At 70.5% G+C, this 54296-nt stretch carries 63 protein-coding genes (2 of these 63 running past the window's edge); 27 read left to right on the forward strand and 36 right to left on the reverse strand.

What is annotated here, in order from left to right; translation table 11 throughout:
* On the reverse strand, positions 1-244 hold the beginning of the coding sequence (locus FHR33_RS01070; RefSeq protein ID WP_183642227.1) for a YdeI/OmpD-associated family protein. It extends 299 nt beyond the left edge of the window; 244 of the gene's 543 nt are visible here — the first part of the coding sequence; it begins with the start codon at positions 242-244; its stop codon lies off the left edge, out of view.
* Positions 241-648: a VOC family protein gene (locus FHR33_RS01075; RefSeq protein WP_183642230.1), complete on the reverse strand. Its 408-nt coding sequence runs from the start codon at positions 646-648 to the stop codon at positions 241-243. The genes FHR33_RS01070 and FHR33_RS01075 overlap by 4 nt, the downstream gene beginning before the upstream one ends.
* Positions 649-727: 79 nt before the next feature.
* On the opposite strand from FHR33_RS01075, the gene FHR33_RS01080 reads away from it, so the two are divergent.
* Positions 728-1660, forward strand: coding sequence for a helix-turn-helix transcriptional regulator (locus tag FHR33_RS01080; RefSeq protein WP_183642232.1), 933 nt, complete (start codon positions 728-730; stop codon positions 1658-1660).
* 431 nt (positions 1661-2091) lie between these two features.
* On the forward strand, positions 2092-3060 hold the full coding sequence (locus FHR33_RS01085; RefSeq protein ID WP_183642234.1) for a helix-turn-helix domain-containing protein: 969 nt from the start codon (positions 2092-2094) through the stop codon (positions 3058-3060).
* Positions 3061-3090: 30 nt separating this feature from the next.
* Here FHR33_RS01085 and FHR33_RS01090 read toward each other — a convergent pair whose 3' ends face one another.
* Together FHR33_RS01090 and FHR33_RS01095 are read right to left on the reverse strand one after the other, a co-directional pair.
* Positions 3091-3432 carry a hypothetical protein gene (locus FHR33_RS01090; RefSeq protein WP_183642236.1) on the reverse strand — a complete coding sequence of 114 codons (342 nt, stop codon included), beginning with the start codon at positions 3430-3432 and terminating at the stop codon, positions 3091-3093.
* A 31-nt stretch (positions 3433-3463) separates the two neighbouring features.
* Positions 3464-3604 carry a hypothetical protein gene (locus FHR33_RS01095; protein WP_183642239.1) on the reverse strand — a complete coding sequence of 47 codons (141 nt, stop codon included), beginning with the start codon at positions 3602-3604 and terminating at the stop codon, positions 3464-3466.
* Positions 3605-3907: 303 nt separating this feature from the next.
* On the opposite strand from FHR33_RS01095, the gene FHR33_RS01100 reads away from it, so the two are divergent.
* Entirely contained in the window at positions 3908-4999 is a 1092-nt protein-coding gene (locus FHR33_RS01100) for a GlxA family transcriptional regulator (RefSeq protein WP_221240859.1), read from the forward strand.
* A gap of 17 nt (positions 5000-5016) precedes the next feature.
* Here FHR33_RS01100 and FHR33_RS01105 read toward each other — a convergent pair whose 3' ends face one another.
* The 9 genes from FHR33_RS01105 to FHR33_RS01145 all read right to left on the reverse strand — a co-directional run bounded on the left by FHR33_RS01105 (position 5017) and on the right by FHR33_RS01145 (position 12940).
* On the reverse strand, positions 5017-6189 hold the full coding sequence (locus tag FHR33_RS01105) for a DUF418 domain-containing protein (RefSeq protein ID WP_183642242.1): 1173 nt from the start codon (positions 6187-6189) through the stop codon (positions 5017-5019).
* A gap of 130 nt (positions 6190-6319) precedes the next feature.
* Positions 6320-7252: an N-acetylglucosamine kinase gene (locus FHR33_RS01110; RefSeq protein WP_183642245.1), complete on the reverse strand. Its 933-nt coding sequence runs from the start codon at positions 7250-7252 to the stop codon at positions 6320-6322.
* Positions 7252-7611, reverse strand: coding sequence for a hypothetical protein (locus tag FHR33_RS01115; protein WP_183642248.1), 360 nt, complete (start codon positions 7609-7611; stop codon positions 7252-7254). Before FHR33_RS01115 ends, FHR33_RS01110 begins: the two co-directional genes overlap by 1 nt.
* A 9-nt stretch (positions 7612-7620) precedes the next feature.
* On the reverse strand, positions 7621-8349 hold the full coding sequence (locus FHR33_RS01120; protein ID WP_183642251.1) for a hypothetical protein: 729 nt from the start codon (positions 8347-8349) through the stop codon (positions 7621-7623).
* Complete coding sequence (locus FHR33_RS01125; RefSeq protein ID WP_183642254.1) at positions 8346-9092, reverse strand: sugar isomerase domain-containing protein; 747 nt, start codon at positions 9090-9092, stop codon at positions 8346-8348. Before FHR33_RS01125 ends, FHR33_RS01120 begins: the two co-directional genes overlap by 4 nt.
* 10 nt (positions 9093-9102) lie before the next feature.
* Positions 9103-9912 carry a carbohydrate ABC transporter permease gene (locus FHR33_RS01130; protein WP_312895299.1) on the reverse strand — a complete coding sequence of 270 codons (810 nt, stop codon included), beginning with the start codon at positions 9910-9912 and terminating at the stop codon, positions 9103-9105.
* On the reverse strand, positions 9909-10805 hold the full coding sequence (locus tag FHR33_RS01135) for a carbohydrate ABC transporter permease (protein WP_183642256.1): 897 nt from the start codon (positions 10803-10805) through the stop codon (positions 9909-9911). The genes FHR33_RS01130 and FHR33_RS01135 overlap by 4 nt, the downstream gene beginning before the upstream one ends.
* On the reverse strand, positions 10796-12040 hold the full coding sequence (locus tag FHR33_RS01140; protein ID WP_183642259.1) for an ABC transporter substrate-binding protein: 1245 nt from the start codon (positions 12038-12040) through the stop codon (positions 10796-10798). The genes FHR33_RS01135 and FHR33_RS01140 overlap by 10 nt, the downstream gene beginning before the upstream one ends.
* Positions 12041-12055: 15 nt before the next feature.
* A complete protein-coding gene (locus FHR33_RS01145; protein WP_183642262.1) occupies positions 12056-12940 on the reverse strand; it encodes a MurR/RpiR family transcriptional regulator in 885 nt (294 codons plus the stop codon).
* Between the two features lie 176 nt (positions 12941-13116).
* Between FHR33_RS01145 and FHR33_RS01150 the strand changes: the two genes are divergently transcribed.
* Entirely contained in the window at positions 13117-14757 is a 1641-nt protein-coding gene (locus FHR33_RS01150; RefSeq protein WP_183642264.1) for a bifunctional metallophosphatase/5'-nucleotidase, read from the forward strand.
* 50 nt (positions 14758-14807) lie between these two features.
* Here the strand turns inward: FHR33_RS01150 and FHR33_RS01155 are convergent, their stop codons facing one another.
* Together FHR33_RS01155 and FHR33_RS01160 are read right to left on the reverse strand one after the other, a co-directional pair.
* Positions 14808-15203, reverse strand: coding sequence for an ACT domain-containing protein (locus tag FHR33_RS01155; RefSeq protein WP_183642267.1), 396 nt, complete (start codon positions 15201-15203; stop codon positions 14808-14810).
* Between the two features lie 41 nt (positions 15204-15244).
* Positions 15245-15802: a fasciclin domain-containing protein gene (locus tag FHR33_RS01160; RefSeq protein ID WP_183642270.1), complete on the reverse strand. Its 558-nt coding sequence runs from the start codon at positions 15800-15802 to the stop codon at positions 15245-15247.
* A gap of 345 nt (positions 15803-16147) precedes the next feature.
* Here FHR33_RS01160 and FHR33_RS01165 point away from each other — a divergent pair, with 345 nt between their 5' ends.
* On the forward strand, positions 16148-16582 hold the full coding sequence (locus tag FHR33_RS01165; RefSeq protein WP_183642273.1) for a nitroreductase family deazaflavin-dependent oxidoreductase: 435 nt from the start codon (positions 16148-16150) through the stop codon (positions 16580-16582).
* 72 nt (positions 16583-16654) lie between these two features.
* On the opposite strand, the gene FHR33_RS01170 is transcribed toward FHR33_RS01165, so the two are convergent.
* Positions 16655-18142, reverse strand: coding sequence for an alpha/beta hydrolase (locus FHR33_RS01170; RefSeq protein ID WP_312895300.1), 1488 nt, complete (start codon positions 18140-18142; stop codon positions 16655-16657).
* A 283-nt stretch (positions 18143-18425) separates the two neighbouring features.
* On the opposite strand from FHR33_RS01170, the gene FHR33_RS01175 reads away from it, so the two are divergent.
* The 4 genes from FHR33_RS01175 to FHR33_RS01190 all read left to right on the forward strand — a co-directional run bounded on the left by FHR33_RS01175 (position 18426) and on the right by FHR33_RS01190 (position 21183).
* Complete coding sequence (locus tag FHR33_RS01175; protein WP_312895301.1) at positions 18426-19628, forward strand: sensor histidine kinase; 1203 nt, start codon at positions 18426-18428, stop codon at positions 19626-19628.
* The gene (locus tag FHR33_RS01180) at positions 19625-20287 is read left to right on the forward strand and encodes a response regulator (protein ID WP_183642279.1); all 663 of its coding nucleotides are present in this window, start codon (positions 19625-19627) and stop codon (positions 20285-20287) included. The genes FHR33_RS01175 and FHR33_RS01180 overlap by 4 nt, the downstream gene beginning before the upstream one ends.
* Before the next feature lie 214 nt (positions 20288-20501).
* Entirely contained in the window at positions 20502-20942 is a 441-nt protein-coding gene (locus FHR33_RS01185; protein WP_183659813.1) for a VOC family protein, read from the forward strand.
* 55 nt (positions 20943-20997) lie between these two features.
* The gene (locus FHR33_RS01190; protein ID WP_183642282.1) at positions 20998-21183 is read left to right on the forward strand and encodes a hypothetical protein; all 186 of its coding nucleotides are present in this window, start codon (positions 20998-21000) and stop codon (positions 21181-21183) included.
* 82 nt (positions 21184-21265) lie between these two features.
* On the opposite strand, the gene FHR33_RS01195 is transcribed toward FHR33_RS01190, so the two are convergent.
* The 3 genes from FHR33_RS01195 to FHR33_RS52360 form a co-directional block, all read right to left on the reverse strand.
* Positions 21266-22141: an NAD(P)-dependent oxidoreductase gene (locus tag FHR33_RS01195; RefSeq protein ID WP_183642285.1), complete on the reverse strand. Its 876-nt coding sequence runs from the start codon at positions 22139-22141 to the stop codon at positions 21266-21268.
* 542 nt (positions 22142-22683) lie between these two features.
* Complete coding sequence (locus FHR33_RS01200; protein WP_312895302.1) at positions 22684-23328, reverse strand: response regulator transcription factor; 645 nt, start codon at positions 23326-23328, stop codon at positions 22684-22686.
* Positions 23325-24407 (reverse strand): sensor histidine kinase, encoded by a 1083-nt coding sequence (locus FHR33_RS52360; RefSeq protein WP_183642288.1) that lies wholly within the window; start codon positions 24405-24407, stop codon positions 23325-23327. The genes FHR33_RS01200 and FHR33_RS52360 overlap by 4 nt, the downstream gene beginning before the upstream one ends.
* An 87-nt stretch (positions 24408-24494) precedes the next feature.
* Between FHR33_RS52360 and FHR33_RS01210 the strand changes: the two genes are divergently transcribed.
* Positions 24495-25166, forward strand: coding sequence for a hypothetical protein (locus FHR33_RS01210; RefSeq protein WP_183642291.1), 672 nt, complete (start codon positions 24495-24497; stop codon positions 25164-25166).
* On the forward strand, positions 25154-26245 hold the full coding sequence (locus FHR33_RS01215) for a hypothetical protein (RefSeq protein ID WP_183642295.1): 1092 nt from the start codon (positions 25154-25156) through the stop codon (positions 26243-26245). The genes FHR33_RS01210 and FHR33_RS01215 overlap by 13 nt, the downstream gene beginning before the upstream one ends.
* A gap of 101 nt (positions 26246-26346) precedes the next feature.
* Here the strand turns inward: FHR33_RS01215 and FHR33_RS01220 are convergent, their stop codons facing one another.
* The gene (locus tag FHR33_RS01220; protein WP_183642298.1) at positions 26347-27153 is read right to left on the reverse strand and encodes a helix-turn-helix domain-containing protein; all 807 of its coding nucleotides are present in this window, start codon (positions 27151-27153) and stop codon (positions 26347-26349) included.
* Between the two features lie 159 nt (positions 27154-27312).
* On the opposite strand from FHR33_RS01220, the gene FHR33_RS01225 reads away from it, so the two are divergent.
* Positions 27313-28038 (forward strand): alpha/beta fold hydrolase, encoded by a 726-nt coding sequence (locus tag FHR33_RS01225; RefSeq protein WP_183642301.1) that lies wholly within the window; start codon positions 27313-27315, stop codon positions 28036-28038.
* Between the two features lie 284 nt (positions 28039-28322).
* Here FHR33_RS01225 and FHR33_RS01230 read toward each other — a convergent pair whose 3' ends face one another.
* The gene (locus tag FHR33_RS01230) at positions 28323-28952 is read right to left on the reverse strand and encodes a TetR/AcrR family transcriptional regulator (RefSeq protein WP_183642304.1); all 630 of its coding nucleotides are present in this window, start codon (positions 28950-28952) and stop codon (positions 28323-28325) included.
* 223 nt (positions 28953-29175) lie between these two features.
* Here FHR33_RS01230 and FHR33_RS01235 point away from each other — a divergent pair, with 223 nt between their 5' ends.
* Together FHR33_RS01235 and FHR33_RS01240 are read left to right on the forward strand one after the other, a co-directional pair.
* Complete coding sequence (locus FHR33_RS01235; RefSeq protein ID WP_183642306.1) at positions 29176-29625, forward strand: hypothetical protein; 450 nt, start codon at positions 29176-29178, stop codon at positions 29623-29625.
* A gap of 110 nt (positions 29626-29735) precedes the next feature.
* Positions 29736-30155: a nitroreductase/quinone reductase family protein gene (locus FHR33_RS01240; protein WP_246451553.1), complete on the forward strand. Its 420-nt coding sequence runs from the start codon at positions 29736-29738 to the stop codon at positions 30153-30155.
* 202 nt (positions 30156-30357) lie between these two features.
* On the opposite strand, the gene FHR33_RS01245 is transcribed toward FHR33_RS01240, so the two are convergent.
* From FHR33_RS01245 to FHR33_RS01290, 10 genes are all read right to left on the reverse strand, one after another.
* Complete coding sequence (locus tag FHR33_RS01245; protein ID WP_183642309.1) at positions 30358-31167, reverse strand: NmrA/HSCARG family protein; 810 nt, start codon at positions 31165-31167, stop codon at positions 30358-30360.
* Entirely contained in the window at positions 31164-31529 is a 366-nt protein-coding gene (locus tag FHR33_RS01250) for an SgcJ/EcaC family oxidoreductase (protein ID WP_183642312.1), read from the reverse strand. Before FHR33_RS01250 ends, FHR33_RS01245 begins: the two co-directional genes overlap by 4 nt.
* Before the next feature lie 360 nt (positions 31530-31889).
* Entirely contained in the window at positions 31890-32777 is an 888-nt protein-coding gene (locus tag FHR33_RS01255; RefSeq protein ID WP_183642315.1) for a phosphotransferase family protein, read from the reverse strand.
* 1 nt (position 32778) lies between these two features.
* Positions 32779-33207 (reverse strand): glycine-rich domain-containing protein, encoded by a 429-nt coding sequence (locus FHR33_RS01260; RefSeq protein WP_183642318.1) that lies wholly within the window; start codon positions 33205-33207, stop codon positions 32779-32781.
* Positions 33204-33560 (reverse strand): Tn3 family transposase, encoded by a 357-nt coding sequence (locus tag FHR33_RS01265; RefSeq protein WP_246452382.1) that lies wholly within the window; start codon positions 33558-33560, stop codon positions 33204-33206. The genes FHR33_RS01260 and FHR33_RS01265 overlap by 4 nt, the downstream gene beginning before the upstream one ends.
* Entirely contained in the window at positions 33442-33699 is a 258-nt protein-coding gene (locus tag FHR33_RS53080) for a Tn3 family transposase (protein ID WP_376773274.1), read from the reverse strand. Before FHR33_RS53080 ends, FHR33_RS01265 begins: the two co-directional genes overlap by 119 nt.
* A gap of 389 nt (positions 33700-34088) precedes the next feature.
* On the reverse strand, positions 34089-35018 hold the full coding sequence (locus FHR33_RS01275) for an anti-sigma factor RsbA family regulatory protein (RefSeq protein WP_183642327.1): 930 nt from the start codon (positions 35016-35018) through the stop codon (positions 34089-34091).
* Entirely contained in the window at positions 35015-35371 is a 357-nt protein-coding gene (locus tag FHR33_RS01280) for an STAS domain-containing protein (RefSeq protein WP_312895303.1), read from the reverse strand. The genes FHR33_RS01275 and FHR33_RS01280 overlap by 4 nt, the downstream gene beginning before the upstream one ends.
* Before the next feature lie 183 nt (positions 35372-35554).
* Positions 35555-35869, reverse strand: coding sequence for a multicopper oxidase domain-containing protein (locus tag FHR33_RS53085; RefSeq protein WP_183659816.1), 315 nt, complete (start codon positions 35867-35869; stop codon positions 35555-35557).
* Between the two features lie 218 nt (positions 35870-36087).
* The gene (locus FHR33_RS01290; protein ID WP_183642330.1) at positions 36088-38673 is read right to left on the reverse strand and encodes an AAA family ATPase; all 2586 of its coding nucleotides are present in this window, start codon (positions 38671-38673) and stop codon (positions 36088-36090) included.
* A gap of 85 nt (positions 38674-38758) precedes the next feature.
* Here FHR33_RS01290 and FHR33_RS01295 point away from each other — a divergent pair, with 85 nt between their 5' ends.
* Genes FHR33_RS01295 through FHR33_RS01305 form a run of 3 tightly spaced genes read left to right on the forward strand, consistent with a single transcriptional unit; the run spans position 38759 to position 41801 of the window.
* The gene (locus FHR33_RS01295; protein WP_183642333.1) at positions 38759-40024 is read left to right on the forward strand and encodes an MFS transporter; all 1266 of its coding nucleotides are present in this window, start codon (positions 38759-38761) and stop codon (positions 40022-40024) included.
* Positions 40021-41352 carry a carotenoid oxygenase family protein gene (locus FHR33_RS01300; protein ID WP_183642336.1) on the forward strand — a complete coding sequence of 444 codons (1332 nt, stop codon included), beginning with the start codon at positions 40021-40023 and terminating at the stop codon, positions 41350-41352. Before FHR33_RS01295 ends, FHR33_RS01300 begins: the two co-directional genes overlap by 4 nt.
* A complete protein-coding gene (locus FHR33_RS01305) occupies positions 41349-41801 on the forward strand; it encodes an SRPBCC family protein (protein WP_183642338.1) in 453 nt (150 codons plus the stop codon). The genes FHR33_RS01300 and FHR33_RS01305 overlap by 4 nt, the downstream gene beginning before the upstream one ends.
* A 156-nt stretch (positions 41802-41957) precedes the next feature.
* On the opposite strand, the gene FHR33_RS01310 is transcribed toward FHR33_RS01305, so the two are convergent.
* Together FHR33_RS01310 and FHR33_RS01315 are read right to left on the reverse strand one after the other, a co-directional pair.
* Positions 41958-42797 carry an NAD(P)H-binding protein gene (locus FHR33_RS01310; RefSeq protein WP_183642341.1) on the reverse strand — a complete coding sequence of 280 codons (840 nt, stop codon included), beginning with the start codon at positions 42795-42797 and terminating at the stop codon, positions 41958-41960.
* A 244-nt stretch (positions 42798-43041) separates the two neighbouring features.
* The gene (locus tag FHR33_RS01315) at positions 43042-43500 is read right to left on the reverse strand and encodes a nuclear transport factor 2 family protein (protein WP_183642344.1); all 459 of its coding nucleotides are present in this window, start codon (positions 43498-43500) and stop codon (positions 43042-43044) included.
* Positions 43501-43605: 105 nt separating this feature from the next.
* Between FHR33_RS01315 and FHR33_RS01320 the strand changes: the two genes are divergently transcribed.
* Positions 43606-44526, forward strand: coding sequence for a LysR family transcriptional regulator (locus tag FHR33_RS01320; protein WP_312895304.1), 921 nt, complete (start codon positions 43606-43608; stop codon positions 44524-44526).
* A gap of 28 nt (positions 44527-44554) precedes the next feature.
* On the opposite strand, the gene FHR33_RS01325 is transcribed toward FHR33_RS01320, so the two are convergent.
* Positions 44555-45406, reverse strand: coding sequence for an alpha/beta fold hydrolase (locus FHR33_RS01325; RefSeq protein WP_183642348.1), 852 nt, complete (start codon positions 45404-45406; stop codon positions 44555-44557).
* Positions 45407-45732: 326 nt separating this feature from the next.
* Between FHR33_RS01325 and FHR33_RS49635 the strand changes: the two genes are divergently transcribed.
* A complete protein-coding gene (locus tag FHR33_RS49635) occupies positions 45733-46299 on the forward strand; it encodes a hypothetical protein (RefSeq protein WP_183642354.1) in 567 nt (188 codons plus the stop codon).
* Positions 46300-46305: 6 nt separating this feature from the next.
* On the opposite strand, the gene FHR33_RS01340 is transcribed toward FHR33_RS49635, so the two are convergent.
* A complete protein-coding gene (locus FHR33_RS01340) occupies positions 46306-46980 on the reverse strand; it encodes a winged helix-turn-helix domain-containing protein (protein WP_183642357.1) in 675 nt (224 codons plus the stop codon).
* Between the two features lie 125 nt (positions 46981-47105).
* Here FHR33_RS01340 and FHR33_RS01345 point away from each other — a divergent pair, with 125 nt between their 5' ends.
* The 8 genes from FHR33_RS01345 (at position 47106) to FHR33_RS01380 (ending at position 52982) form a co-directional block, all read left to right on the forward strand.
* Positions 47106-47564: a serine hydrolase gene (locus FHR33_RS01345; RefSeq protein ID WP_183642360.1), complete on the forward strand. Its 459-nt coding sequence runs from the start codon at positions 47106-47108 to the stop codon at positions 47562-47564.
* Between the two features lie 104 nt (positions 47565-47668).
* Complete coding sequence (locus FHR33_RS01350) at positions 47669-47998, forward strand: PadR family transcriptional regulator (RefSeq protein ID WP_183642363.1); 330 nt, start codon at positions 47669-47671, stop codon at positions 47996-47998.
* 2 nt (positions 47999-48000) lie between these two features.
* The gene (locus tag FHR33_RS01355; protein ID WP_183642366.1) at positions 48001-48414 is read left to right on the forward strand and encodes a DUF1048 domain-containing protein; all 414 of its coding nucleotides are present in this window, start codon (positions 48001-48003) and stop codon (positions 48412-48414) included.
* Positions 48414-49211, forward strand: a complete 798-nt coding sequence (locus FHR33_RS01360; RefSeq protein WP_183642370.1) for an ABC transporter ATP-binding protein — start codon at positions 48414-48416, stop codon at positions 49209-49211. Before FHR33_RS01355 ends, FHR33_RS01360 begins: the two co-directional genes overlap by 1 nt.
* Positions 49208-49969, forward strand: a complete 762-nt coding sequence (locus FHR33_RS01365) for an ABC transporter permease (RefSeq protein WP_183642374.1) — start codon at positions 49208-49210, stop codon at positions 49967-49969. The genes FHR33_RS01360 and FHR33_RS01365 overlap by 4 nt, the downstream gene beginning before the upstream one ends.
* A 329-nt stretch (positions 49970-50298) precedes the next feature.
* Positions 50299-51507, forward strand: a complete 1209-nt coding sequence (locus FHR33_RS01370; RefSeq protein WP_183642377.1) for a cytochrome P450 — start codon at positions 50299-50301, stop codon at positions 51505-51507.
* Positions 51508-51935: 428 nt separating this feature from the next.
* Positions 51936-52418, forward strand: a complete 483-nt coding sequence (locus FHR33_RS01375; RefSeq protein WP_183642380.1) for a hypothetical protein — start codon at positions 51936-51938, stop codon at positions 52416-52418.
* A 150-nt stretch (positions 52419-52568) separates the two neighbouring features.
* Positions 52569-52982 (forward strand): VOC family protein, encoded by a 414-nt coding sequence (locus tag FHR33_RS01380; RefSeq protein ID WP_183642383.1) that lies wholly within the window; start codon positions 52569-52571, stop codon positions 52980-52982.
* A 134-nt stretch (positions 52983-53116) separates the two neighbouring features.
* Here the strand turns inward: FHR33_RS01380 and FHR33_RS01385 are convergent, their stop codons facing one another.
* Positions 53117-54296, reverse strand: partial view of an alpha/beta fold hydrolase gene (locus FHR33_RS01385; protein ID WP_183642387.1) — the 3' portion only. It continues 38 nt past the right edge of the window; the window shows 1180 of its 1218 coding nt (coding positions 39-1218); the start codon falls outside the window, past its right edge — the gene reads right to left on this strand; the stop codon is at positions 53117-53119.

Consider the following 54296-nt stretch of genomic DNA (forward strand, 5'->3'; position numbering starts at 1 on the left):
TCACCCGCGACCACGGGCTGCCCTTGCGGCGGCGGGAGTAGCGCTGCAGGTAGAAGTGCTCGTCCAGGGCCTTGCGCTGGCTGTCGATCCAGCCGTAGCACAGCGCGACCTCCAGCGCCTGGGCGATCGTGACCGAGGTGAAGGCCGACCCCTTCTTGGCGATCTTGAGCCAGGCGCCGCCATCGTCCCCGTGGTGCTCGGCCAGCCACGACTCCCATTCGGCGGCGTCCGCGAAGTGCATCATCGGCCCAGGATCTCCAGATAGTGCTGGTTGTACATGATGCCGAGCACGTTGCCGAACGGGTCGACGACGGAGGCGGTGACGAAGCCGGGGCCCTGCTCGGTGAGCGGCATGTACGGCGTGGCCCCCAGGGACAGCAGCCGGTCGAGCGCGCCCTGCACGTCGTCGACGTGCCAGTGGATGACCGCGCCTCCGGGGGAGTCCGCGGCCGTCGGCGGGGCGTATCGCCTGTCGATGATGCCGAGTTCGGACTGGTAGTCGCCGATCCTGAACTCGTAGTAGGCGGCCGGCAGCCCGTTACCGGGGCGCTCGAAGTACGGCTCGACGCCCAGCAGCTCCGCGTACCACTTCCTGGCGGCCTCCATGTCGTCGGCCCAGATGTTGACGGTCGCCGGTCCTCGCAACATGTGTTGCTCCTTTCCTCTGTTCAAACCATAGGAGGCGTTGAGGAACGTGCGTTTCCTCAACGCCTGGCAGACTGAGAAAATGTTGGAAACCTCCGTCCGGCTCCTGCGCCTGCTGTCCCTGCTGCAGTCGCGTCCCGACTGGCCGGGCCGCGAACTGGCCGACCGGCTCGACGTGACCACCAGGACCGTGCGCAACGACATCGAGCGGCTGCGCATCCTCGGCTACACCGTCGAGTCCACCACCGGTACGGCGGGCGGCTACCGGCTGGGCGCGGGCGCGGCCCTGCCCCCGCTGATCCTGGACGACGAGGAGGCGGTGGCCGTGGCCGTCAGCCTGCACGCGGCGGCCAGCGGCACGGTGACCGGCATCGAGGAGACCTCGCTGCGCGCCCTCACCAAGCTCCAGCAGATGCTGCCCTCACGGCTGCGGCGCCGCATCGACGCCCTGGGGGCGGCCACCGTGTCGGTCGCGGGCCGCGGTCCCACCGTCGACGCCGAGACCCTCACCGTCATCGCCGCCGCCATCCGCGATCACGAGCAGCTGCGCTTCGACTACGAGGGGCACGACGGTACGGCGAGCGCGCGCACGGCGGAGCCCCACCGCCTCGTCTACACCGGCCGCCGCTGGTACCTGCTGGCATGGGACACCGGCCGCGCCGACTGGCGGACCTTCCGCGCCGACCGCATCCGCCCCCGCACCCCCAACGGGCCGCGCTTCACGCCCCGCCGTCCACCGAGCGACGCCGCCACCCACGTCGTGCGCGGCGTCGCCTCGACGGCGTGGAGGTACCCGGCCCGTGTCCGCCTGCACGCCCCTCTGCCGCAGCTGTCGGAGCTCCTGCCGCCCACCGCCGGCCTCCTGCACGACGACGGGGTGCTCGAGACGGGCGGCGAGTCCCTGCACAACCTGGCCGCCTTCCTCGGCACCCTCGGTGTGCCGTTCACCGTCCTGGACCCGCCGGAGCTGCGCGACCTCCTGCACAGCCTGGCCACCCGTTACGCCAACGCCTGACGCCCGGCCGGTCGCCGGGACTCGCCGAGATCCCCGACGATCCGGGATCTTGGCGAAAAAGGCTCGTCTGCCCCTGGGGCGCAGGGTGACCCGGATGAGGGAAGGTTCGCGCAGGTCAAGGGCCACAAGGGAGCGTGGAGGCGGTGCCGCCCGCCGCCGGGCAGCCGTCCAGGGGCCGGCAGATGGCGGAAAAACCGCGATTGCTGGCAGTTTGGGCACTGTCGGATCAGCCCCGCCATGGTTTATTTTCTGGACGGACACGGCTTGAGGAGGAAGGACGCTCTGATCCGCGGCGACGCCGCACGCGACGCGCCTGCACGAGCCCAGGGGGAGCCTGCGCAGGTGGCGCGGAAGGGGTGACGCCTCTGACGCGTGACGCACACGACTCGATCATTATGTTGCGGGGGCCGAGGATGCTCGAGGCTCTTGGCTTGGACACTCTGGCCGAGAACACCTACCGACTTCTCCTGACGAACAACGATCTCGACATCGAGGGGATCGCCCGAGAGCTGGCCGTCTCTCCTGACGAGATCCGCCTGGCACTTGACCGGCTGGCCGAGCTCGCCCTGCTGCGCCCCTCATGGGAGTCGCCGGGCACGCTGCGTCCCGTCCAACCCGACGTCGGCCTGCAGTTGCTCCTCGAGCGGCAGCAGGCGGAGCTGCTGCGCCAGCAGCACCAGCTGGCGGAGAGCAGGACCGCGATCAGCCAGCTCGTCAGCGAGTACTCGGGGCCTGGCATGAGTGGTCCGAGCTGCGAGCCGCTGCGGGGCATGGACGCCATCCAGGCCAGGATCGAGCAGCTGGCGTCACGTGCCACGGCCGAGGTCGCGACCTTCATGCCGGGCGGCCCGCAGGACGCCGAGCTGATCAAGGCCGCGATGCTCATCGACCAGCAGGTGCTCGAGCGCGGCGTGGCCATCAGGACCATCGCGCTCGACAGCGCGCACCGTCATCCCGGCACCCTGGCCTACCTCCGGTGGCTGACCGAGGCGGGCGCGCAGGTGCGCACCGCGCCCGCGCTCCCGTTGCGCATGCTCATCTACGACCGGCGGGTCGCCCTGCTGCCCATCGACCCGCAGCACAGCGCGGCAGGAGCGGTGCAGGTCACCGATCGCGGGACGCTGACGGCCGTGCTCGCGCTGTTCGAGCAGTTCTGGGCGAGCGCCGCCCCGCTGGACGCCGAGCCCGCGGGGCCCGCGGGGGACGACCCCGGCCTCAGCCGCCAGGAGCGCGAGCTGCTCAGGTTACTCATGGCCGGGCTCACCGACGAGGGCGCCGGCCGTCAGCTCGGGCTCTCGCCGCGGACCATCAGGCGGATGATGGCCGACATCATGAAGCGCCTCGACGCCCGCAGCCGCTTCGAGGCCGGTGCCCGCGCCGCGGAGAGGAAATGGATCTGAGCCCGCGCCCCAGCGGGCCGCACGCACCGCCTACCTGAGATCTGTGCGGGGTGGCGGCCTGAACATCATCGCGTCCAGCGCGAGGACGATCAGGTCCGCGCTCTGATGGGCGAGCGTCCAGCCGGCGAACTCGCCCTGGGTGTCGAGGATCCTGCTGATCGTGACGAACGCCGTGTCCTCGGCGTCCGCGAGGCAGCCCGAGACCAGGAAGAGCACGAGCGAGACCCCCTCCTGGTCGCTGCGGAGCCACGCGTGCTCGAGGCCCGAGCCCCCGGTCCTGGTCGCCTGGCGGAGTGACTCACGCAGCAGGTCCTGAGCCACAGGGGAGACGCCACACCCGGTGGCCAGCAGGCGGGTGGTGATCACATACATCGCACCGGCTCCTTCGCGGGCGCCGCGCCGATCAGCCCCAGATGTTGCCGTCGGTTATCACCTCGCCGGTGCCGGGGTCGGGCTCGACCGCGTCGGCCAGGGCCGGCCCGCCTCCCGTGACGAGCGTGAACACCGCTGCCAGGACCACTCCGGCGCGAGCCAACGGCTTCATGCGCACTCCCTCGTCCGTTGCTCCATGTCGATGGGGCAAGTCTCGTCACAGCCGCCTGCGCGCCGGAAGCAGGACCGGCGTCCTCTTGCGGCCTGGTCCTCATGCGGCCAGCCCTGCCGCCGGGGCTCCGCGCTCCGCCGCCGTGCTCGCCCGGCCTCTCGCTGGCCGGATCCCGCCGTGGCCGCATGTTGCCAGCCGCCCGAGGCCCGCGAGCCCTTCCCCGGGGCTCGTCTCCTGATGAGATAGGCCGCATCGGCCCTTCCCCGCGACCCCGCAGCGCGAACACCTCGAGGAGATGATGGCGTGATCAGATCTGTCTCCGCATCCCGATCCCACTCCCGCACCTGCGTGCGACCGGACGACCGTCGCGGGCCTGACCTGAGGAGCGCCGCACCACCGGCGCCCTTCCGCAGCGTGGTCGCCTACGTCATGCCAGGCGCGAGCTCGTTCGGGCTCAGCGTGGTGGCCAACATGTTCGTCGACCGTACGGCCATGGGCCTGCCCGCCTTCGACCTCACCGTCTGCGGCGACGACCTCGGTTGTCTGAGGACCGACATCGGCCTGGTCCTGCAGGTGGAGCACCGCCCTGAGGTGATGAAGGGCGCCGACCTGGTGATCCTGCTGCCCAGCGACAGCAGGCCGCTCAGGCTGCGCCGGCCGACCAGGGAGGCGATCACGGCCGCCCACCGCCGCGGCGCGATCGTCGCCGCGTACGACACAGGCACGTTCCTCCTGGCCGACACCGGTCTGCTCGCCGGCCGCAGGGCCACCACGGACTGGTCACTGGCCGGGCAGCTGGCCGAACGGCACCCCGAGATCGACGTGCAGTCGGAGTCGCTGTACGTCGACGAGGGCCGGCTCGTGACGGGCGCGGGCGCCGCCGCGGGCATGGACATGCTCCTCCACCTGCTGCGCCGCGAGCACGGCACCTTCGTCTCCACCACCGTGGCGAGCGAGGCCATGGTGACCTCGCGCAGGGAGAGCGGCCAGGTGTACTACGTGCCCGCACCGGCGGGTCAGGCCACGCAGTGCGACACCGACGACCACGGTGACGCCCGCCTCGCCGATGTGCTCGCCTGGGCCGCCGCCCGGCTCGAACAGCGGCTGTCGGTGACGGATCTGGCCAGGCACGCGTTGATGAGCCCCCGCACCTTCGCCCGCCACTTCCGGGCCGCGATGGGCACGACCCCGCACGCCTGGCTGCGCGACCAGCGGCTCGACCGGGCCGAGGAGCTGCTGGAGACCACCGATCTGCCGATCCGGACGGTCGCGCAGAAGGTGGGGTTCCGTTCGGACGGCGTCCTGCGCGACCAGTTCATGAAGCGGCACGGTGTCTCTCCTCGCGCCTACCGCCACGCTCACCACCGGCGCAGCCCTTGGCGGACCGGCTCGTGACAGCGGGCCTCAGCCGTTCAACGGTGGCGCCGCCCTTCGGTGAGGCGCCGCAGCAGGTGTTCCACCGGGCCGTAGCGGTGCTCGCGCAGCCACCAGGCACTGAGTGCGAGCAGGACCGCGTACATGGCCACCGCGATCGCGACGACGCCGAGAGGCGGTATCCGGCCCGCCAGCCCGAGGCCGTACCCGCTGAAGACGAGGCAGGCCAGGACGGACTGGCCCAGGTAGTTGGAGGCGGCGGCGCGGCCCGCGGGGGTGAGCGCGGCGGGCACGGAGGGGAAGCGCCTGGCCAGGCGGAGCAGGGTGACCACGTACGCGGCGGCGAGCAGCGGCGAGGTCAAGGTGTTCAGCGCCGTCGCCGCCAGCATGGCCACACCGCTGTGGTCGATCAGGACGGAGTAGAGCACAGCCGTGGGCAGGCCGACGGTGAAGCCGATCCACTGGACCGCGGGCGCGCGGTGTGCCCAGTCGCCGGGCCGTTCGAACAGGCGTGACTTGCCGGCGGCGAGGCCGAGCAGGAACATCGCCAGCGCGCCGGGCCCCTGGGCGAACCAGACCATCGGCGCGGTGTGGAGGTACTGGGAGAGGTTGACGCCCAGAACGTCGAGCGGGCCACCGGTGAAGGCCGCGAGCACCCGCGCTCCCTCCTCGGCCGAAGGCGCTGCCATCACCGTGACGGGCGTGGGGCTGCACGTGACCAGCAGGGCGAGCAGGGCGTAGCAGGCGCAGACGACGACCAGGAGCACGATCGCGGTGATCACGGCGGTCCTCGGCCTGACGCGGCGAAGGGCCAGGAGCACCAGGCCGAGCGCGGCGTACAGGGTGAGGATCTCCCCTGGCCACAACAGCAGCCCGTGCAGGAGCCCGATCACCAGCAGCCCGAGGCAGCGGCGCAGGGTGCGGGCCGTGACGCCGGCCCCCACGCTCTCCGCCGAGCGGGTCTGGAGGGTGAAGGAGTAGCCGAACAGGAACGAGAAGATGACGTAGAACTTGGACAGGATCAGCGTCTGGACAGCGAAGTCGACCGGCCCCGTGGTGCCCATGCCCACGGTGGCCAGCAGACGGGGGTCGGCGAAGAAGCCGATGTTGGCGAGCAGGATCCCGGCGAGGGCGAAGCCGCGGATGGTGTCGACCTCGTGGACACGCCGCAGCGGGGGCGCGCCCGACCGCGTCGGTTCTCTGGCTGTCATGCGGTCAAGGCTGGCCGGGCCGCGCCCGGAACGGCATCCTCCGAAAAGGCGCGGGGGCATCCTCCTTCCGTACGAGCGCGTCAGCCCCGGCCAGGAGACGATGAGGTCCGGGGAGCGTCTCTGCGGGCGGTCAGCAGGTGAACCGCGGGTGCGCGCGCACCGCCCCGGCCTCGCCCAGCCGCTCGAGCGCGGCGAGCCAGCTCGCCGCGCCCGCCGCGTCCCGCGCGGTGAGGACGCACCGCGCGGGGTCCTGTCCCTCCAGCAGGCCGAGTACGGCCCGGCGGACCGGACCCTCGCTGGTCAGGACGCTTCCCGCCAGCACGACCGGCCCCGCGCGATGCACCCGGACGGCCGAGGCCACCAGGCGCTCCGCGGCCTCGCGGACGATCTCGCGGGCCCGCGGGTCGCCCAGCTCGGCGGCCTGCCCGACCAGAGGGGCGCTGGCGGCCAGCGCCATCCTGTCGGCCTGCGCCATCCTGACGATCTGGTCGGCCCGCCGCCGGGGCGGCCCTGCCACGGCGAAGCGTCGCGTGACCAGTTCCACGAGCGGGCCGCCGGGCGAGCCCCTGTCCAGCTCGCGGACGGCGGCCCGCACCCCGGCCCGCCCGATCCAGAAGCCGCCTCCCTCGTCGCCCAGCAGCCACCCGAGCCCGTCGGCGACGCCGTCGATCTCGCGGGCGGTGAAGCTGGCGGCGGCCGCCCCCGTCCCGGCCAGCAGCAGCGTGCCCGACGGCGCGTGCGTGCCCGCGGCGTAGGCGACGTCCACGTCGCTGACCAGCCTGGGGGAGTGGGGCAGCCCATGCTCGGCCCAGACGCGGCGCAGCACGGCGGCGAACCCGTCGTCCGAGCCGGCCACACCGGCCACCGAGGCGGTCACCGAGTCAGGCGGGAGGCCGTGGATCGCCTGGCGCAGGGCCGCCGCGATCGCCTCGCCCGCCGCCGCGGGCCCGTGCGCGGCGGGGTTGCCGCCGCCTGCCGTGCCGTACCCGGCCCTGGCGCCCGAGGCGGTGTGCACCGCGACCCGGGTGGAGGTGCCGCCCGCGTCGACGCCGGCGAAGAGCATCAGGACTCCAGACGCACCAGGCGTGCGGCGCCGGGAGCGAGCGGGAAGGTGGCGCCGCCCGGCTGGTAGGAGCCGGTGGCCGGGTCGAAGGCGGCGGCCCTGGCGGCCAGCCTGACCTCGGTGCCGGCGTCATGGCGGGCGTTGCACACGAACAGGTGCCGCGCGCCGTACCTGCCCACCACGACCTCGCCTCCGACGACGACGCCGTCCTCCAGGGGGCGCGCTCCGGCGGGCGGCGGGCCCGTGTGGCCCGCCGACGTCCACGGCAGGCGCGCCAGTTCGTCGCCCACCGGTCGCAGCCAGCGGGTGTTGAGGTCGCGCACGACGCCGTAGCGCTCGGTGGGCCGCCCGCCGTCCATCAGGGCGGGCTAGAAGCCCTCTCCGCGTGAAGGGTCGGGGGTCCAGTAGGTGAAGTACTGGACGCCGGTGTAGCCGTAGGCCAGCGCCGTGTTGACCTGCCAGGCGATCTCGGCGGCGGTGGGGGCGCGGTGCCCGTCGTAGGCGAGCGTCTGGACGTACATCCAGGCCGGCACGCCCGCCCTGGCGGCGTGGTCGCGGATCGTGGCCAGGTCGGCGAAGTAGCCGGCGTCCTCGCCTGAGGACAGGAAGGGGTAGCGGTCGAAGGAGAGCAGGGCAGGGCGGACGGTCGAGACGAAGTCGCCCACGTAGGCGTCGTAGGGGCCGGTGGCATGGCTCGGGAAGAGGTTGACGTAGGCGAGCCGGCCCAGCGAGCGCACCACGGACACCCCCGTCGCCAGGCGCTCGAAGCGGTCGGGCAGCGGCTCGTCCATCAGGCTGATGCCGCGGAAGGAGCGGTGGCCGCGGTAGTCGTCGATCACCCTGCCGATGAGCGCCCTGGTCTGCTCCTCGCCGGGGTCCAGGTCTCGCATGAGCACCTCGACGCGCGGGTCGGAGGCGACCAGCACCTCCAGCCCCGCCTCGTCGGCGCAGGACAGCGCGTGCCCGATGATGACCGTGTCGTTGAGGTAGTTGCCGGTGAGGACCAGGTCGATGCCCGCGTCGGCGATCTCGCGGTAGCGCGCCACCGTGGTCTCGTGGGGAGGCGGCGGCCAGAAGGCCGCGATCGTCAGCGTCACAGCGCACCGATCCTGATCCGCCCCGCGTACCGCGCCTGCAGCGCCTCGTTGTGCGCGTCGGCGCCGGGGATGTTGGCGGACAGGTAGGTGGGCGGGACCATTCCCGCCGCGCCCAGCAGGCCGATCGCCTCCGCCACCATCAGCTGGACGGCCAGCGCCGAGGTGATCGAGGAGATGCCGCACACCGGACCGTGCTCGGTCTCCAGCACCGCGTCGCCGTACGGGGCGAGGTTGTCGATCACGACGTCGGCCAGCTCGAACAGCCGCTCGCCCGAAGGGTGGCGCGAGGTGATCGCGCTCGTGTGCGCCATGGAGGTGATCGCGATGAGCGGCAGCGAGCGCTGCTTGACCAGCCTCGCCATCTCCACGGTCGAGCCGTTGCCACCGGAGTTGGAGGCGATCATGAAGACGTCGGCGGGCACGATCGTGTGCAGGGCCAGCACCCGGTGGGCGGTGCTCGGGTCCCGCTCGGCCAAGGGGTCGAAGTCGCCGGGTTTCGCCGAGCCCAGCACCACGGGGTCGCGCAGGGCGAGCCGGTTGGCGGGGATCAGCCCGCCCGCCCGTCCCGCGAGCTCCAGCGCCGCCGCCTCGGAATGGCCGGTGCCGTAGGCGTGCACCACCCCTCCGGCCAGCACCGCCTCGGCGATCAGCGCCCCCGCCCTCCTGATGGCGGGCAGCTGGCCGGTCAGCAGCTCGTCGGTGCGTCTGCGCGCCTCGTCGGCGAAGGCTGTCACAAGGTCCACAGGGTGCTCCTCAACGGTTCATGCCGGCGGTGAGGCCGGCCACGATCTGGCGCGTGGCGAGGACGAACAGCACGACCAGGGGGATCGTCGTCATCACCAGCCCGGCGAAGAGCGTCCCCCAGTCGTTCTGGAACTCGCCGAAGAAGTGGGTGAGCCCGACGGGCAGCGTGAGCTTGCTCTCGTCGCGCATCAGGACCAGCGGGTAGAAGAAGTCATTCCACAGGGGGACGAACTGGAAGACGATCACGGTCGCGATCGCCGGCCGTACCAGGGGCAGCATCACGTGCCAGAACGTCGCCAGCGGGCCCGCGCCGTCCAGCGAGGCGGCCTCGTCGAGCTCGTACGGCAGCTGCCGGAAGAAGGCGGTGAGCACGAAGACGTTGAACGGGATCGACCCCGCCGCGTAGACGAGGATCAGGCCCAGCAGCGAGTCGACCAGCCCCATGCTCTCCAGCAGGTAGAACAGCGGCAGCACGCCGAGGTGCGCCGGCAGCGTCATGCCGGAGATGAAGTAGGCGGTGAGCAGGCCGCGCCCGCCGAAGCGCCTGCGCCCGAGCGGGTAGGCGGCCAGCAGAGACACGACGGCGCCGAGCAGCACCGCGGACACCACGACGATCACCGAGTTGACGACGTAGGTGGAGAAGGAGGCCTCGGTCCAGGCCTTGGCGTAGTTGTCGAACGCCGACCCCGTGGGCAGTCCGATCGGCTCGTCGAAGATCTCGCTGGTCGGCCGGAAGGAGCTCAGCACCATCACGACGAGGGGCGCCATGGAGAAGACGGCGTAGCCCCACAGCAGCAGCTTGATCCAGAGGGTTCTCACGTCCGCCTCCTCAGCACGCGCTCGAGCAGCAGGGTCGAGCCGAAGATGAAGGTGAACATGAAGACCGCCAGGGCCGAGGAGGTGCCCAGGGCGTTGACGTCGCCCGAGGCGAACGCCGCTCGATAGAACAGCAGGCCGAGCACGTCGGTGGCGCCCGCGGGGGCGCCGTTCGAGCCCCCGAGGGCGTAGACCAGCGCGAAGGTGTTCATGCTGCCGATGAAGCTCAGGATCGTGATGGTGGCCATCGCGGGGCGCAGCAGCGGCAGCGTGATGCGCCGGAACACCTGCCAGGAGGTCGCCCCATCGGTTCTGGCCGCCTCGGCGTACTCCTGGGGGATGCCGCCGAGGGCGGCGCTGAACAGCAGCATCGGAAAGCCGACCCACTGCCAGGTGGTGATCACGATCACGGTCGGCAGCGCCGTGGCCGGATCGCCCAGCCACGGCATCGCCAGACCCTCCAGACCCACCCCGCGCAGCAGCGAGTTGACGGGCCCGAAGGTGGGGCTCAGCAGCAGCGTCCAGAGATAGCCGATGACGAGCGGGTTGACCAGGTACGGCAGCGCGAACATCGTCTGCAGCGCGCGCTTGCCCCGCCGTACCCGCGACAGCGCGAGCGCGAAGGCCAGCCCCAGCGTGTTCTGCACCAGCATGGTCCCCGCAAACAGCAGGAAGTTGTGGCCGAGCGCGGGCAGCAGCTGGTCGCGGAAGGACTCGGTGAGCAGGCCGGCGTAGTTGGCGAAGCCGACGAAGGTGTCGCGCAGCGTGCCCTTCCACGAGAACACGCTGTAGGTCAGGCCGGTGAACAGCGGGTAGACGACGAAGAGGGAGTACAGGACGAAGGCGGGGATCAGGAACAGGTACGACGATCCCCGCCTGGTGGTGCTCAGAGCCATGTGGCCACGCTCTTGTCGAGCTGCTCGGCTGCCTGCTCGGCGGTGATGCGGCCGAGCAGCATCTCCTGCAGCGACTTGGAGAAGACGGTCTGCGAGGACGGGTTGCCGTACGCGAACTCGTTCATGAAGTACGTGGCGCCCTGCTTGTCGAAGGTGGTGGAGACCTCCTCGAGCAGCGGGTCGGTCGGCTTCACGCCCGGCACGGCGGAGAAGATACTCAGCGTGTCGGTGAAGAGCTGGCCGTAGTCCTTGGAGGCGAGCCAGGCGGCGAACTTCAGCGCCTCGGCCTTGTGCCTGGTCTTGGCGCTGATGCCGTACGAGCCGTCGGTGAAGCCCGGCATCATGCCCTGGCCGCCCTTCGGCGCCGGCGGGGTGAAGACGCCCAGCTCGACGCCCTTGGCGTTCTCGGCGAAGAAGTTCAGCTCCCACAGGCCGCCGGGGAACATGGCCGCCTTGCCCGAGGAGAACAGGATCTGGGCGTCGGTGTAGGAGACGCCCGCCACGTCGTCGGGGAAGTAGGGCTTGAGCTTGTTGAGCTGGTCGATGCCCTCGACGAACGCCGGGTCGGTGAACGTCTTCCTCTTGGCCTTGACGTCGTCGAGGAAGGTGTCGCCGCCCCAGGTGGCGGTGCCGAAGATGCTGGCCACGATGGGCAGCATCCAGTCGTCCTTGCCGCCGAAGGCGAACGGGACGATCTTGTTGGCCTTCAGCTTCTCGGCCGCCGCGATCATGTCGTCCCAGGTCCGGGGCGGAGTGATGCCGTGGTCGGCGAAGATCTTCTTGTTGTAGATCACCTGCAGGGTCTGCACGGCGAAGGGGACGCCGTAGACCTTGCCGTCCTTGTCGCCCTTGGCCGAGCGCAGCACGCCCTCGTCGTAGTCCTTGAGCCCGGGCACGTCGGAGGTCTCCAGCGGCAGCAGCCTGCCCGCCTCGACGAGCGGTTGCAGGTTCGCGCCCGCGCGCAGCCAGGCCAGATCAGGGCCGCTGTCGCCGGCCAGGCCCGTGGACAGGATCGTGTCGTACTCGGTGGCGGTGGTGAAGGAGCGGGCGTCGACGTCGACACCGGGGTTGAGCTTCTCGTAGGCGGCGAACATCTTGTCGTAGTTCTCCTCGGGCCCCCATCCCCAGACGGACAGCGTGACCTTGTCCTGGGACTGGGCGGGGGTCGAGGGCGAGCTGGGCGCGCAGGCGGCGACCGACAGCACGATGGCGGCCGCTACGGGGGCCAGACGCATGGGGGGACTCCTGGATCAGCGTTGGGGCAGGCGGTGTTTGGCCACCGCCTCCGTGGCGGTGGTCAGCAACTGGTTACTGGTCTCGTGGGTGCGCTGGACGACGCCGATGTACAGGCAGTCCAGAACCAGCATCTGGGTGTGGCGGGCGGCCACCCCGCCGGCGCGGAAGGGGGTGTCCTGCGCCGCGGTGGTCAGCACGATGTCGGCGACCTCCGCCAGAGGGCTGCGGGGGAAGTTCGTCACCGCGATGGTGGTGGCGCCGCGCTCCTTGGCGATGGCCAGTGGCTCGACGACCTCGGCGGTGGTGCCGGAGTGGGAGATGCCGAGCGCCACGTCACGGTGGTCGCGGGCGTTCGCGCTGCAGACGGCGCTGTGGACGTCGGGCCACAGCGCGCAAGGCCGGCCGACGGCGTGCAGTCTGAGGTGCAGGTCCATGGCCACCCCCGCGCTGCCCGAGACGGCGAAGAAGTCGATGAACCTGGCCCGCACCAGGGCGGAGACGGCCCGGTCCACCGCCGCTACGTCGAGCTGCGCCGCGGTCTCCTCCATGGCACGCATGTCGCTGGCCAGCAGGCTGCGCAGCACCATGCTCGCCGGGTCGTCGGGGGAGAAGGCGATGAGCGCGCTGTCGCGCGGGTTGGCGGTGGTGCGGCCCTGTTCGGCCGCGAGCGCCAGCCTGAGCTCGGGGTAGCCGGTCAGGCCCAGCTCGCGGCAGAAGCGGGTGATCGTGGTCAGCGAGGTGGAGCAGCGTTCGGCCAGCTCCGTGATGGTGGAGGCGGCGACGGCGGCGGGCTCGGCGAGGATCGTCTCGGCGATGCGCCTGTGCGCGGCGGTCAGCGTGGGCTCGACCCCGCGGATGCGGGTCAGGATGGGTGAATAGTTCTCTGCCGGCTCGGCCATGGGAGGAATTTCCTCCATTTCGCTGCTCTATGTCAATAGTTCACCTGATTGACCTGGCTCTCGCTCCTCCATGATGTGAATAATTCCCTTAGGGGATCACATTCGCGAGAGTCTTTACTTCCACGAGTGCGCGTGTCTACGCTCGCCCCCGACAGAAACCCCCCGAAGGGACGCACATGCGCAACCTGCTCGCCGCGCTGCTGCTGGGCGGAACAGCCCTGCTGCCCGTCAAGGCCGACACGGTCGACATTCAGTTACTCGGAATCAACGACTTCCACTCCGCCCTGCCGACGAGCTTCGCCATGACCCCAGGCGGTCCTGTCGAGGCAGGCGGCGCCGAGTACCTCGCCGCCCACTTCGACCGGCTCCAGCGGGAGAATCCCGAGGGCACCCTGCGACTCGCCGCGGGCGACAACATCTCCTCCAGCACGATGAACGCCACCCTGCAGCACGACGAGCCCGGCATCGAGGCCCTGAACCTCATGCGCCTGGACGCCTCCAGCGTCGGCAACCACGAGTTCGACGAGGGCGTGGCCGAGCTGCGCCGGATGGAGAACGGCGGCTGCCACCCCATCGACGGTTGCGCCCGGCCCAACTTCAAGGGCGCGTCCTTCCCCTACCTGGGCGCCAACATCGTCGACACCACGACAGGCAAGCCCGCCTTCGCTCCCTACATCGTCAAGGAGCTGAAGGGGATCAAGGTCGGGGTCATCGGCGTCTCGTACAAGAACACGTTGAAGGAGGCGCCAGGGCCCACCACCCCCCTGGAAGCCCGTGACGAGGCCCAGGCCGTCAACGCCTATGCCGCCGAGTTGAAGGCCAAGGGCGTGCGCACCATCGTGGTCCTGATCCACCAGGGCGGCGGGCAGACCGGCGGTGGACTGCCCAACCAGTGCAACAACCTGGCCGGACCGATCAAGGACATTGTCGCGAAGTTCGACCCCGAGGTCGACGCTGTGATCTCCGGACACACCCACAACCCCTACATCTGCGAGATCAACGGCATCCCCGTCACCCAGACCTCGGGCCACACCCGCGAGCTCACCCGAATCAAGCTCACGATCGACCGCGCCACCGGCAACCCGACGGCGCACCAGGCGGAGAACATCACCGTCACGCACGACATCGAGCCGAACGGCGCGATCGCCGCGCTGCGCCGCGAGTCCGATCAGTACGCCCAGCGCCTGCTCGACCGGCCCGTCGGTCTGATCCATCGCGACCTGACGACGATCAGGAACGCCGCGGGCGAATCCACCATCGCCCATGCCCTGGCCGACGGGCGTCTGGCCGCGACCTCCTCACCTGAGACCGGCGGCGCCCAGATCGCGATCCAGCCCCCGTACGGCGGCGGCATCGGCGGCGACCTCCTGGTCCACCCGACGGGCAACGAGATGTCCAACCTGGTCACGCACGGCAAGGCGCTGCGCGTGGTGCCGTTCAGCAACATGCTGGTGACGATGACCCTGACGGGAGCACAGGTGGAGCGGCTCCTGGAGCAGCAGTGGTGCGGCCAGAGCACCGCCAGGGTCCTCGGCGTCTCGAAGGGCTTCACCTTCACCTACGACAACGCCAAGCCGGCCTGCGACAAGATCGACCCGGCGACCATCAAGCTCAACGGCGCCGTCGTCAACCCGGCGGGAAGATACCGGGTGACGGCCAACTCCTTCATCGCCACAGGGGGAGACGGCTTCAGCGTGCTGACCGAGGGCACCGAGCGGGTGGAGAAGGTCCGCGACATCGAGGCCTTCGAGTCTCACATCCGCGCCAACACCCCTCTCCAGCCGCCGGCGCTGGGCCGCATCACGCGCCTGAACTAGCGCGCCGCCGCCCGTCTGCCTCGCGCGTGCCAGCGGGCGCCCGCCTCCGGTCAGCCGTCGGCCGGCTGCAGGTGCCTGGTGTCCACCCGATGGCCCGCCTCTTCCAGGACGGTGACCGCCAGCCTGGCCCTCTGCTCGGGCACGAGGACCAGGTCTGCGTGGTAGGTCGAGGCGACGAAGACCGGGATCGCCGCCTCGGCCAGCGGGCCCACGATCGCGGCGAGCATGCCGGGGACGTCGAGGTCGTGGGCCGTGGCGCCGCCGTACAGGCCGATCCACCGCTCGCCCGAACCGCTCGGCCAGGTCTCGCGCACGACGGTGAGCCCTTCGGGGGCGCGCACCAGCGCGATCCACTCGTCGTCCTCGGGGAAGGTCGCGTGCGGCAGGTGGTCCACGGCGAACACCGACGGCACGACCTGCAGGCGCTGGGCGATAGGCGAACTCATGGAACGTGTGTACCAGATGCGCGGGCGGGGCGACGGCGGTGTCACTCCGGCATGAGGACCTTGTCGATGACGTAGACGGTGGCGTTGGCGGTGGGGACGTCGCCGCAGACGACCTTGGCCTCGTTGACCGTGTAGTCCTGGCCCGAGCCCTTGGCGGTCAGCTTGCCGCCCTCCAGCGTGGTCAGCTGCGCGTCGGTCAGGTCGGAAGGAGCCTTCTTGCCGTCCACCACGTGGTAGGTCAGGATCTTGGTGAGCGCCGCCTTGTCGGCCAGCACCCCGTCCAGATCCTGCTTCGGGATCGCGGCGAAGGCGTCGTTGGTCGGCGCGAAGACCGTGATGGCCTTGGCGGAGTTGAGCGTTTCGACGAGCCCGGCCTTCTTCACCGCGGTGACCAGCGTCGACAGCTCGGGGTTGGTGGAGGCCGCGGTGGCCACCGGCTGGTCGGCGATCGCGGTGAGGCTGCCCTCACCCGAGGAGGGGACCGACGAGCACGCCGGCCCGAACGGCTCGGCGGCCGCCTGTGGGGACGCGGACGCGGAGGTGGCGCCGGCCACCGAGGTGGCGAGCGTCAGTGCTGCGGCGATGAGGATGCCCTTCATGGTGTTCTCCCATTGATCGTGAGGAAATGTCTCCTCAACCTGGCTATTCGCGCTCCCTCGGACCGCCGGCCGCCTGATCTGTCCCAAACTTTCGCAAAGGCAGGCATGTCCATCGCGTCAGGGCCAAGCCCGCGGCACCCGATGTGGCCCTGCAGCGTCTTCGTCGCGTCGCTCCGGGCGGGCTCGTGCAAGAACCGGTCTGGCGGTACGGGTCGTCACGCGCGTGGCCATCGCCAGCGCCCGGAGTTCGTCCGCTGAGGGAGAGGACTCTACGGTGATCCAGTTCGCGGCGGATGCGCGACGGATAAGGGGGCGGATGTGGGGAAATCAGGGGAGGATGTCCAGATGGATCCCACAGACAGCCCGGTTGGCTGGGTCGCCAAGCACATCCAGGAGTACATCGAGACCGACGGGCGCAAGGGACATCGGCGCTGGGGGGTGACGACGCTGCTGCTCACCACGCGCGGGCGGGTGTCGGGACTGCCCAGGAGGACCGCGCTGATCTACGGCACGGACGGCGAGCGGCTGATCGTCGTGGGGTCGAACGGGGGCGGCGAGGAGCATCCCGCCTGGTACCTCAACCTGCTCGCCGATCCCGCCGTGGAGGTGCAGGTGGCGGCCGACCGGTTCGCGGCCAGGGCGGTGGAGGCCGAGGGGGAGGAGCGCGAACGCCTGTGGGGCCTCATGGCGGGGCTCTGGAAGGACTACGAGCGGTACCGGACGAAGACCAGCAGGCGGATCCCGGTGGTGATCCTGGAGCGCGTGCCGGCCGGGGGGTGACACCTCCCACGCGGTCGGCCCGTCTGCATGCCGGACGGCTGACGGCGGGCCGACAGTCCGGAGCCGCGAGGGTCAGCAGAACGTGTCCGTGGCGGGCAGGACGCCGTTGGCCAGGTAGCGGTTGACCGCGTCGTCGACGCAGCCGTTCCGGGGGGCGAAGAGCCCGCCGTACACGGTGTGGCGGAAGGCGCCGCGCAGGGTCACCAGACGCGAGCCGGTCAGGGCGCGGTGGGTGCGCAGCTGGCCCGCGTAGGGGGTGCCGGGGTCGCCGGTGGCGCCCACCATCAGGACGGGCACGTCGTTGCGGACCTCGGTGGGAGGTTCGGCGGGGGCGGCCGGCCAGAACGAGCAGGGGCCGAGGTTACGCGTCAGGGGTCCGAACAGGCCTTCGTCGGCGCGGTGGGCCTGGATGTCACGGTAGTAGGTCTCGGGGTCGCGCGAGGCCGCCCGGTCCGCGCACATGATCGCCGTCTGGACGGCGGCCGATCCTTCGGAGTCGGGGGCGGACAGACCGGTCAGCACCTGGTCGAGTACCGGAGTGGGGGTGACCTCGACGCCGCGGGCGGCCTGGCTCAGGACCCGGACGTCGGCGGAGAAGGAGGCATAGGCCTCCTCGCTGTCACCCGCGGTGACGCCGAACAGGACCATCGGCAGTGCCCGCGTGTCGAGCCTGTGGCGGCCCACCCGCAGGGGAGCGCGTGCGGCGGCCGTGTCGATCCTGGCGACGGTGGCCAGCACGTCGGCGGTGGTGGCGCCCAGGTGATGGCGGCCGTGACGGCGGGCCGCCCACGACGCCCAGTCGCGCAGGACGGCGTTGAGCGCGGCGCCCTGTGTGCGGGTCAGGTCAGGGCCGAACAGGCCGGTGTCGACGGCGCTGTCCAGGACGACCCGGTCGGCGCGGCGCGGGAACAGCTGCAGGTAGACCGCGCCCAGGTAGGTGCCGTAGGAGGAGCCGAGGTAGGACAGTCTGGGCTCGCCGAGCGCGGCTCTGATGACGTCCATGTCCCTGGCGGTGTTACGGGTGGAGGCGTGCGGCAGCAGCTCCTTGTGCGCGGCGCAGCGGGCGGCCAGGTCCCTGGCCAGCGCGACGCCCTGGTCGAAGGTGCGCCTGTCCTTGCCCGCGGACCCGACCACCGCGCGGGGCCAGCCGCAGTTCAGCGGGGTGCTCCGCCCGACGAACCTGGGATCCATCCCGATCAGGTCGTAGCGGGCGGCCACGGCGGGGGCCACCCGCTTCACCTGGAGCACGAGGGACATGGCGGGGACGCCGGGTCCGCCGGGGTTGTACAGCAGGACCCCACGCCTGCGTCGCGGATCGGTGGCCTTCAGCCTGGACATGGCGACCTTGATCGTCGGTCCGCCCGGGCGACGGTAGTCGAGCGGCACGGTCACCACGGCGCACTGGGCCTTCGCCGCGTCCAGCTCCTTGCCGGCCTGGTCTCCTGGCCCTGTCGCGCAACCACGCCAGGTGATCTGCTGCCGCTCGAACCTGGCCGCGCCTTCGTCGGCCGCGGCCGGTTGCACGGCGACCAGCGAGCCACCCGCCAGCAATGCCGTCACGGCGATCCCTCGTCCACGCATCGAATGTTCCCCTTCGTAGAGCCACACGCCGGGCCGGGCTACGACGCTAGGCCGCAGGGGTGGTCCTTCGCGTCAGCCTCCGGTGGGGTTTTCCCGCCGCGCGGCGGCGCTCGGGCAGCGGCCCGCCGCAGCCGCCTTGACCTGCGGGTTCTCCTGAGGCGGCGAGCGCGGGAGGTACGACTGTGGTCTGACGCCGGCCGCCGCGCGCGTGCCGTGCCCGCGGGCGGGACGACTATGTTGGCGTCATGAATCGGCTGGCCTCGTGAAGTACGCCGCTTTCGTCTCCGCCCGGATGGCGCGGCCGGTCAGGGCCCTGTCACGGGCCGGCGGCAGGATCCCGGCGACGGCGTTCGACGCCTGCCTGGCGGCGGTGGTGTTCTTCGGCGGCGCGGGGCTCAACGGCGCGGTCTACCAGGGCGCCATGGGGCCGCTGCTGCTGCACGCGGCGCTGGCGGCGCCGCTGGTGTGGCGGCGGCGCGCGCCGCTGGCGGTCTTCTGCGTGGTGGCCGCGGTCGCCTTCGTCCAGTGGCTGGCCGACATCCAGCTGCTGACGGACGTGGCGCTGCTGGTCGCGATGTACACGGTGGCGGCCCGCTGCCCGTGGCGGCGTACGCTCGCGGCCGCGGTCGTGCTCGAAGCGGGCATCCTGCTGGCCTGCGCGCGGTGGGCGGCGCCGTACGGCGGCCTGCTCAGCGCGATCGTCTTCCTGAACGCCGTCGCCGTGGCCGTCGTGCTCACCGGGGTGAACACCCGGATCAGGCGCGCCTACCTCGGCTCCCTGCGTGATCGCGCGCTCCGTCTCGAACGCGAGCGCGACCAGCGCGCCATGCTCGCGGTGGCCGGCGAGCGCGCCCGCGTCGCCCGCGAGATGCACGACATCGTCACCCACAACCTCTCTGTCATGGTCGCGCTCGCCGACGGCGCCGGCTTCGCCCAGCGCCGCTCGCCCGACAGGGCGGCCGCCGCCATGCGCCAGATCTCCGACACCGGACGGCAGGCGCTCACCGACATGCGGCGCTCCCTCGGCGTGCTGCGGGCCGACGAACCCGAGGCGCTGCGCCACCCGATGCCCGGCATCGCCGAGCTGGAGTCCCTCGCGGGGCAGATGCGCGCGGCGGGTCTGCCATTGCGCCTGGACCTCGAGGGGGATCCCGCGCTCGTTCCCGTCGCCGCGCAGCTGACCGTCTTCCGGCTGGCCCAGGAGGCCCTGACCAACACCTTCAAGCACGCGCCGCCGGGCACCAGCGCCGAGGTGCTGGTCCGCTGTTCGCCGGAGAGCGTCACGGTCGAGGTCACCGACGACGGCCGCGGTGTGGGGCCCCCTGGTTCGGGTCACGGCATCGTCGGCATGCGCGAGCGGGCCGCGGCGTACGGCGCGACGCTGCGCGCCGGCCCGCTGCCGGGCGGAGGCTGGCAGGTGTCGGCCACGCTCGACCTCGGCACGGCGGGGGAGAGGGTCCTGTGACGATCCGGGTGCTGCTCGTCGACGACGAGCCGCTGCTGCGCATGGCGTTCACCATGGTGCTCGACGCCCAGGAGGACATGGAGGCGGTGGGGGAGGCGGGTGAAGGAGCCGAGGCCGTACGGCTGGCGCGGCGGCTGCGCCCCGACGTCGTGCTCATGGACGTCCGCATGCCCGGACTCGACGGGATCGAGGCGACCCGCAGGATCGTCCGCGACAGGGGGCAGGCTCGCGTGCTCATCCTCACCACCTTCGACCTGGACGAGTACGCCTTCGCCGGGCTGAGGGCGGGGGCGTCGGGCTTCCTGCTCAAGAACGCCCTGCCGCAGGAGTTGCTCGCGGCGATCCGTACGGTCGCGGCCGGCGACGCCGTGGTCTCCCCGAGAATCACCCGCCGCCTGCTGGAGACCTTCGCCCACCAGCTTCCCACCGGCGCGGCAGGGACGAGCGCCGAGCGGCTGCGGCTGCTGACCCAGCGCGAGAGGGAGGTGCTGGTGGAGGTGGCGCGCGGCCTGTCCAACGTCGAGATCGCCGAGGCCTTGCAGGTGGCGGAGGCGACGGTGAAGACGCATCTGGGGCGGATCCTGACCAAGTTGGAGCTGCGCGACCGCGTACAGGCGGTGGTCTTCGCCTACGAGACCCGACTCGTCTCCCCAGCCTGATCTACTTTGTAAAGGCGTCGGGCTGGTTCGGTGCCCTGCCGGCTTGTCCGCCCCGAAAGTTGGCCGATCGCCTGCCAACAGTTGAAGCTGCCGCCCCTGGACTTCGACGGTGGGGGACGCGAGTGTAGGAGGGGCGATCCCCCCTGGCACACCAGCAGCCCCGGTGGCGTACAAAGGTCACCGGCATCGAGGGGGAGGATCCGAGGCCGTGGACATGAAGCTCGAGGTCGTGGTGGTTCCGGTCGCCGACGTGGACAGGTCCAAGAACTTCTACAAGGCCCTCGGGTGGCGGGAGGACGCCGACGTCGTCGCCGGAGACGACTTCCGGGCGGTGCAGCTGACTCCACCCGGCTCGGGGTGCTCGGTCATCTTCGGCACCGGGGTCACCTCGGCCGCGCCGGGCTCGATGCAGGGTCTGTACCTGATCGTCGACGACATCGACGCGGCACGGTCCGAGCTCATCGACCGCGGGGCCGACGTGGGTGAGGTGTTCCATGACGCGGGAGGGGTGCTGCCCGAGGCGGGGACCGGGGGGCGGCGGGTCTCCGGCCCGGCTCCGGACCGCCAGAGCTACTTCTCCTTCGCCTCCTTCAGTGACCCCGACGGCAATGGCTGGCTGCTCCAGGAGGTCACCACCCGTCTTCCTGGCCGGTGAGCCCGGAGCGTGAGAGTGGTGGTCTGACGGCTGTTCTCGCAGGAGGAGTACCGAGATGCAGGTGAGCTTTGACTCCGTGGCCGGGCTGGCCGACGCTCTGCGCCGTGCGGAGGCCGCGCACGGCCGGCATGAGCAGGAGCTCGGGCACCCCGATCAGGACTGGCCGACCTGGTACGCGCAGTACATGGTGCGCGAGCAGGCCGGGGACGCCGGTCCTGCGGACCGGGAAGCGAGCGGCTGAGCGCCCGGCACGGCGGCCGGGCAGAGGACGCGCGACGGCCCACGCCGACCGCCACGCGGCCACCCGCGAGTGACCGGCAGGGTTACGGCTTCTTGAGCACCTCCACCAGGGCGGAGATGCTGTGGTCGCCGTGGCCCGCCTCGACGGCCCGTCTCAGCAGGTCGTGGAAGGGGGCGTGCCAGGCCACGTCGACGCCGGCCTCCTCGCCGAGCTGTTGGTCATAGGCGGCTCCCTCGAGGAAGAGGTTCACCGTCGACATCGGCTTGGTGTAGTCGCCGCTGTCGATCTCCTGAGCGAAGACCGGCAGGATGGAGCTGATCATTTCCAGCCACTTGACGGTGAACCGCACCAGCGTGGCGGCCTCCAGTCCCCGCGCCTGGACGACGGCGGCGCCGTGGAAGAAGCCGACGAGGGCCGGCAGCAAGGTGCCGCCCACCGCCATCTCGTAGAGGGCGGCGAGGTCGCTCTCGTCGCCGAGATGGACCGTGTCGCCGCCCAGCACTCTCAGCGTCGTCTCGTACTCGTCGAAGACGGACCTGTCGCCGCCGTAGTACAGGAGGGTGTCCGGCTTGCCCACGGCCGAAGGCACGTTCTTGATCGCCCCGTCGAGGAACCTGGCGCCGTGCCCGGTCGCCCAGGCGGCCATCTCTCTGGCGCCGGCGGGGGAGCCGCTGTTCAGGGTGACGAGGGAGCGCCCGGCCAGCGCGGCGGCGGCCGGTTCCAGTGCCTCCCGCGTATGGTCGTAGGTGGTCAGGATGGCGATGATCAGGGGGCTGGCGGCGACGGCGTCGGCGATCGCCGTCTCGTGGCGTGCGCCCCTGGCGACCAGGGGTGCGGCCTTGCTCGCGGTCCTGTTCCACACCGTCGTGGGATGTCCCGCCTCGAGGAAAGCCTCGGCCAGCGCCGTACCCATCGAGCCGAGCCCGAGGACGGTCACCGGGGTGCGGTGGTCGGTCATGTGATGCTCCAGTCCAAGTCGTCAGTGACGTGCTCGTCCATGCTGGAGGCTCCACGGACATTTCCTCAAGTACCTACTATTTCAGCAGGTACTAACATCTATGTTCGTATGGTGTCGGGGTTCCCCTGTACGAAGTGGCCGCGGCCTCCTGCCGGCCTGCCCTGAGCACACTGAAGTGCCAGCGACAGCGCGACCTCGGCGCGCCCAGTTCCGACAAGCCACGAGCTCGCTGCTGAGCTGGCCGCGATGGTGCCCGTCATCCCGGCCGTGGTCGACGGCCAGGGCAAGGCCGCCGAGGTCGAGCCGCCGGCCGGATGGGAAGGCGAGCTCGGTGAGCTGGCCCACCGGCTGGCCCATCCGCTCACAGGGCTTTTGCGGGCAGGTTCATTCCCGAGTTTGTGGAGGCGCGCGAGGACGCCTTCGTGCCAGCCGACGGGAAGACCGTGGGAGCAAGCTGCTGGTCCTTGGTGAACCAGGCCCTGTTCGTCATGCGGGTCAGGAGCGCGACCCGAAGATCGGCGGTCAACCCGGTAGGTTCGGGTTCAGCCGGGTTCGATGCCGTGGAGGATCAGGCCGAGTTCGTAGGCCAGGACGGCGGCGTGGGTGCGGTCGCGGGCGCCGAGTTTGCCCAGGACGTTGGTCACGTGGGTCTTGATCGTCTCCCGGGACACGTGCAGGGCCTCGGCGATCTCGGGGTTGGCCTGTCCGAGCGTGATGTGCCGCAGCACCTCGAGTTCGCGGGGCGTGAGCGCGACCGGGCGGGGCGGCCGGGCGCTGCCGTGGTGCGGGGAGGCGATGCGGCGCAGCGCGTCGGGGAAGAGCACCGCGCGGCGGGAGTGCACCAGCCGGACGGCCTCCACCAGCTCACCGGCCGGGGCGCGTTTGAGCACGTACCCGGCGGCTCCGGCGCGCAGGGCGGCCCACACCAGCTGGTCGTTCTCGAAGGTGGTGACGACGACGACGCGGGTGGACGGGGAGCGGCGGGTCAGTTCGACGGTTGCGGCGAGGCCGTCCATGCGGGGCATGCGGATGTCCATCAGCACGACGTCGGCGCCCGCGCCGGCCTCGACGGCTTGCCTGCCGTCGGCGGCCTGTCCGACGACCGTGAGGTCGTCGTGGAAGGAGAGCATGGCGGCCCATCCCTCGCGGATCAGCGGCTCGTCGTCGGCCAGGACGACGCGGATCACAGCGGCAGCCTCGCTTCGACGCGCCAGATCGTCTCGGCCTGCCGGGTGGTGCACGTGCCGCCGGCGAGGCGGGCTCGCATGCGCATGCCCGTCAGGCCGCGCCGGTGCCCGGCCGGTGCGGCGGGGGAGCCGACGGTGGCGTTCTCGACGGTCAGCACCAGCTCGCCGGGGGCATCCGTGTCGACGTCGAGCGTGACGGGTCCGGACCCGTGGCGCAGGGCGTTGGTGAGCGCCTCGCGGGCGATGGCGTAGGCGGTGCGGGAGGTGGCCGGGGGGATGCGGTCGAGGGGGCCGGCGTTCACGTGGACGTCGAGCCCGCGGGTGAGGGTGTGGAGCGAGTCGAGCGTGGGTGTGCGTGCCGCCTCGCCGGCGTCGAGGACGCCGAGCAGCACGTCGAGGTCCTCCTGGGCGGCGCGGGCGGTGTCGAGCAGGTGGTCCAGCGAGCGCGTGGCCTGCTCGGGACGGGGGGCGGGGCGCTGGAGCGCGGCCTGCGCGGCCATGCCCTGCACCAGGACGACGCTGAGCGCGTGCCCGACCGCGTCGTGCAGCTCCAGCGCGAGGGTCTGGCGGCGGCCGAGCTCCTCCAGCATGCGGGACGGTTCGGCGCGGAGCAGGCGGCGCGCCGCCCACCGCTGCCCGAACCCGGCCGCGACCATGGCGGCCGCCAGCGCGAGCACGGCGGCCAGCGGTTCGGCCTGGACGGCGGGGCTGTCGCGCCACAGCGTCAGATCGCCCAGCCGGACCAGTCCCGGTGACAGCATGAGCACGCCCGCGCCCAGCGTCGCGCCGCCGTACAGGTGCAGGCTCGTCAGCGCCACCAGGTAGACCCGGTCGGCCCGGTCGGAGACCTGCACGTCGAGCAGTTCGGCCAGCGCGGCGATCTCGATGCGCCGCACCAGCGGCGCCAGGGCGAGCAGCACCGAGGCGGGCAGGCACGCCGCCCACAGCACCAGGACGCGCGCCGGCGCCGGCTCGCTCAGGACGGCCAGGCCGAGCACCACGGCGACCGGGGTCAGCAGCGCCGCGCCCAGCACCTGGTAGAGGACCGCCCGTACGGCACGTCTGATATGTCCGCTCACGTCGGCGATGCTAGCCCGGGACGCCGGGCCGTTCCTTCCCCCACCTGGGGGATGTTCGCCCGTCGCCGGGCTGTGATCCTCACAGCTATGAACAGCGCAACCGCCACCACGACCATCATGATGAGACTGCACGGCAGGACGGCGGCCGGCGTGCCGCGCTGGGCCGTATGGACGGCGTACGCGACCGCGCTGACCGCCCTGCCGTCCGGCATCTGGCGGATCGCGGCGATGAACTTCGGGGTGCCGCTGGTCGAGCACGGCATGCCGCCTCCCGGCAGCCGGGCCCCCGTCATCTTCGACGCCCAGTGGTGGTACATCGTCGGGCTCAGCGTGGTCAGCGAGGCGGTGGCGTTCCTGACGGTGGGGCTGGTCGCCGAGTGGGGCGAGGTGTGGCCGCGCTGGGTGCCGGTGCTGCGCGGCCGCAGGGTCCCCGTCCTGGCGGCCGTCGTGCCCGCAGGGATCGGCGCGGCGCTGCTGCTGGTCTTCCCGTACGCGCTGGTCATGTCGATGCTCGGTATGAAGATCACCGGTGAGCCCGACGGGCTGATCGTGAACGGCTGGCAGAGCGCCGTCTTCTACCTCACCTACGCGCCGCTGGCCCTCTGGGGGCCGCTGCTGGCCGTCGTCGCGGTGCACTACTACCGGCGCCGCACCGGCGACCGGACAGATCCCCGAGGTGGGGGATCCGCCAGGTCCGGCCCGTGGCCGGGCTTGGCTGGTGGATTCGGGATCGGGGGGAAGTGCGCATGCGCCGTCTGACGGCATCGACGATCTCCGCGGCGACGCTGGCGGTGGCGGCCCTGTGGTGGTTCGTCCCTGGCAGCTACCCGTACGGCGCGGCCGCCAAGGTCACCGTGGGCGTCAACCACTGGATCGAGCGCGGGCCCGGTGTGGGCCTGATGGTGGCCTCCGGCGTGCTGGGGGTGCTGGCGGCGCTCGGCGTCCGGTCCCGGCCGAGAGCCGCCGGTGTGGTCGCCGTGGTCGAGAGCGCCTTCTTCCTGCTGGTGATGTCGGACGCGTCCGTGCTGTCGTCCATCGGGTATGCGCTGATTCCTGCCGTTCTGCTGGGGGTCGCCGGGATGGTGGCGGTGGGGTGCGTACGGCGGCAGCCCGTCGCGTACGTGCTGGCGGTGCTGCTCCCCGCCGGGCTGATCGCGTCGCTGACCATGACCGACGCGCTCTCCCGCTACCTGGTCAACGTGGCCTCCGGGTTCGCCGTGTACGGCGGGCGGATCGCCTGGTCGTGGGCGATGGCGATTGCCGCGGTCGGGTGGGCGTGGCTCGCGTACGGGTCGTTCGCGCGTGAGCGCAGGGTGACCGTCCCGCGGTGGGGGAGGGCCGTCACGATCGCGGCCGCCCTCTGTCCCGTGCCGTACGCGCTGGCGCGGCTGACGTGGGTGACGCCGTGGCCGCTCGGCGGCTTCGACCCGCGGACCGGCCACATCACGCTGATCGCCGTGGAGGGCGGCGACGCGGCCACCCGGATGCAGGGGTTCCTGATCGGCCTGAGCGCGGTCCTGGCCGTCGTGCTGACGCTCGGCCTGATCAGCCGCTGGGGTGAGGTCGTGCCGCGGTGGGTGCCCCGGGTGGGCGGGCGGCCGGTCCCGGTGATGCTGGCCGTCGGGCCGGGTGCGTTCGGGGCGGTGGCGCTGTGCGTCTCGGCTCCCGGTGTGCTGGCAGGGGCCGTCCAGATGGGCTCGTGGGTGGACGGCGTTCTGTTCGTCCTGATGTTCCCGTGCCCGGTGTGGGGTCCGTTGCTGGGGGCCGCGGTGTTCGCCTACTGGGCGCGCCGCAGAACCGCCGAGAAATCGAGGAGCGCCGCATCACCGCGCCCGTGAGCGGACGGCACTCTCGCCAGTACCGGCGGCTCGCCTCGGGCGCGGGCGTTCAGCGCCGCGTACGCCCGTCGACCCGGGGGAGCGGCTGAGCATGGGCGGGGTCATGTCCGCATGACGGACGCGAGGAGCGACAGCTTGTCGGCGCTGTCGGTGCCGGGGTCCGGGTGGAGGACGACGAGCGTCTGGCCTGTCGCGCCGCTGACGCCCAGTCTCTCCCGGTTCAGCCACAGCTCACCGACCTGGGGGTGGCAGATGTGCTTGGGTGTGCCTTCGCACGTCTTCACGTCGTGGCGGGCCCAGAGCCTGCTGAAGCGAGGGCTGGCCAGGGAGAGCTCGCCGACGAGTTCGATGCATCGGGGGTCGTCGGTGTCGGTGCCGACGGACTCGCGGAAGCCGGCGACCATGCCCTGCGCGGCGTCCTCCCAGTCCGGGTAGAGGGCCTGCTCGGCGGGGTCGAGGAACACGTCCCGCAGGCGGTTGCCCCCCGCCACGAGTCGCGGCGACAGAGCGGTCGCCGGCGCGTTGGCGGCGAGGACGTCGAAGTAGCGGCCCTCCACGTAGGCGGGGAGCGAAAGCGTGACGACGAGCTTGGCGACGCCCGGAGGGACGCTCTCCCTCCGGGGCCGCCGTCGCCGCCGGGGTTTGCCCTCTCCGAGGCGCAGCAGGTAGGCCGTCGCGTCGTCGTCGAGCCGCAGCACGCGGGCGAGGGACTCGAGGACCTGCGCGGAGGGGTTGCGGTCACGGCCCTGCTCCAGGCGCAGGTAGTAGTCGGCGCTGATGCCGGCGAGCATCGCGACCTCCTCCCGGCGCAGGCCGGGCACGCGCCGTACGCCCATGGAGGGGATGCCGGCCTGTTCAGGAGTGACGAGTTCACGGCGGGCGCGTACGTAATCGCCCAGAAGGTTCATGTCCCCACTGTAATTCGGGGCCTTCGGCGTCGCCTGGTCCTGTCACCCCCAGGAGCGCGGGGGCTCTGGCTCCGTCAGCGGGTGAGCGGAAACCTCACGTCCGGGACGAACGCCGGCGACATCGGCCGGTGCTCCCTTCCGCGAGCAAGGAGCTACACCATGTCAACATATTTGCTGGTACACGGGGCCTGGCACAGCGGGCAATGCTGGGAGCGGGTGGTCCCGTTGCTGGCGTCGGCCGGGCATCGGGTGCTCGCGCCGTCGCTGACCGGCTTCGGCGACAAGGCGCATCTGCTCGGCCCCGAGGTGGGGCTGGACACGCACGTCGACGACATCGTCAGGCTGATCACCGAGGAGGACCTCGCCGACGTGATCCTGGTGGGCCACAGTTACGCCGGGCTGGTCATCTCCTCCGCCGCCAACCGGATCCCGGATCGGATCGCCCATCTGGTCTATCTCGACGCGATGGTCCCGGAGGACGGCGAGAGCGCGGTGGATGTGCATCCCGTGACCCAGGTCCTCATCGACCGCGCCGCGGAGTCCGAGGTCGGCTGGCGGATCCCGCCGATGCCCGAGTCGCCGCCGCCCCTGGGCCTTTTCGGGGTCACCGACCCGGCGGACGTGGCGTGGCTGCGGGCGATGCTGTCGGACCAGCCGGTGCTCTGCCTCCGGCAACCGGTCCGGCTGGACAACCCGGTCGTGCGCACGATTGCGCGGACGCACATTCACTGCGTCGTCGGCGTACCGGAGGGCATCGAGCGGCGGCCCGTGCCGGCGATGCAGCCCAACGGCAGCCCGGCACAGGTGTGGGAGCTGGAGACGGGCCACGACTGCATGATCACCATGCCGGCCGAGCTCACCGAACTGCTGCTCAAGCTCGGCTGACCCGCCCACCCGAGCGCGGGCTGCTCGGCAGCCCCGCGGCTCGGTGGCGGGCCGCCGAAATGAGAGACGCGGTCCAGGACGCGGTGGACGGTGGCGCGGCCGACGGAGAACACCTCATCGGCGAAGGTCACACGTACGGCACGCGTGCGCGTTGGCGCGGCACGCGTGCCGTACGCGTTCAGGAGCTCACACCCACCAGGTGAACGGGCCGGAGAAGGTCGGGTCAACGATCGGGATGGGTGCGGGGTTGCGGCTTCCCCGCGAGTCCGCCGACGGGCGCGACGTCAGGCGGGGTGTTCGTGGTGGGAGGACGGCCAGATGCTGCGTAGTGGACGCATGCCCTCCTCGACGTAGTCGGCGATCGGGCGGTCGCCGCCGTCGAGGTACCACTGTTCGAGTGCGGCGAAGTAGCCGAAGACGAGGGCGTTCGCTGTCACGCGAGCCTGCGTTTCGGTCAGCTCGCCGGTCGCCGCGATCAGCGGTGCGATCCGCTGGCTCGCGCGGTCGAGATTGGCATGGACGGCCTCGCGGACCGATGGCTCGGCGAAGAAGTAACGGACCCTGCGCCATGCGCTCTGCTCGGTCTGAGGGCCTTCGCCTGCGTCCTCGGAACCGGATGTGCCCTCCGGCGCCGATTCGTAGGCGCGGACGGCTTGGAGCAGGCTGCCGATGGGATCGCCGGGGTCGAGGAAGTCCTTGAGTGTCTCCAGGCTCATCCGGTCGAACTCGTCGGCTACCACGATCCCTTCCTTGGTGCCGAAGTAGCGGTACACCGACGACGGCGATACCTCGGCCGCGGCCGCGATCTCCTCGATCGTGACCGCGCCAAACCCTCTCTCGTCGAACAGATCGAGGGCGCGTTCCTGGATGGTGCGCATGGCCTTGAGTCGCCAGCGCTCGCGGAGCCCACTCATGCGATCAGGGTAGCAGGAAGCCAGACGCTCAAGCGTGTGACTGTCATCAGACATTGACTGTCTGAATTTGGCTCATTAGAGTCACGTGCTCGAGACAGTGACTGTCTCAATGGGCATGGCAAGCGGACGATCTCGGGCCCGCCCCGGCACGCACCGTCGCGGGCCTGATGACGCCGCTGTCCGCCGCCCGTCACCGACCCACTCACCTGAAAGAGCTCATGCCATGACGACGCTGCAGCACAGATCGCGCAACAGGACCCCACTGGCGCTGATGTACATCGGGGCGGGGCTCACCGTGATCGCCGCCCTTTTTCCGTTCATCGACCAATCCACCACGAAGGTCCTGGCGGACCACGTTCACGCGAGCTATCCGACTTACCGGCCCGGTGCGATCGACGCCGCTGTCACTGCCTATCTGGCGATCCTGTCCACGATCGGGGTGCTGGGACTTTTCGGCTGGCTCGGCACGATCTGGGCGGCTCGAGTCGGCAAGCGCTGGGCTCCGTGGCTGGCGATCGGACTGCTCGCGACCGCGACCTGCATCGCGATCGCCGCGTTGACCGTCCAGGACACCTCGGGGGATGTCGGCCTCGCGCCGCTGCTGGGCTGGCTGCAGGTGCTTCCGTGCATTCCCGGTCTCGCCGCGGTCGCGCTGTGGAGAAGGGCGCGATGATCGAAGGTCCCACGCAGGCGCGGAGCGTCGGCCGTGCCGTTGTACGCCCGATCGCGGCACTCAAACGGGCGATGTATCGACGAGGGCGGCCGAACGCGCTCATGCGGCTCATGAACCGGCTCGATGTCCTGATGTACGGGGCTCGGCGGCTGTCGCCGCGCCATACCGCCGTACTGAAGGTGGTGGGGCGCCGTAGCGGCGAGATCACTTCAGTTCCGGTCGCGGTCACCGACTACCGCGGCGCCGAGTTCCTCGTCTCGATGCTCGGACAGGATGCGAACTGGGTGCGGAACGTCCAGGCCGCGGGCGGCAGGGCCGCGCTCCGCCGTCGAGGTCGTGAGACCCCGATCCTGCTTGAGGAGGTCCCGCCCGAGTGGCGCGCCGAGATCCTGCGCCGCTACCTCGCCGCCGCGCCCGGCGCGCGGCCGCACCTGGGCCTGGGGCCGACGGCCCCCTTGGCGGAGTTCCACCGGATCGCGCCTCGTCACCCGACCTTCAAGATCCGTCAGTGCCCTCGCGCGACCGGCTGACGGGACAGACCCGCAACGGTCAACACGATCGCACGCCGCGAATCCAGCTCCCGCAGGCGCATCGGCGGGATCGCCGTCTCCACTGCCATGGGCGTCCCGGTGGGCACGTTGGTGGGCCCCGGACTCGACTGTGCCCGCGCCTCCATACGGGCTTCCTCCAGGCGAGCGCGGACACGACGGCGGTGGGGAGTGTCAGTGACGTCTAGCGGGTCTGCCCGCCGAGCCAGTCCTGGAAGGTGAGCAAGCCGGGGAAGTGGTCGCGCAGTTCGGCGAGGTCAGCCTGGTAGCCGCTCTCGGCGAACCACTCGAACAGCCTTTCCTTGATCGGCAGGGGGAGAAGGCGCGTCGGTACTCCGGTGACCTTCTCGTAGATCTGGGCCACCTCGGCGAAGGTCAGCTCGTCTCCGGCGATCTCGAGTTCCGCGCCCAGGTAGTCGTCCCGGTGGTCGATGACGTGCGCGGCGATGCGGCCGATGTCGTCGGTGGCGATCAGCTGCATCGGCCGGTCGGGGAGCACCGGTAGCTCCATCACCCTTTCGCCTGCGGCGTCGGCGTAGTGCAGCAGGTTGTCCATGAAGAACACCGGCCGCAGGATGGTCGCGGGCAACCCCAGAGCGCGGATGTAGGACTCGATCGCCGCCTTGCTCTCGAAGTGCTCGATCCCGGTGCGCCGCTCGGCGCCGCCGACCGAGCTGTAGACCAGGTGCCCGACTCCGGTATCCAGGGCGACGTCGGCGACGAGCATGCCCTGCCGTACCTCGGCCTTGAGGGTCTCCGGCTCGTAGGCCAGGGCCTGCATGCTGAACACGGCATCGACGCCCCGCATGGCCCGCTCCAGGGAGGCGGCGTCTCCCAGGTCACCGACCGCGAGCTCGGCGCCGGCCAGGCGGCGCGCGGCGGGGCTTTCCGGGTCGCGGACCAGGGCGCGGACCTGCCAGCCGCGGCTCAGCAGGTGACGTGCGGTGGCGCCGCCCTGCTGACCGGTGGCGCCGATGACCAGGGCCACACTCATGACGTCATCACCGGGGTGGTCTGGGCGAGCGCGATCCGCCAGGTGTCGTCGTCTTTGACCAGCACGAACGTCAGCGCTCCTGTGCGTCCGTCGTTGACGTGCTTGATCAGGTGGGCCAGCGCCACGTCCGGTCGCAGGAACGTGACGTCGAGCAGCTCGTTCTTGGTCAGCACGTCCTTCAGCGGGGTGCTCAGCGCCTTGGTCATGACCTCCTTGACCTGGTCGCGGCCACGCAGCCGGATCCCGGTGAAGTTGACCAGGGCCACCTCCTCGGTCAGCAGTCCGGTGAAGCCGGCGACGTCGTTCTGCAGCTCTTCGGCGTCGCGGACGACCTGCTCGATCGCCTCGATGTCGGGGTTCATGTCGTGCCTCCTCAACTCGCGGAGCGATTTGCTCCGCCTAGAGACTATGCCGGAGCGATTCGCTCCGCAACTGGTGGAGTCTGTGACGATGACCACGCGCCCCTGGAGGTATCCGTCCACGGCTGCGTCGAGTTCTGCTGACGTAGTTGAAGGAGCCCTGGGCGAAGCCGAATCCGTCGTCCAGTACCACGCCGGAGGGAGTTGGCGGCGATCGTGGATTTGGCCGAACTACGGCGCGACCGGCCGCGCGAGCGCGCCGCGGTTCGAGCGATGAAGGCCAAGAGCTCAGCTTGAGATGGGCGGGCGTGAGACGGCGTCCCCGGATGCCGCCTCACGCCCGGATCTGAAACTCTGCGCGGGTCAGGCGCCGAGTCGGAAGGCGAGCCAGGAGTGGCCCGCGTCGGCGGCGCGCGCCCGGAAGGCGCGGCCGAGCTCGGGACCGAACTGGGCCTTGTAGAGCCGGAACAGCGTCCACAATGCGACGAGCCCGGTCACCGCGGCGGGCGGGGCTGTCCGCCAGGCGGGCACCAGCTCCAGCAGGTCCTCGGTCTGGGCCGGAGTGTGGCCCGCCTCAATGAGGCGGGGAGCGAGCATGACGGGCTCCACCCATGCCGCGCCGCATGCCGCGAACGACCAGTCGATCACCCGCACCCCTGCCGGGGTGACGAGCAGGTTGCTCGGGCTGAGGTCGTAGTGGAGGAACGTGTCCCCCTCCACCGCGGCCAGGTCCAGGCCGTCGAGCGCGGCCACGTATAGGCCGTGGTCGTCGGCGAGGGCGTTCTTGTCCATCAGGTGCTTGCCCTTGGCCTGCAACGGCGCGATGTTCTCGGCGACGCCGCGTGCGCCAGCGGGGCATGGCGTGAGGGCGCGGCCGAGGTCGGCCACCGTGGCGAGCAGCAGGTGTAGATCCGGGGAGTCTGGCGACAGGTCGGCCTCGCGGGCGTGCTCGAGGTACTCGAAGCCCATCACGTGCCAGCCTTCGACCAGGTCGCTCCACAGCAGGCGCGGCGCGGCCACGGCGGCGGGCAGGGCGCGGGAGGCCCACTGTTCGCGGATGTGCAGGAACGCGGCGGTGTTGTCGGCGTTGACGGCCTTGAGGAACACGCTGCCGTGCTCGGTGTGCAGGCGGGCGGCGACGCCCGGCATGATGCCGCTGGTCGCTGTCTCGGCCTTGACGACGGCGCCGCATCGGTCCTGGACCGCGGCGCGGACGGTCTCGGGTAGGTCTTCCCAGTCGAGTCGGGTCACGTCACGCCTCCGGGGCGGGGTCGTCGAAACAGCCCTGATGACACTGGCTGCACTTGGCCTCGTGGAGCCACAGTTCCAGATCGACGGGCAGGTTGGCGGCGCGCATCGCCTCGATGGTCGCGCCGATCCTGTCCACCGCTGCGGCGCCGGTGGCAGGCTCGTCGTCGGGCGCGTGGTGGATCATCCGTCCCGCGACCTGGTGGCAGAAGCGGGTGTAGTCGTGGGTGAAGAGGATGAAGGTGTGCCAGCCCACGTCCACCTGAGGGGACGGGGCGAGGCGCGCTTCGGGGTTGGCCCCGCACGCCATCAGGAACGCCAGCGCCTGCGTCATGACGCGGCGGGCGTAGGCGTCGTCGAAGGCGGGGTGGTCGGCGAGGATGCGGGCCACGAGCCGCTCGAAAGTTGACCACCATGGTTGGGTGACCGTCATGATCGCCACGGTCCAGGAGCAGCGTGCTCACGGGTTGAGGAGAAAGGGCAGGCCCGCGTCGTGGACTCTGGTCGGGCCAGGGGCCGCCATCCCTCGATGAGCTTGGCGAGCTCGGATTCGATGTCGACGGTAATGAACCCGAAAAAGTTGATGTTCTCGCGATGGCCAGGAGCGATGAACGACAGCAGTTCATCGGGGACATCACGGCCCTGGGCGCGGAGCTCGCCGATCGTCTTACCGTAGTACTCGGTCGTCCAGGTGATCACGGCGTTGGTGAGGAGGGTGAGGCAGACCTGCTCCGTCTGGTCCTGGAAGTGCGGCCGGACGATGGTGCCCTGCTGGGCGTAGTGCAGGTCCCGGCGCAGCGCGTGCAGACTCTCCCCTTTTGTTGAGTTGCCGGGAGATTTCGCGGCGGTAGACCGGGTCGGATAGGTAGCGGGCGGCGTGGATGGTGCGGCGCATCCGCCGCCACTCCTTCAACGCTGCTGCCAGGGTGTTCTACCGGGAGGCCGCCGAACCATTTTGCGATTCGATGCCGCGTTCAACACCGTGGTCCAAGGAACCGAGATCGCACCGCGCGTGCGGCGTCTGACCAAAGCAGCAGCGCGCAAACTGATCACAGCCTTGGTCGGGCCCTGCCCCCCTTCCTGAGATGACCAACCCCGCGGCCACACAGAGTGGCGACGGTCACTCGCGTTACTTTGCGGCTGGTGACGCGGACCCAAGCGGGGGCCGGGCAGAGCTCGTCCGGGCTGCGCGGCCCGCTGGTGCTTGGAGCGGGCCTTATACGCTCACACACGCGCGTACCGAACAGCGAGAGGACCTTCAAACAAGGCCTGCCCGCAGGGTGGCCGCCTGGGTGGGCGGCCACCCTGCGGGGTTCATGGGGTGAGGTAGAAGCGCACGGCCGTGCCGTCGCCCGTGGTGTGCACGCGCACCAGATCAGTCACATAGTGCACCAGCATCAGGCCGCGGCCACCGAGTTGCCCTTGCTCCGGCGGCCTGCGGCCGGCAAGCGGGTCAAGAAGCCGCCCCGCGTCGCGGACCTCGACCACGACCTGTCCCGCCTCGCTCCAGATCGCCAGTGTTCCGTGCCCGCCGCCGTGGATCACGCTGTTGGTTGTCAGTTCTGCGACCGCCAGCTCGGCATCCAGCAACCTCGTCCCGTCCAGGCCCAGCCGCTGAGCCTGACGGACAGCGAACGTCCGGGCCGCGGAAAGCTCCTCGGCGTCGAAGGAGAAGACCGCAGCGTCGAGGGCAGGCTGCAACACCTCGTTGTAGCGGGCGACGATCGCTTCCCAGTCGTAGGCGTCGCTGGCCTGCTCACGACCCTGGCTGATGACGGTGGGATGGGTGAGTCTCGCATCGGTCAGCACGTCCGCATCCAGCCGCGCCTCGTCGTACGGACACAGGATCGTCACCGCCCGGCCTTCGAAGGCCGCGTTGATCAATGCCTCGTGCTGCGCGCACGCTGGATACTCCGCCGCGGTGCGGCCTGCCCAGATCGGCTCTCCGATGATCCGTACCCGTCCCTTCGGGTGGGCGTCGGCGAACTTACGGAGGACGCCGGGGATGATCCGCCCCGGGTTGCGCCCGGCGTCGGTCATGTCCAGGAACAACAAGCCATCGGCATCGCTGCCCAGCCCCGACCTGATGAGCTCCAGGTTGGGGCCGGGTACCGCCACGGCCACCGGTTCCCCGACTGCCAGACCCTCCCGGACGAACGACACCGTCTGGTCGGTGTACTCCTGCGCGGTGCGATAGAACAACGCAGGATGCTTGAACGTCTCGTTGATGGACGCCATGCTCATCGCGGCGCCACCTCGATCTGGTGCAGGTTCGGCCAGAACATCTCCAGGACACGCGGCAGGTGCGGCGGTGGATGCTCCACAACGACCCGCCCATCAGGCAGGTTCATGGCGGTGATCGCGAGCGCCGTCACCCCAGCCACGTCAACGAACCCCACATCCGACAACTCCACATAGGACACACCCGCATGGTTCCTGGCCAGCTCAGACAGGGCCTCTTCCCAGGACGGGCGGGTAACCACAGTGATCTCGCCGCTGGCGCGTATACCGGGACGGCCAGACAACGAGCTCACCTCCAACGCGGCCCTGCCAGGCGCCGTAGGGACGGGCCCGCCCACCTCTTGTGGGGCATCCACGTTTGGTCTCCTTCCCCATCCGTCAGCAACCTGCTGGCCGCCTCAGCGGAGCACGAGGAGAAGGAAGCTCCTTCCAGCCGGGCAGTGTATCGGCACCTGCTTGGCGGTAGTCACCTTCGGGACCAATCTGCCCTACCTGACAAGTCGCGCCGAACAGGTCGGCCGCAGAGGCGATCGACGAGATCAACTCGTTGCGACACGCCGGCCGGAACCTGGCCAGAGGTGGGTGAAGACGGTCTTCTCCACGACCTGCGGGGCGAGGTCGTCCTCGACGATCAGTGAGCCGAACAGGCCGCGTTCGATGGTCTGGGAGGAGTCGCGGTGGGTGTGGTACCAGAAGGTCCCCGCGTGCCGTACAGCACCCGGCGCCCGGCTCTCCAGCCGAGGGGCGCCGCGGCGAGCATGACGGCGAAGGCCAGGAGCATGTCGGTGAGGAAGAGAGGCTCGAACATGGCGGCCGTCAGTCCCAGAGCGCGATCGCGACGAGCAGGGCGGCAGCGGGGATCAGCAGCCAGGGCTCGGCGAGGATGAGGAGGGCGGTGCCGATGAGGGCGAACCAGGCCAGGCCCTTGGCCGCGCGGCGCTTCGTCCTGCTCTTCTTCTCTTCTTCTTGATGGGCTCGGCCGGCTTGCCGGTGGTCTCCTCGAGGAGGAGGTCGTTGTCCATGCCCCCTACGCCCGCGCCGCAGCCCCGGCGCTCGCGTCGGCGAAGGCTACCTATCTTCTGACTTCGGGCAGGTCACGCAATTGCTTACGTGAGGTGAGCCCGAGCTTGCGGAAGATGTTGCGCAGGTGGGCGTCGACCGTCCTAGGGCTGAGGAACAACGTGGCCGCGACCTCCTTGGAGGTGGCCCCGTCGGCGACCAGCCGCGCGATGTGCCTCTCCTGCATGGTGAGCTGCTCGACGGCGTGCGCCGAGCGGCTGCGCGCGTGCTCGCCGGTGGCGCGCAGCTCGCCTGCGGCCCGTTCGGCGAAGGCCTCGGCTCCGATGTCGGTCAGCGCCTCGTGCGCGGTGCGCAGGTGCTCGCGGGCTTCACGCCGCCGTCCCTGCCGGCGCAGCCACTCCCCGTACAGCAGGTGCGCACGGGCCCGGTAGATCGTCACGCGGCTGCCGTCGAGGTGATCGACGGCCTCGCGGTAGGCAGCCTCGTCATCGGTGACCAGTGCCCGCGCATAGGCCGCCACACCCAGCCCCCAGGCGTCCCCGCCCGCCTGCGTACGTTCGCGCAGGTCGGCCAGGGCGGTCTTGGCGAGGTCTGGTGAACCGCAGCGCACGGCGGCCTCCACCAGCTCCGGCAGGGCCAGCCCTGACATGCCGAGATGTCCGTGGGCGACAGCGGTTCGTGCGGCATCCAGAGCGGCCTGGTAGTTGCCCAGACCGTTGTGGAGGACGGCCGCTCCCCACTGGACGCTGAGGGTCATCCGTGTATCGACGGTGGAGAACAGCTCGAAGGCCTCCGCCCGGCGTCCGCGCATCGCAGCCAGGTGGATGCGCGGATAGACCAGGGGAGCGGCACCTGTGGCCTCGGCGATGGCCTCCTCCTCGGAGATCATCTCCATGGCGGCGCCGAACTCGCCCGCGTGCACCGCGGCGGCGGCCTGCATGGCCAGCCCGATGGGAAGCATGTGGAAGGAGCCCGACTCGCGGCCGGCCGCGGTGACGCGCTCGGCGACGCGCCGCAAGGCGCCGTAGGTCCACAGCTCGGTCGCCAGCATGAAACCGAGAGACGGGTGACGGCTCCAGGCGGCGTCGTCGGCGAGGGCGGGTCGCAGCAGCTCGGCCGCAGCCCCATGTCCCTGCGTGGTCAGCCTGATCAGGCCCTCCAGCACAGGGCCTTTCGCAGGGGCCGCCCGCACCACCGAGCCGAGGTCGCCGAGGAGGACGCCCATCTCCATCGCGTCCAGGTAGCACTCCATGGACCATGCCGGGTCGGTGTCGGCCAGCCGCTCGGCGGCTCGCAGCAGGTAGGTGGTCGGCCGCTCGCCGCCGCGGTGGCGGACGAAGGAGAGCCTGCCCCTCAGCAGGTCGATCCTGGCCTGCTGAGCCTGATCGGACGAGGCGGTGGCGAGCAGCTCGGCGGCCACGTCGAACGCCCCCATCGACAGCTTGGCCTCAGCCGCGGCGAGCACGCGGTCGATCCGCGGGCCTGAGCCGGGGGTGAGCGCGGCGGCCCGCTCCAGGAACGCGGCGGCGGCCGCGACCCCGCCTCGCGCCTGCGCCCTGGCCGCCGACCGCTCCAGCGCGGCGGCCACCTCCTCGTCGGGTCCGACGGCTGCCTGGGCGCGGTGCCAGGCACGCCGATCGGGGTCGGCCAGCGGGTCGGTCGCCTCGGCCAGTGCCGCGTGGGCTCGTCTGCGCTCGTCAGGGGAGGCGGCCGTGTAGGCGGCCGATCGGGCGAGCGGGTGGCTGAAGCGGATCCTGGCGCCGAACTCCACCAGCTCCGCCGCCTCCGCGGCCGACTCGGGCGAGATGTCCAGCAGCTCCGCCGCCCGCCACAGGAGTCCCGGATCACCGATCGGCTCGGCGGCGGCGACGGTGAGCAGGAGCCTGGCCTGCGGCGGAAGCTGCGTCAGCCGTACACGGAAACTCTGCTCGATCACGCCGGGAGCGGGGAGGTCGAACCCACCGGCCATGCCCGTGCTCCTGGGCAGCTCCAGCAGAGCGAGGGGGTTGCCACGCGCCTCGGCGAGGATGCGGTCGCGGACCCGTTCGTCCAGCGGCGCCTGTACGGCTCTGGCCAGCAGCGTCCTGGCCTCGCTCTCGCGCAGGCCGGCGAGGTTCAGGGCGGGCACGGTCCCGAATCCCGGCTCGCGGGTGGCGAAGACCATGGCCACCGGCTCGTCGGCGATCCGGCGCGCCACGAAAGCCAGCGCCTTGGCCGACGCGTCGTCCAGCCACTGCGCGTCGTCGATCAGGCAGAGCAGGGGGCGCTCCCGCGCGGTCTCGGCCAGCAGGCCCAGGGTCGCGACCCCGGCCAGGAAGGGGTCGAGGGCACCGGTGTCCAGGCCGAAGGCGATCTGCAGGGCCCTACGGTGCGGCGGCGGCAGGTCGTCCAGGTGCCCCAGCAGCGGCACGCAGAGCTGGTGCAGTGCGGCGAACGGCAGCTCGGTCTCGAACTCCGCGCCGGAGACCTGGACGACCAAGAACCCTGGAGCGCTCTCGGCGAGCCGGCGCAGCATCGTGCTCTTGCCCATGCCGGGCTCCCCGCCCAGCGCCAGCGCACCGCCGCGGCCCTGCCTGGCTGCCTTGACCAGAGCGTCCAGGCGTTCGATCTCGGCCTCGCGGCCCACCAACGTCTCCATGATGGCCCCGATCATGCCGCATAGGCGGTCATATAGGTGAAAACTACCGACGCGAGCGGCCGGCCGCCGCTGCGAGTGTCGAGCCATGAGCAGCGCACCCGTCACCCGCACCGACTGGACGCCCCTGGGGGTCCTGGCCACGGCCCAGTTCCTCGTCGTGCTGAGCACCTCGATCGTGAACGTCGCCCTCCCCGAGATCCGCACCGGCCTCGGCCTGCCGGCCGCCGGGTCAGCCTGGGTGATCAATGCGTACGTGCTGGTCTTCGGGGCGCTGCTGCTGCTCGGCGGCCGGTCCGGTGACGTGTACGGCTTGCGCCGCGTCTTCCTGATCGGCACCGGCCTGTTCGCGTCGTCGTCGCTAGGCGCCGCGATCGCGCCCGACGCCGTGACGCTGATCGCGGCCAGGGCTGTCCAGGGCCTGGGCGCCGCGATGCTGGCCCCCACCGCGCTGGCGCTGGTGCTGACCCTGTACCAGAAGGATCGCGGCACGGCCCTCGGTGTGTGGGGCGCGGTCTCCGGCGCAGGGGGAGCGGCCGGTGTCCTGCTCGGCGGAGTGCTCACCGACCTGTACGGCTGGCGCTCGGTCTTCTTCGCGATGGTCCCCGTGGCGCTGGCCGTGCTGGTGGCCGCCCGGCTCCTGGTCCAGCCGCCCCCGCCTCGGGGCGGCCGGCTGGACCTGCCAGGCGCGGTGACGGTGACCGGCGGGCTGGCCGCCCTGACCTACGGCCTGTCCGGACGCTGGCTGTTCGTCATCGCGGGCATGGCGCTGCTCGGTGTGTTCGTGCTGCTGCAGCGCCGCTCGCCTGACCCGCTGCTGCCCTCACGCATGCGGATCGTGGCCGGGCCGAATGTGCTCATGGCCCTGCTCGGTTCGGTCTGGCTCGGCCTGTTCTACTTCCTGCCCCTCTACCAGCAACGCGAGCTCGGCTACACACCGCTCGAAGCAGGACTCACCCAGCTGCCGCTCGCCCTCATGATCACGCTGGCTTCCTGGGCGGCGCCTCGCCTGCACGGGCGTGCCGTACTGCCCGGTGGCCTGGCGGTGCTCGCGGCCGGGCTGGCCTGGTTGGCCCGCACCCCCGTGGACGGCACCTTCCTGGTGGATCTGCTCGGCCCTTCGCTGCTGATCGGCGCCGGGCTCGGCGTGGCCTTCGTCCGGCTCACCGCCCTGGCCTCGGCGGGCGTGCCGGCCGCCGACAGCGGCCTGGCCGGCGGGTTGCTCAACGCCACCCGGCAGATCGGCGGCGCGATCGGCCTGTCCTTCCTGACCCTTCTTCCCTCGTACGGCGGAGCCTTCCTGGCCTGCGCCGTCATCACCCTCCTTCTCTTCGGAAAGGCGACCTTCTCATGAAAAATCCTCCCAAGCCGTACCTGAACGGCCACTACACCCCGGTCACCGACGAGATCACCGCCCACGAGCTGACCGTGCACGGCAGCCTGCCGCCCGAGCTCAACGGCCGCTACTTCCGCAACGGCCACAACCCCAAGCCCGGCATCACGCCCACGCACTGGTTCCGCGGCGAGGGCATGATCCACGGCATCCGCCTGGCCGACGGCCGCGCCGAGTGGTACCGCAACCGATGGGTGAAGACCCCGTTCCTGGACGGCGTGCCGTTCACCGGCACCGAGCTGGAGGTCTCCGCCGCGGCCACCAACATCATCTTCCACGGCGGTCGCTACCTGGCTCTGCAGGAGGCCAACCTGCCGTGGGAGGTGACCGCCGAGCTCGACACCGTCGGCGCCTACGACTTCGGCGGCAAGCTCACCAGCTCGATGACCGCCCACCCCAAGGAGGACCCGGTCACCGGCGAGCTGCACTTCTTCTCCTACAGCCCCTTCCCGCCCTACCTGACTTACCACGTCGCCAACGCCGCCGGCGAGATCATCCGCACCACCGTGATCGACGGCTCCGGGCCCTCGCTCATGCACGACTTCGCCATCACCCGCGAGCACGCGGTCTTCATCAACTCGCCGGTCGTCTTCGACCACTCCGAGCACTCGGGCATCCCCTACAGGTGGCACGACGACGTGCCGCTGCGCATCGGCGTCACGTCCCGCACGGCAGCCGCCAAGGTCACCTGGTTCGAGGTCGAGCAGGGAGCCATCCTGCACGTCACCAACTCCTACGTCGACACGCAGGGCCGCGTGGTGCTCGAAGGCCCCCGCTTCGACCGGTCGGCCTGGGAGAGCTCCTGGAAGTGGTGGGTCGGCGCTCCCGGCCACGGTGTCACCCCCGACGCCGGATCCACCTTCCACCGCTGGGTCCTCGACCTGGCCACAGGGAAGGCGAGCGAGGAGTCGCTCGACGACCTGGCCACCGAGTTCCCCTCCATCAACGACGCCCACACCGGCGCCTTCAACCGCTACAGCTACGCCATCGCCTTCCCCGGCGCCGGTCTGGACGGCTACTCCACCATCAAGTTCGACACCGTCACCGGGCAGCAGCGGCTGTTCGGCCACGGGGCCGGACGCATGCCGGGCGAGGCTGTCTTCGTCCCGGCCGAGGGCGGGACCAACGAGGACGACGGATACCTGCTCACCGTCGTCAGCGACCTCAAGGCGGACGCCTCCCAGCTCCTCGTCCTGGACGCGGGAGATCTGGCCACCGTCGCCACCGTCGAACTTCCCCGCAGGGTGCCCGCCGGCATCCACGGCCACTGGATCGAGGACCACAAGTGATCACCACCATTGACACCGCGGCCGCCGTCGTCGTCCGACTCGAGACTGTCATCGACGCGTCCCTGTCGCGGGTCTGGGACCTGCACACCGACGTGAACGCCTGGCCGTCGTGGCAGAACGACATCACCACGGCATCCGCTTCCTCCGACGGCCCGCTCGCCGTGGGGTCGGTGTTCCACTGGAGCACCTTCGGCCTGGACATCGACTCCACCGTCTACGCGATCGAGCCCGGGCGCCGCATCCTCTGGGGCGGGCCCGCCCATGGGATCACGGGTGTCCACGAGTGGGCCTTCACCGAACGGAACGGGCGGACCGTGGTTCAGACCGCCGAGTCGTGGGACGGTGAGCCGGTCAGGGCCGACCGCGACGGCATGCAGGCCGCTCTGGAGGGATCCCTCACCGCCTGGCTCGCCCACCTCAAGCAGGCGGCCGAGAACGCGTCCCGCTGAGCCCCTGACCACATAAGGACACGGTGCGCATGTCCAGAGGAGCGCTGTCGAGCTACGGGTTCGACAGCGCTCCTCCCGGTTTGATCGCAGCGGCATCACGCAGTTCCAGAGATCGAGGGCCGCTTCCCGGCCTCCCCGCATCCGGGGCGGTCGCCGTCAGGTCTGTGCCGGGAGGAACGCCGTCGCGTTGTGAGCGACCCATTGCGCGTAGGTGAAAGGCGGCCGCCCGGTGACCTCCTCGACCGCGGGCGAGGTCTCCGCGGTCTTGCCGTCTCTCGAGGCGAGCCCGTCGAGGAGCTCGTCGATCACCGGCGCGGGCATGCCGTGGCGCAGCAGCTGCTCCCTGAACTGTTCCCTGGGCACCTCCTCGAACCGCAACGGCCGCCCGATCGTCTCCGCGATGATCCGTACGCGTTCGATCTGGGTCAGCGACTGCGGCCCGGTGACCACGTAGGCCTCACCGGCGCGCTGATCGAGCAGGGCGCGGACGGCGACCGCGGCGATGTCCCGCGGGTCGACCGGGGCCAGTGCGGCGTTGCCGTACACCCCGCGGACCACTTCGCCGCCCGCGATCTGCGGCGCCCAGGCCAGGTCGTTGGTCATGAACGCGTCGGGACGCACGAAGGTCCACGGCAACCCGGACGCGGCGAGCGCCCGTTCGACCTGCAGGTGCTGCTCGCCGATCAACCCAGGTGTGGAGAAGGTGACGGCCGACGACGACAGCAGCACGACATGCCGCAGGCCGGTCTGCCGCGCCGCGTCGAGGAACCCGCCGATCCCGGTGAAGACGGGGAACAGGAAGGCCTGCTCGATGCCGGACAGCGCCGCCGCCAGGGTCTCCGACCGGGTCAGATCGCCGGCCACGACCTCGACGCCGTCCGGGAAGGAACGGTCGCCGGGGTCACGGGTCATGACGCGTACTTTCTCGCCCGCCTCGAGCAGTTGACGGACGACATTGGTGCCGACATTTCCAGCGGCACCGGTGACCAGAATCACGGTAGAGGTCTCCTTCTCTTCGCTACGTTCCCCGCCGGCTGACGGGGCGGAGGCTTGGGGTTCGGTTCCCCACGAGGAATCCGGCCGCAGCCGGACGGGCGGTTCCGGCGCCGGACATCGCCCCGCATCGTCGTGCACGGCGTCGGCACGCTCGACGGTCATGGTGGCCGGCCTGGTGACACTGCGGATGGCCAGGTCACCGGTGAGCTTGAAGGTGGTCGTTCGGCTTCGAGCCGCTCGTGAGTCACGCCTGAGCTTCGGGCGCTGCGAGGGGCGGCGAGCCGGCGAGCGGGGTGGGGTCGAGGTATCTGACCTCATAGACGCGTTCGCTGAACTTCCAGCCGTCGGGAGTGCGCTGGTAGCGGTCGTGGTACAGGGCGTAGTTCAGATGGGAGCCGCCGTCACGCATGCGCCCGAACTCCTGGATGTACGCACGGCCGCTCGCGGTGTCGCCCTCCAGCCGGATGACGCCCGGGTGGACGTTCTGCAGGAAGAACTCCCACAGCCCTTGCCCCCACTCGACCCCCGCGCGGATCGCCTCTCTGCCGACGAACTCCTTGTCGATGTGCGGCCACCGCATCGCGCCCTCGGGCGTGAACAGCGACGCGACCCGGTCATAGTCGCGCATCATCACCGCGTCGGTGACTTCGGCGCGCAGCGCCTCGATCTCGACGCGGTCGGCGATGGCCCGTATGTCGCTCATTGGTCTTCCTGCCTTTGTCGCGATGCGCCGATCAGGCGTGTGCCGCCTGGCCGGGATGGTGTGTCCAGCATCGAGGCAGGTGATCGGCGGAACAATGTAAGCTTCGTGTGCGGAACGTTAACTCTGGGGTTACTGGTGGAGCTGCGCGACATCGAGATCTTTCTGACGTTGGCCGAGGAGCTGCACTTCGGCCGCACCGCCGAACGGCTTCGCGTGTCGCCGGCCCGCGTCAGCCAGGCCGTCAGCAAACAGGAGCGGCGCCTCGGCGTGGCCCTGTTCGATCGCACCAGCCGCCGCGTGAGCCTGACCCCTGTCGGCCGGCGCCTTCGCGAAGATCTCCAGCAGGCCCTCGACCTCCTCCAGGCGGGACTCGCCCGCGCCGAAGCAGCCGGCCTCGGCGCGGGTCAGCGCCTGCGGCTGGGCGTCTTCGGCCATGCCGGGCACGCACTACGCCCCCTCGTCGACGCGTTTCGCGCCCGCTACCCCGGCAGCGACGTCCAGTTCGGCGAGGTCTACGGCAGTGACCCGTTCACCGCCCTGCGCACCGGAGACAACGACGTGCACGTGCTGTGGCTGCCCGTCGCCGAACCGGACCTCACGGTCGGCCCCACCGTGCTGACCGGAGGCCGCGTGCTGGCCGTCTCGGCAGACCACCCGCTGACCGACCGCGGCACCGCGTCCCTGGAGGACCTCGCCGACAACCACGTGGTCGACCTCGGCCCCCACGCGCCCGAGTACTGGGTCGCCTCCATGGTCCCGACACGGACACCGCGCGGCCGCCGTGTCCCGCGTGGGCCCGCCGCGCGGACCTTCCACGAGATCATTTCCCTGGTCGCCGCCGGATATTGCGTTCACCCGCTGGGTGAGTTCGCCGCCCGCTACAACAGGCCCCCCGGCGTCGTCTTCCTGCCCATGCCGGACGCCCCGCCCCTCCAATGGGCCCTGACGTGGCGCTCCACCGCCGACGGCCCCGCTGTCCGCGCCCTGGCCCAGACAGCCGCCGACCTCGGCCCCATCTCGATGTGATTGATCGCGCCCGGGTAATTCGCCGTGGTCAGCGTGTCAGGAAGGCGCGTAACGCGATGATCAGCGCGGCCGGGTCGTCCTCCTGGACGTTGTGCCCCGCGTCCGGAACGACCACGAGCCGCCCGTCAGGAATCTGCCCGACCAGGCGTTCGGCGGTGGCCTGGGGGAGCACCCTGCTGCGTCCCCCGCGTACCAGCAGCACCGGCGTCTTGGTCAGCTGGGCGGCCAGCCGATCGATGGCCGCGAGAATGGCGGGGAAGTCGGGTGGACGCAGATCGCCCTTCGGCACCCAATCGCCATCGGGTGCCCGGCGGAACAGCGTGCTCATGCGGTAGGCGACGCTCGCGCGGTCGGCGTGCGGGTTGACCCGCATCGCGGCCTCGACCACCGTCTCGAGTTCTCGCACCGGACCGAGGCCGGCCATGAACTCCCGTACGCGCCGGGTGCTGTCGAAGTCCACACCGGGTGCGACATCGATGAGCACCAGCCGCTCCACCAGGTCGGGCCGCGCATCGGCGACGTGGGCCGCGATCACGCCGCCGAGCGACATGCCGACCAGCCGGACCCGATCGAAGCCGAGGTGATCGGCCGCGGCGACGACGTCGGCCGCCATGGTGTCGATGCGGTAGTCGTCGGACCAGTCGCTGTCGCCGTGGCCACGCAGGTCCAGCGCGACCAGCCGGGCGGCGCCGCGCAGGCCGAGGCAGACGAGATCCCACGTGTGCGCGGTCAGTCCGCCGCCATGCAGCAGGATCACGGGGGCTCCGGTTCCGCCCCAGTCGAAGCCGTGCAACCGGCAGCCCGAGCGGGAGAAGCCGATCTCGCGGGGCGGCGCCGGATCGTGGATCGTGACGCCCAAGGCCGCCGCCAGTTCCGTCATCGCCGCAATCTTGAATGGTCCGGGCACGGAACCACCTCCCTTACCTTGATGCCTCAAGGTAAGGCCAGTACCTTGGCTCGTCAAGGTAAGCTGGGTGTCTGGTCACCCGGTGCGACGCAAACCCGATGACGCCAGGCGGATGATCCTCGAGGCGGCGAGCAGGCTGCTCGCCGCAGGTGGCCCAGCCGCCGTGCAGGTACGCGCCGTCGCCGCCGAGATCGGGGGTGTCCGACGCCGCGGTCAACCACCACTTCGGCACGCGCGAACAGCTCCTGGAGTCGCTGCTGCGATTCGGCGGGGCCTAACTGAAGACGAACCTGCACATCGTGCTGGAGACGTGGACCGACGGCCCGATCGACCCCGCCGAGTTGGTGCGCGCGCTGTACGGGCGTACGCCGACGGTTACGCCGAACTCGCGCTCGCTGCACCGGTCCGGCTGGCGGGATACCGGCAGCGGACTACTCGATGAGGTGGTCGACCGCCTGCACGCCCAGGCGCGGCAGCACTGCGCCGCCACCGGACGGAGGCCGCCGACACGCGAGGCGATCCAGCTGGTGGCCGGACTGCACCAGGCTGTCTCCATGGAGCCGTTGTTCGGCGACGAATTTCGCAGGAGCGTCGGACTGGAGGCGACCGCGCGGGATCGCATGCTCGAGTGGTGGATCGGAGATCCTGCGCACGACCCTTGCCGGACAAGGGTCGATGGGGGCGCCTTCGACGTTCTGGCGGACGTGGAGACCTGTCCGGCCCGGTGTGCGAGGGCGGCCCGGATCTTGCCTCCGGTGGCTGGTTCTGGATCCGGTATCCCCGTCGGCGGAACAGCCCAAGCTCCGGGCTCCGGCAGCGGCGATCACCGGGGCTGGTCAGCCGATTCCCCCGGGTGGTTCGGCTGAGACCCGTCACGTCAAGAGCGAGCGCCAGCGGTCGGCCGACTCCATCATGTCCAGGCTGATCCGCTCCAGGAACGCCCCTGCTTTGGCCAGCCGTCGCCCCACGGGACTGTCGAGGCCGAAGGTCTCGGCCGCCGCCATCGTGGCCCGCACCGTCTCGAGCGTATGCCGCCTGCTGGTCATGATCGAGGTGTACCAGGCGTCGTCCTCGACCACGTAGATGTCGCGGCGCCGCTGCGGATCGCGTTCGCGCCGGATGTAGCCCTGTTCGACCAGGAAGTTCACGGCGACGGAGACGGTGGCCGGGCTGATCTTCAGTCTCTGGGTCAACTCGGCCGCTGTGCGCCTGCCGTCCTCGGACAGCAGCAGGTCGAGGTGCACACGCGCGGTCATCCTCGGCAGCCCCGTCCTGACCGCCACCTCGATGAGTTCCTCTTCCATCGTGCCGCCCGGGGATCCGGCCGCGCGCGGGGGCGCCGGTGTGCCTCGCCGGGCTCGCTGGGCTGTCGCTTGGTGTGCCTGCTGGGGCCGGTAGCCGGTGGGGCCGCCGTTGCGTCCGATCTCCCGGGTGATCGTCGAGGTCGGCCGGTCGAGCCGTCTGGCGATCTCGGCGTAGGAGAGCCCGGCGGCGAGTCCGGCCGCGATGCGCTCGCGATCCTGCTGGGTCAGTCGTCCTCCTGGCATGTCGCCAGTATTGCCTTCGCCACCAATCATTGCAACTTTGCATTGCGTTCGACTCCAGCGTCATTGCATCAATTCAGCGCCATCTAGCTGGGAGAATGCCCTTCTGTTGATTGACTGAATGTCGAATGCAACGTAGCTTTCGAGGGCCACCAAACACGTACTGTCGCGAAACGAGGAACGACCATGAGCAGATCCCTCACCACCGCCGAGGACGCCAAGGCTCGGACTCGACCACCAAGGATCTCCACACGTTCTTCTCCGCGTTGAACGGCGGCAGGCTCATCCCGGCCACGCTGCTGGCCGAGATGCGCAAGCCGCACCCCAAGAGCGGCGGCCTCTTTGGCCGCTACGGTCTCGGGCTGTACGTGCAGGACACGGGCCCGGACTGCGTCGGCACCCTCCTCAACCACAACGGCAGCGTGGGCGGCTACGGGTCGCTGATGTACGGCACGCCCGACGGCAAGAAGACCCTGACCGCCTCGATCACCAGCGGGGACGCCGCGATCGACCCGGCGCAGGCGTTCCCGAAGGCGCTGGACAAGCTCGTCAAGGACGTCTTCTGCGGCGGGAAGGCCGCGAGCTGACGGGCCCGAGCCGACTCAAGCTATTCAGTCTTGCTATGTACCGGTAGTCAGTGTTACTTTGTACCGGTAGCAAGCGTCACTGAGTAGCTGAAAGGGGGTGTGTCATGGGCAAGCAGGCGACGGAGATGCTCAAGGGAACGCTGGAGGGCATCGTCCTCGCGATCCTGTCCGGCCGGGCCGCGTACGGCTACGAGATCACGGCGTGGCTGCGGGAGCAGGGCTTCTCCGACATCGCCGAGGGCACCATCTACGCGCTGCTCGTCAGGATCGAGCAGCGCGGCCTCGTCGACGTGGAGAAGGTCCCGTCCGAGAAGGGGCCGCCGCGCAAGGTGTATTCCCTGAACGCTCAGGGGCGCGAGCATCTCGAAGAGTTCTGGAGGACCTGGAGCTTCCTCGCCGAACGGCTCGAAAAGCTCCGCGAAGGAGGGAAGTAGCCATGGACACAGGGTCGAACGAACCGAAGAGGCGCTACCGGCAGTACCTGGAGGTGGTCACCGGGCCGCTCGAGGACAAGAAGCGCTGGCGGCAGTACAAGGCGCGAGTCAAACAGCTTCCCGAGAACTATCGCACAGCGGTCGAAGCGCTGGAGCGGTACCTGATGCACTTCGGGCCGGGGGACGGCGCCGACGCGGCTTCGATGTTCGAGGACCTTGCCGATCTGTTCGAGCAGAGCGCGGCCGACGGCACCCCGATCCGCGAGATCTTCGGGGAGGACCCCGTGGAGTTCGTCGAGGCGTTCGTGCAGAACTACGCGGTGGGACGGTACATCCGCCGGGAGCGAGAACGCTTCACCAGCGCCATCGACCGAGCCGCCGGCGAAGACACCAGGAAAGAAGACAGGAGCGTCTGATGGCGACACAGCAAGCCCCGGCGATCCAGGTGCAGGGCCTGGAGAAGTCGTACAAGGAGTTGCAGGTGCTGCGCGGCGTGGACTTCGACGTGGCGCGGGGCAGCATCTTCGCTCTGCTCGGCTCGAACGGGGCCGGCAAGACCACGGTCGTGAAGATCCTGTCCACGCTGCTCAAGGCCGACGCGGGCACGGCGAGCGTCCACGGCTTCGACGTCGCCACGCACCCGGCGGAGGTGCGGGAGTCGATCAGCCTGACGGGACAGTTCGCCGCCGTCGACGAGCTCCTCAGCGGGCGGGAGAACCTCGTGCTGGTCGCCCGGCTGCGGCACCTCAAGGATCCGGGCAAGATCGCCGATGACCTGCTCGCCCGTTTCTCACTGACCGACGCGGGCGCGCGGAAGGCGTCGACGTATTCGGGTGGCATGCGCCGCCGCCTCGACATCGCGATGAGCCTCATCGGCGACCCGCCGGTCATCTTCCTCGACGAGCCGACCACCGGCCTCGACCCCCAGGCGCGCATCGAGGTGTGGCAGACCGTCAAGGGCCTCGCCCGCCTGGGTACGACGGTGCTGCTCACCACGCAGTACCTGGACGAGGCCGAGCAGCTCGCCGACCGGATCGCGATCCTGCACGAGGGCCGGATCCTCGTCAACGGCACCCTGGCCGAGCTCAAGCAGCTGCTGCCGCCCGCCAAGGTCGAATACGTCGAGAAGCAGCCGACCCTTGAGGACGTCTTCCTCACCCTCGTCAGCGCCGAACACCGCATCTCATTACGGACGCAGAAGGAACCACGATGACCAAGCACTTCGTCGGCGACACCACTGTCCTGCTGGGACGATCCCTGCGCCACATCGCGCGCAGCCCGGACACCATCATCACGACCGCGATCATGCCGATCGCCATGATGCTGATGTTCGTCTACGTGTTCGGCGGTGCGATCAAGACAGGGTCGGATTCGTATGTGAATTACATGCTGCCCGGCATCCTGCTCATCACGGTCGCCTCGGGCATCGCCTACACCGCGTTCCGGCTGTTCATGGATATGAAGGGCGGCATCTTCGAGCGCTTCCAGTCCATGCCGATCGCACGCTCGTCCGTGCTGTGGGCGCACGTGCTGACCTCGCTGGTCGCCAACTCGATCTCGCTCCTGGTCGTCGTGCTCGTCGCCCTGCTCATGGGCTTCCGCTCGGGGGCGGGCGTGGCGGCGTGGCTCGCGGTCGCCGGCATTTTGATCCTGTTCACCCTGGCGCTGACGTGGATCGCCGTCATCCCCGGCCTGTCCGCCAAGACCATGGAAGGCGCGAGCGCGTTCTCCTATCCGCTCATCTTCCTGCCGTTCCTCAGCTCGGCGTTCGTGCCCACCGACACCATGCCAGGCCCGGTGCGTTTCTTCGCCGAGAACCAGCCGGTGACCTCCATCGTCAACGCCATCCGCGACCTGTTCACCCAGCAGCCGGTCGGCACCGACATCTGGATCGCCCTCGGCTGGTGCGTCGGCATCCTCATCGTCGCCTACGCCTTCGCCATGAACACCTACCGCCGCAAGATCTCCTAGCGGCCCGCGCAAGGCCAAGACAAGCTCGACGCCCGTCCCCGGGGTAGCCCCGACGTCGAAGACGGGATGGAGCAGTGCCGGCTCCCGCCGTGGCCGCTCCCACGCCCGCAACCGGTCTCACTTCGGTACGGCGCGGCTCGCACAGCCCCCCACACCGCAGCCCGATTCCCGAACCCGCCATCCGGCAGCCCGGCCCGGGATCAACAGGGCCAAGCAGGCTCGGTCGACGGGCAACGAACGATCGTCTGCGAGGTCGGCCATACCCAGCTCTGCTTCGAGCTGTCCACACACGTACTACCGCGAGACTTATCGCGAGACGAGGACGAGTCATGAGTGAATCCCTCCACACCGTCACGACGATGCCGGCGGCGCGTCAGCCCGGCTGTCCCTTCGATCCGCCCAAGGAGCTGATCGAGGCCCGCGAGCACGGCCCGATCAGCCGCTTCCCCTTCCCCGACGGACACGAAGGCTGGCTGGTCACCGGATACGACCTGGTCCGGTCGGTCCTTGGCGACTCACGGTTCAGTTCGCGCAAGGAGCTCATGCGCCACCACTGGGCCATGGACCTGTCCGGCATCGAGATGCCTCCGGCGCCGCCCGGCGAGTTCTTGCTCATGGACGAGCCGCAGCACGGGCGCTACCGCAAACCGCTGGTCGGCAAGTTCACCGTGCGGCGGATGCGGCAGCTCACCGAGCGCGTCGAGGAGATCACCGCCGAGCACCTGGACGCCATGGAGAAGGCCGGGCCGACGGCGGACCTGGTGACCGCGTTCGCCAAGCCCATCCCGGCCATCATGATCTGTGAGCTGCTGGGCGTGCCGTACGAGGACCGAGGCCGCTTCCAGGAGCAGATCGACCTGTTCATGAGCGGGGAGACCAACGACGAGGACCTGATCGCGGCCTACACCGCTGTGCAGGACTACCTCGCACAGCTGGTGGCCGTCAAGCGCGCCAACCCCACCGACGACATCCTCAGCGAACTCACCGACAGCGATCTGACCGATGAGGAACTGAAGGGGATGAGCCTGATCCTGCTCGCGGCAGGGCTCGACACCACCACGAACATGCTCGCGCTCGGCGCCTTCGCCCTGCTGCAGAATCCGGCGCAGCTGGCAGCGCTACGCGCCGATCCCACGCTCATCGACAACGCCGTCGAGGAACTCCTGCGGTATCTGAGCGTCGCCAAGACCTTTTTCAGAACCGCGCTGGAGGACGTCGAGTTGGGCGGCCTGACCATCAAGGCCGGTTCGATGGTCGTGATGTCCCTCAACACCGCCAACCGTGACCCCGAGCGCTTCTCCGACCCCCACGTGCTCGACCTGCGCAGGCAGGACGGCGGGCATCTGGCTTTCAGCCACGGCATCCACCAGTGCCTGGGCCAGCAGCTGGCCCGCGTCGAGATGCGGGTCGCGTTCTCGGCGCTGCTCGCCCGCTTCCCCACGCTACGCCTGGCCGTACCGGCCGAAGAGGTCGCTCTGCGCCCGGAGTCCGCGGACATCTACGGGGTCAAGAGCCTCCCGGTCACCTGGGACGTCTGACCGCGAGCCAGTGACGGGGGCGCGCACGGCCGCCCGCCCCCGTTGTGGTCGCTCGCCTGCGGCGATCGCGTCCGCGGCCCGATTCCGCCCGTGTATCGGCGGCATCCGCGTCTCGGTCACTGAAGCCGCCATCCGGCCGTTGCCCGACCTCCGTGCTGCCGGCCCCGACTGCGGCCATGAGCCTGGTCAAGCAGCGGGCTTCCGCAAGACCGTCCTCGTCGCCGTCGAAGCAGCCGCCCGCACCCACCGCGGCGCGCCCATCCCCACCTTGGGACATGATCCGCAAGGTCACCGCAGCCCCCGGGTTATCAGCCCGCGAAGGTCGTGGTGATGATGGGGCACATGGAAGAGAGGTGCCGATGAGTGCGGCGGCTGACGTGGATGTCCTACAGCGGCTCATGCCGCCACCGGCTGGTGAAGGAACGCTGGTGGACTGGGCTCGGATGACCGAGTCGTGGGGACGGTCGTTCCCGCCCGACTATCAGCGGTTCATGCAGGTGTACGGGTCCGGATCAGTGCAGGACTACCTGTCGATCGGTGAGCCGGAACCCAGCGTGGCGCTGTCTGAGGCGCGGCGGGACGGGATGGTGATGGAGACGGCCAACGCCGAGGCCGACTGGCAGACCGAGGACAAGACGCCCGATCTGGAGGGCACCCGTCCACTGTTGATCACCTGGGGTGTCAGCGCAACCGCCGACTTGCTGTGCTGGGACGCCACGGGCCTGGATGCCGCCGCGTGGCCCGTCCTGGTCTACAACAGGGGCGAGGCGCTGTGGAGCCGCTACGACTGCGGCATGGCCCAGTTCCTCACCAGGGTGCTGAAGGCGGACTTCCCTGACAACCCGCTCGGCGCGGTGTTCATGTGGGGGGTGACGGACGCGGTCTATGAGAAGCGACCTTCTGCACCATGATGACGCCGGACCCGGCGCCGGCGTCTGACCGCCCGAGCGGTGCGCAGTACAGGTGACCAAACCGGTCACGAATCAAGAAGCGCTGGATACCGGGCCGTTTGTAGCGTGACTCGCATGTGCCGCATCCCAAGAGCACAAAGGAGACAAGGTATGAAAGCGCACGTCAGCTCCATCCTCCTCGGCGTCCGGGACCTGGACCGAGCCAAGCAGTTCTACACCGAGGGGCTCGGCTGGAAGATCAAGGACGACTACGGCATCTCGGTGTTCTTCGAGTCGGACGGAGCCTCGCCCGTCGGCTTCTACGGCCGCGAAGGCCTGGCCGACCAGGTGGGCACGAGCCCGGAAGGCAGCGGCTTCAGCGGACTGGTCCTCACCTACGTCGTCCGCAGTGAGGCGCGGGTCGACGAGATCATCGCGGAGGCCACGAAGGCCGGCGCCACGATCCTCAAGCCCGCCGGCCCCCTGCCATGGGGCGGGTACGGCGGCTCCTTCGCCGACCCGGACGGCTACATCTGGAGCCTGGGCTACAGCGCCCAGGGAACCGACCAGCCCTACGCCGAGTAGCCGCCGAGCAGGCCCCTGGCGAGTGTGGTGACGCAGCCACTGTCGGACTTCCCAACGGATGGTCCTTCGGCATGACCGGCGTGACCGGCACCGATGATGAGACGAGGTGCCAGGTGCGAGCCGTGCTCGTCGGCTCAAGGCGTGATCTGTCCGCGCAGGAAGGCGGTGACCAGCTCCCGGTACCTGCCTGGCCGGTCGTGGGCGATGTCGTGGCCGGAGCCGTCGATCTCGCGGAAGACGGCGTTCGGCAGCACACCGGCGTACTCGCGGGCGACCTCGGGCGCCACGTAGTCGCAGGAGCCGCGCAACACGAGCACGGGCACGGCGATCCGGCGCAGCGCGGGCCGGGGGTCGGCCACCCGGTGCATGTCGCGCCCGGTCATGGCGTTGGCCCAGAATCCCGACCCCGACGGCGGCACCCGCAGTAGTCGGCCGGGGCAGCCCGCCCGCATGTCGAACTCGCCGACGAGGGACTCGAAGTCGCCGTCCACCGCGTCGTCCGGCAGCAGCGCGTGGGCGACGCGTGGCCCCGCGACCTCGACGAGCACGTGCGCCAGCAGGAGGCGCGGGTGGTCCCACAGCGCCCGGTTCTGGTCGCGCAGGCCGCCCTCCGTCATGTGCCGGTTGTCAGGGAAGGCGGGCAACCACATGGTTCCCGGCGAGGCCACGACCGCGCGGGCCACCCGGTCCGGGTGCGCGGCCAGGTAGGTGGCGACGAGCTGGCCGCCCCAGGAGGCGCCGGCCAGCACGACGCGGTCCGCGCCGATCGCGGCCCTGACGGCGTCCAGGTCGGCGACGTGCCGGGCGACCGTGTAGCCGCGTACGTCGGACAGGCGGCTGGACAGGCCCGCGCCCACCTGGTGGTAGGCGTACACGTCGAAGCCCGCGGCGGCGAGCGCGGGTGCGAGCGGCGACGGCTCGTCCGGCGCGCCCGGCCCGCCGTGCACCAGGATCACCGGTGTGTCGCGCCGCTCGCCCTGGGCCGGGGTGCGCGTGTAGGCGATGCGCGAGCCGGTCGGCAGGTCCCAGTACCGCGTGCCGGGCCCCGCCGCGATCGGCCGGTTCGGCGGCCCGCCGAACAGCAGGCCCGCGAGGGGGACGGCCACGACCGCCAGCTCCACCACGGCGACCGCGATCGGCGCCCAGCGTCGTACCTGTAAGCCCGCCACTCGCCGCAGCGCCAACCGGCACAACCACCAGACGAGGCCCGTCAGCGCCGGCGCGGCCACGGCCAACGCCACGTACCGGTTACCACTCGCCGCAGCGGCGGCCCACAGCGCGCCGAGCCCGGCCACGAGCCCGGCCAGGACCGCC

The organism is Nonomuraea dietziae, assembly GCF_014195505.1.
In the GTDB taxonomy this organism is placed as follows: domain Bacteria; phylum Actinomycetota; class Actinomycetes; order Streptosporangiales; family Streptosporangiaceae; genus Nonomuraea; species Nonomuraea roseola.

Coding starts and splice junctions, on each gene's coding strand:
- FHR33_RS01190 (WP_183642282.1), top strand. CDS start 20,998: ATGCAGGTGAGCTTTGACTCCGTGGCCGGGCTGGCCGACGCTCTGCGC.
- FHR33_RS01365 (WP_183642374.1), top strand. CDS start 49,208: ATGACCAAGCACTTCGTCGGCGACACCACTGTCCTGCTGGGACGATCC.
- FHR33_RS01210 (WP_183642291.1), top strand. CDS start 24,495: ATGAACAGCGCAACCGCCACCACGACCATCATGATGAGACTGCACGGC.
- FHR33_RS01345 (WP_183642360.1), top strand. CDS start 47,106: ATGCAACGTAGCTTTCGAGGGCCACCAAACACGTACTGTCGCGAAACG.
- FHR33_RS01240 (WP_246451553.1), top strand. CDS start 29,736: ATGAACCGGCTCGATGTCCTGATGTACGGGGCTCGGCGGCTGTCGCCG.
- FHR33_RS01325 (WP_183642348.1), bottom strand. CDS start 45,406: ATGACGGAACTGGCGGCGGCCTTGGGCGTCACGATCCACGATCCGGCG.
- FHR33_RS01135 (WP_183642256.1), bottom strand. CDS start 10,805: ATGGCTCTGAGCACCACCAGGCGGGGATCGTCGTACCTGTTCCTGATC.
- FHR33_RS01115 (WP_183642248.1), bottom strand. CDS start 7,611: ATGGACGGCGGGCGGCCCACCGAGCGCTACGGCGTCGTGCGCGACCTC.
- FHR33_RS01245 (WP_183642309.1), bottom strand. CDS start 31,167: ATGAGTGTGGCCCTGGTCATCGGCGCCACCGGTCAGCAGGGCGGCGCC.
- FHR33_RS01290 (WP_183642330.1), bottom strand. CDS start 38,673: ATGGAGACGTTGGTGGGCCGCGAGGCCGAGATCGAACGCCTGGACGCT.
- FHR33_RS01380 (WP_183642383.1), top strand. CDS start 52,569: ATGAAAGCGCACGTCAGCTCCATCCTCCTCGGCGTCCGGGACCTGGAC.
- FHR33_RS01300 (WP_183642336.1), top strand. CDS start 40,021: ATGAAAAATCCTCCCAAGCCGTACCTGAACGGCCACTACACCCCGGTC.
- FHR33_RS01370 (WP_183642377.1), top strand. CDS start 50,299: ATGAGTGAATCCCTCCACACCGTCACGACGATGCCGGCGGCGCGTCAG.
- FHR33_RS01105 (WP_183642242.1), bottom strand. CDS start 6,189: ATGACAGCCAGAGAACCGACGCGGTCGGGCGCGCCCCCGCTGCGGCGT.
- FHR33_RS01095 (WP_183642239.1), bottom strand. CDS start 3,604: ATGAAGCCGTTGGCTCGCGCCGGAGTGGTCCTGGCAGCGGTGTTCACG.
- FHR33_RS01155 (WP_183642267.1), bottom strand. CDS start 15,203: ATGAGTTCGCCTATCGCCCAGCGCCTGCAGGTCGTGCCGTCGGTGTTC.
- FHR33_RS01260 (WP_183642318.1), bottom strand. CDS start 33,207: ATGACGGTCACCCAACCATGGTGGTCAACTTTCGAGCGGCTCGTGGCC.
- FHR33_RS01195 (WP_183642285.1), bottom strand. CDS start 22,141: ATGACCGACCACCGCACCCCGGTGACCGTCCTCGGGCTCGGCTCGATG.
- FHR33_RS01110 (WP_183642245.1), bottom strand. CDS start 7,252: ATGCTCTTCGCCGGCGTCGACGCGGGCGGCACCTCCACCCGGGTCGCG.
- FHR33_RS01275 (WP_183642327.1), bottom strand. CDS start 35,018: ATGAGCATGGCGTCCATCAACGAGACGTTCAAGCATCCTGCGTTGTTC.
- FHR33_RS01165 (WP_183642273.1), top strand. CDS start 16,148: ATGGATCCCACAGACAGCCCGGTTGGCTGGGTCGCCAAGCACATCCAG.
- FHR33_RS01075 (WP_183642230.1), bottom strand. CDS start 648: ATGTTGCGAGGACCGGCGACCGTCAACATCTGGGCCGACGACATGGAG.
- FHR33_RS01340 (WP_183642357.1), bottom strand. CDS start 46,980: ATGCCAGGAGGACGACTGACCCAGCAGGATCGCGAGCGCATCGCGGCC.
- FHR33_RS01295 (WP_183642333.1), top strand. CDS start 38,759: ATGAGCAGCGCACCCGTCACCCGCACCGACTGGACGCCCCTGGGGGTC.
- FHR33_RS01350 (WP_183642363.1), top strand. CDS start 47,669: ATGGGCAAGCAGGCGACGGAGATGCTCAAGGGAACGCTGGAGGGCATC.
- FHR33_RS01215 (WP_183642295.1), top strand. CDS start 25,154: ATGCGCCGTCTGACGGCATCGACGATCTCCGCGGCGACGCTGGCGGTG.
- FHR33_RS01355 (WP_183642366.1), top strand. CDS start 48,001: ATGGACACAGGGTCGAACGAACCGAAGAGGCGCTACCGGCAGTACCTG.
- FHR33_RS01230 (WP_183642304.1), bottom strand. CDS start 28,952: ATGAGTGGGCTCCGCGAGCGCTGGCGACTCAAGGCCATGCGCACCATC.
- FHR33_RS01080 (WP_183642232.1), top strand. CDS start 728: ATGTTGGAAACCTCCGTCCGGCTCCTGCGCCTGCTGTCCCTGCTGCAG.
- FHR33_RS01250 (WP_183642312.1), bottom strand. CDS start 31,529: ATGAACCCCGACATCGAGGCGATCGAGCAGGTCGTCCGCGACGCCGAA.
- FHR33_RS01225 (WP_183642301.1), top strand. CDS start 27,313: ATGTCAACATATTTGCTGGTACACGGGGCCTGGCACAGCGGGCAATGC.
- FHR33_RS01140 (WP_183642259.1), bottom strand. CDS start 12,040: ATGCGTCTGGCCCCCGTAGCGGCCGCCATCGTGCTGTCGGTCGCCGCC.
- FHR33_RS01145 (WP_183642262.1), bottom strand. CDS start 12,940: ATGGCCGAGCCGGCAGAGAACTATTCACCCATCCTGACCCGCATCCGC.
- FHR33_RS01235 (WP_183642306.1), top strand. CDS start 29,176: ATGACGACGCTGCAGCACAGATCGCGCAACAGGACCCCACTGGCGCTG.
- FHR33_RS01150 (WP_183642264.1), top strand. CDS start 13,117: ATGCGCAACCTGCTCGCCGCGCTGCTGCTGGGCGGAACAGCCCTGCTG.
- FHR33_RS01160 (WP_183642270.1), bottom strand. CDS start 15,802: ATGAAGGGCATCCTCATCGCCGCAGCACTGACGCTCGCCACCTCGGTG.
- FHR33_RS01220 (WP_183642298.1), bottom strand. CDS start 27,153: ATGAACCTTCTGGGCGATTACGTACGCGCCCGCCGTGAACTCGTCACT.
- FHR33_RS01090 (WP_183642236.1), bottom strand. CDS start 3,432: ATGTATGTGATCACCACCCGCCTGCTGGCCACCGGGTGTGGCGTCTCC.
- FHR33_RS01315 (WP_183642344.1), bottom strand. CDS start 43,500: ATGAGCGACATACGGGCCATCGCCGACCGCGTCGAGATCGAGGCGCTG.
- FHR33_RS01185 (WP_183659813.1), top strand. CDS start 20,502: ATGAAGCTCGAGGTCGTGGTGGTTCCGGTCGCCGACGTGGACAGGTCC.
- FHR33_RS01360 (WP_183642370.1), top strand. CDS start 48,414: ATGGCGACACAGCAAGCCCCGGCGATCCAGGTGCAGGGCCTGGAGAAG.